The 57,671-nt window shown below is 60.8% G+C and carries 50 protein-coding genes, 3 tRNA genes and 1 pseudogene (1 of these 54 running past the window's edge); 37 read left to right on the forward strand and 17 right to left on the reverse strand.

What is annotated here, in order from left to right:
- Both J3361_RS18985 and J3361_RS18990 read left to right on the forward strand, forming a co-directional pair.
- A partial coding sequence (locus tag J3361_RS18985) for a hypothetical protein (protein ID WP_207965868.1) occupies positions 1 to 200 on the forward strand: 200 nt, incomplete at its 5' end.
- 15 nt (positions 201 to 215) lie between these two features.
- Positions 216 to 413 (forward strand): YbdD/YjiX family protein, encoded by a 198-nt coding sequence (locus tag J3361_RS18990; protein ID WP_003182142.1) that lies wholly within the window; start codon positions 216 to 218, stop codon positions 411 to 413.
- 309 nt (positions 414 to 722) lie between these two features.
- Here J3361_RS18990 and J3361_RS18995 read toward each other — a convergent pair whose 3' ends face one another.
- Positions 723 to 2,519 carry a methyl-accepting chemotaxis protein gene (locus J3361_RS18995; RefSeq protein WP_207965869.1) on the reverse strand — a complete coding sequence of 599 codons (1,797 nt, stop codon included), beginning with the start codon at positions 2,517 to 2,519 and terminating at the stop codon, positions 723 to 725.
- A 240-nt stretch (positions 2,520 to 2,759) separates the two neighbouring features.
- Between J3361_RS18995 and J3361_RS19000 the strand changes: the two genes are divergently transcribed.
- The 3 genes from J3361_RS19000 (at position 2,760) to J3361_RS19010 (ending at position 7,082) form a co-directional block, all read left to right on the forward strand.
- Positions 2,760 to 3,026, forward strand: a complete 267-nt coding sequence (locus tag J3361_RS19000; protein ID WP_186710468.1) for a DUF4212 domain-containing protein — start codon at positions 2,760 to 2,762, stop codon at positions 3,024 to 3,026.
- Positions 3,027 to 3,037: 11 nt separating this feature from the next.
- Complete coding sequence (locus J3361_RS19005; protein ID WP_207965870.1) at positions 3,038 to 4,807, forward strand: sodium:solute symporter family protein; 1,770 nt, start codon at positions 3,038 to 3,040, stop codon at positions 4,805 to 4,807.
- 160 nt (positions 4,808 to 4,967) lie between these two features.
- Positions 4,968 to 7,082 (forward strand): TonB-dependent siderophore receptor, encoded by a 2,115-nt coding sequence (locus J3361_RS19010; RefSeq protein WP_207965871.1) that lies wholly within the window; start codon positions 4,968 to 4,970, stop codon positions 7,080 to 7,082.
- 73 nt (positions 7,083 to 7,155) lie between these two features.
- Here the strand turns inward: J3361_RS19010 and J3361_RS19015 are convergent, their stop codons facing one another.
- Together J3361_RS19015 and J3361_RS19020 are read right to left on the reverse strand one after the other, a co-directional pair.
- Positions 7,156 to 8,154, reverse strand: coding sequence for an acyltransferase (locus J3361_RS19015; protein ID WP_207965872.1), 999 nt, complete (start codon positions 8,152 to 8,154; stop codon positions 7,156 to 7,158).
- Between the two features lie 128 nt (positions 8,155 to 8,282).
- Complete coding sequence (locus tag J3361_RS19020; RefSeq protein ID WP_207965930.1) at positions 8,283 to 8,507, reverse strand: hypothetical protein; 225 nt, start codon at positions 8,505 to 8,507, stop codon at positions 8,283 to 8,285.
- Between the two features lie 494 nt (positions 8,508 to 9,001).
- On the opposite strand from J3361_RS19020, the gene J3361_RS19025 reads away from it, so the two are divergent.
- From J3361_RS19025 to nudC, 22 genes and pseudogenes are all read left to right on the forward strand, one after another.
- On the forward strand, positions 9,002 to 10,411 hold the full coding sequence (locus tag J3361_RS19025) for a circularly permuted type 2 ATP-grasp protein (protein ID WP_207965873.1): 1,410 nt from the start codon (positions 9,002 to 9,004) through the stop codon (positions 10,409 to 10,411).
- A gap of 3 nt (positions 10,412 to 10,414) precedes the next feature.
- Positions 10,415 to 11,365 carry an alpha-E domain-containing protein gene (locus J3361_RS19030; RefSeq protein ID WP_003201699.1) on the forward strand — a complete coding sequence of 317 codons (951 nt, stop codon included), beginning with the start codon at positions 10,415 to 10,417 and terminating at the stop codon, positions 11,363 to 11,365.
- Positions 11,362 to 12,159: a transglutaminase family protein gene (locus J3361_RS19035; protein WP_207965874.1), complete on the forward strand. Its 798-nt coding sequence runs from the start codon at positions 11,362 to 11,364 to the stop codon at positions 12,157 to 12,159. The genes J3361_RS19030 and J3361_RS19035 overlap by 4 nt, the downstream gene beginning before the upstream one ends.
- Before the next feature lie 938 nt (positions 12,160 to 13,097).
- Positions 13,098 to 13,268 (forward strand): annotated as a pseudogene (locus J3361_RS29550) (transposase); the annotation flags it as partial.
- A gap of 191 nt (positions 13,269 to 13,459) precedes the next feature.
- Positions 13,460 to 15,064 (forward strand): ShlB/FhaC/HecB family hemolysin secretion/activation protein, encoded by a 1,605-nt coding sequence (locus J3361_RS19045; RefSeq protein ID WP_207965928.1) that lies wholly within the window; start codon positions 13,460 to 13,462, stop codon positions 15,062 to 15,064.
- A gap of 17 nt (positions 15,065 to 15,081) precedes the next feature.
- Complete coding sequence (locus J3361_RS19050) at positions 15,082 to 16,881, forward strand: MotA/TolQ/ExbB proton channel family protein (protein WP_207965876.1); 1,800 nt, start codon at positions 15,082 to 15,084, stop codon at positions 16,879 to 16,881.
- A 10-nt stretch (positions 16,882 to 16,891) separates the two neighbouring features.
- Entirely contained in the window at positions 16,892 to 17,317 is a 426-nt protein-coding gene (locus J3361_RS19055) for a biopolymer transporter ExbD (protein WP_003201710.1), read from the forward strand.
- A gap of 2 nt (positions 17,318 to 17,319) precedes the next feature.
- Complete coding sequence (locus tag J3361_RS19060) at positions 17,320 to 18,024, forward strand: energy transducer TonB (protein WP_207965877.1); 705 nt, start codon at positions 17,320 to 17,322, stop codon at positions 18,022 to 18,024.
- 39 nt (positions 18,025 to 18,063) lie between these two features.
- On the forward strand, positions 18,064 to 19,755 hold the full coding sequence (locus tag J3361_RS19065) for a putative porin (protein WP_207965878.1): 1,692 nt from the start codon (positions 18,064 to 18,066) through the stop codon (positions 19,753 to 19,755).
- 15 nt (positions 19,756 to 19,770) lie between these two features.
- The gene (locus J3361_RS19070) at positions 19,771 to 20,418 is read left to right on the forward strand and encodes a DNA repair protein (protein WP_207965879.1); all 648 of its coding nucleotides are present in this window, start codon (positions 19,771 to 19,773) and stop codon (positions 20,416 to 20,418) included.
- 22 nt (positions 20,419 to 20,440) lie between these two features.
- Positions 20,441 to 20,920, forward strand: coding sequence for a YbjN domain-containing protein (locus J3361_RS19075; protein ID WP_207965880.1), 480 nt, complete (start codon positions 20,441 to 20,443; stop codon positions 20,918 to 20,920).
- Positions 20,917 to 21,861, forward strand: a complete 945-nt coding sequence (locus J3361_RS19080) for a peptidylprolyl isomerase (protein ID WP_207965881.1) — start codon at positions 20,917 to 20,919, stop codon at positions 21,859 to 21,861. Before J3361_RS19075 ends, J3361_RS19080 begins: the two co-directional genes overlap by 4 nt.
- A 217-nt stretch (positions 21,862 to 22,078) precedes the next feature.
- The gene (locus tag J3361_RS19085) at positions 22,079 to 23,059 is read left to right on the forward strand and encodes a LysR family transcriptional regulator (RefSeq protein ID WP_207965882.1); all 981 of its coding nucleotides are present in this window, start codon (positions 22,079 to 22,081) and stop codon (positions 23,057 to 23,059) included.
- Between the two features lie 304 nt (positions 23,060 to 23,363).
- The gene (locus J3361_RS19090; RefSeq protein WP_207965883.1) at positions 23,364 to 23,861 is read left to right on the forward strand and encodes a GNAT family N-acetyltransferase; all 498 of its coding nucleotides are present in this window, start codon (positions 23,364 to 23,366) and stop codon (positions 23,859 to 23,861) included.
- Positions 23,862 to 23,947: 86 nt separating this feature from the next.
- Positions 23,948 to 24,619: a DUF3313 domain-containing protein gene (locus tag J3361_RS19095; RefSeq protein WP_207965884.1), complete on the forward strand. Its 672-nt coding sequence runs from the start codon at positions 23,948 to 23,950 to the stop codon at positions 24,617 to 24,619.
- 120 nt (positions 24,620 to 24,739) lie between these two features.
- Positions 24,740 to 25,240 carry a thiol peroxidase gene (gene tpx, locus J3361_RS19100; RefSeq protein ID WP_207965885.1) on the forward strand — a complete coding sequence of 167 codons (501 nt, stop codon included), beginning with the start codon at positions 24,740 to 24,742 and terminating at the stop codon, positions 25,238 to 25,240.
- 191 nt (positions 25,241 to 25,431) lie between these two features.
- On the forward strand, positions 25,432 to 26,745 hold the full coding sequence (locus J3361_RS19105; protein ID WP_207965886.1) for an MdtA/MuxA family multidrug efflux RND transporter periplasmic adaptor subunit: 1,314 nt from the start codon (positions 25,432 to 25,434) through the stop codon (positions 26,743 to 26,745).
- Positions 26,742 to 29,837: an MdtB/MuxB family multidrug efflux RND transporter permease subunit gene (locus J3361_RS19110; RefSeq protein WP_207965887.1), complete on the forward strand. Its 3,096-nt coding sequence runs from the start codon at positions 26,742 to 26,744 to the stop codon at positions 29,835 to 29,837. The genes J3361_RS19105 and J3361_RS19110 overlap by 4 nt, the downstream gene beginning before the upstream one ends.
- Positions 29,838 to 30,039: 202 nt before the next feature.
- The gene (locus J3361_RS19115; protein WP_207965888.1) at positions 30,040 to 33,144 is read left to right on the forward strand and encodes an efflux RND transporter permease subunit; all 3,105 of its coding nucleotides are present in this window, start codon (positions 30,040 to 30,042) and stop codon (positions 33,142 to 33,144) included.
- Positions 33,141 to 34,622: an efflux transporter outer membrane subunit gene (locus J3361_RS19120; protein ID WP_207965889.1), complete on the forward strand. Its 1,482-nt coding sequence runs from the start codon at positions 33,141 to 33,143 to the stop codon at positions 34,620 to 34,622. The genes J3361_RS19115 and J3361_RS19120 overlap by 4 nt, the downstream gene beginning before the upstream one ends.
- A gap of 231 nt (positions 34,623 to 34,853) precedes the next feature.
- Complete coding sequence (locus J3361_RS19125; protein ID WP_207965890.1) at positions 34,854 to 35,666, forward strand: crotonase/enoyl-CoA hydratase family protein; 813 nt, start codon at positions 34,854 to 34,856, stop codon at positions 35,664 to 35,666.
- 6 nt (positions 35,667 to 35,672) lie between these two features.
- Positions 35,673 to 36,503: an NAD(+) diphosphatase gene (nudC, locus tag J3361_RS19130; protein ID WP_207965891.1), complete on the forward strand. Its 831-nt coding sequence runs from the start codon at positions 35,673 to 35,675 to the stop codon at positions 36,501 to 36,503.
- On the opposite strand, the gene J3361_RS19135 is transcribed toward nudC, so the two are convergent.
- The 3 genes from J3361_RS19135 to J3361_RS19145 all read right to left on the reverse strand — a co-directional run bounded on the left by J3361_RS19135 (position 36,471) and on the right by J3361_RS19145 (position 39,516).
- The gene (locus J3361_RS19135) at positions 36,471 to 37,250 is read right to left on the reverse strand and encodes a TSUP family transporter (RefSeq protein ID WP_207965892.1); all 780 of its coding nucleotides are present in this window, start codon (positions 37,248 to 37,250) and stop codon (positions 36,471 to 36,473) included. The genes nudC and J3361_RS19135 overlap by 33 nt on opposite strands.
- Before the next feature lie 272 nt (positions 37,251 to 37,522).
- On the reverse strand, positions 37,523 to 38,695 hold the full coding sequence (locus J3361_RS19140; protein ID WP_207965893.1) for a zinc-dependent alcohol dehydrogenase: 1,173 nt from the start codon (positions 38,693 to 38,695) through the stop codon (positions 37,523 to 37,525).
- Positions 38,695 to 39,516, reverse strand: a complete 822-nt coding sequence (locus tag J3361_RS19145) for an SRPBCC family protein (RefSeq protein WP_207965894.1) — start codon at positions 39,514 to 39,516, stop codon at positions 38,695 to 38,697. Before J3361_RS19145 ends, J3361_RS19140 begins: the two co-directional genes overlap by 1 nt.
- Before the next feature lie 363 nt (positions 39,517 to 39,879).
- Between J3361_RS19145 and J3361_RS19150 the strand changes: the two genes are divergently transcribed.
- From J3361_RS19150 to J3361_RS19160, 3 genes are all read left to right on the forward strand, one after another.
- Positions 39,880 to 39,953: transfer RNA gene (locus tag J3361_RS19150), tRNA-Cys, on the forward strand.
- 195 nt (positions 39,954 to 40,148) lie between these two features.
- Positions 40,149 to 40,235: transfer RNA gene (locus J3361_RS19155), tRNA-Leu, on the forward strand.
- Between the two features lie 250 nt (positions 40,236 to 40,485).
- Positions 40,486 to 40,935 (forward strand): hypothetical protein, encoded by a 450-nt coding sequence (locus tag J3361_RS19160; protein WP_207965929.1) that lies wholly within the window; start codon positions 40,486 to 40,488, stop codon positions 40,933 to 40,935.
- A gap of 96 nt (positions 40,936 to 41,031) precedes the next feature.
- Here J3361_RS19160 and J3361_RS19165 read toward each other — a convergent pair whose 3' ends face one another.
- The gene (locus J3361_RS19165; protein ID WP_207965895.1) at positions 41,032 to 41,394 is read right to left on the reverse strand and encodes an NUDIX domain-containing protein; all 363 of its coding nucleotides are present in this window, start codon (positions 41,392 to 41,394) and stop codon (positions 41,032 to 41,034) included.
- Positions 41,395 to 41,674: 280 nt separating this feature from the next.
- Between J3361_RS19165 and J3361_RS19170 the strand changes: the two genes are divergently transcribed.
- Together J3361_RS19170 and J3361_RS19175 are read left to right on the forward strand one after the other, a co-directional pair.
- On the forward strand, positions 41,675 to 41,860 hold the full coding sequence (locus J3361_RS19170; protein ID WP_207965896.1) for a hypothetical protein: 186 nt from the start codon (positions 41,675 to 41,677) through the stop codon (positions 41,858 to 41,860).
- Between the two features lie 84 nt (positions 41,861 to 41,944).
- Positions 41,945 to 42,172, forward strand: coding sequence for a PLD nuclease N-terminal domain-containing protein (locus J3361_RS19175; RefSeq protein WP_207965897.1), 228 nt, complete (start codon positions 41,945 to 41,947; stop codon positions 42,170 to 42,172).
- A 31-nt stretch (positions 42,173 to 42,203) separates the two neighbouring features.
- Here J3361_RS19175 and J3361_RS19180 read toward each other — a convergent pair whose 3' ends face one another.
- From J3361_RS19180 to J3361_RS19190, 3 genes are all read right to left on the reverse strand, one after another.
- Positions 42,204 to 42,629, reverse strand: a complete 426-nt coding sequence (locus tag J3361_RS19180; RefSeq protein ID WP_207965898.1) for a hypothetical protein — start codon at positions 42,627 to 42,629, stop codon at positions 42,204 to 42,206.
- Positions 42,630 to 42,750: 121 nt separating this feature from the next.
- The gene (locus J3361_RS19185; protein WP_003201752.1) at positions 42,751 to 42,981 is read right to left on the reverse strand and encodes a hypothetical protein; all 231 of its coding nucleotides are present in this window, start codon (positions 42,979 to 42,981) and stop codon (positions 42,751 to 42,753) included.
- A 152-nt stretch (positions 42,982 to 43,133) separates the two neighbouring features.
- Complete coding sequence (locus tag J3361_RS19190; protein WP_047226592.1) at positions 43,134 to 43,388, reverse strand: DUF6555 family protein; 255 nt, start codon at positions 43,386 to 43,388, stop codon at positions 43,134 to 43,136.
- A 238-nt stretch (positions 43,389 to 43,626) separates the two neighbouring features.
- On the opposite strand from J3361_RS19190, the gene J3361_RS19195 reads away from it, so the two are divergent.
- Complete coding sequence (locus J3361_RS19195; RefSeq protein WP_207965899.1) at positions 43,627 to 44,526, forward strand: polysaccharide deacetylase family protein; 900 nt, start codon at positions 43,627 to 43,629, stop codon at positions 44,524 to 44,526.
- An 85-nt stretch (positions 44,527 to 44,611) separates the two neighbouring features.
- Entirely contained in the window at positions 44,612 to 44,803 is a 192-nt protein-coding gene (locus J3361_RS19200; protein ID WP_207965900.1) for a DUF2188 domain-containing protein, read from the forward strand.
- A gap of 150 nt (positions 44,804 to 44,953) precedes the next feature.
- Here J3361_RS19200 and J3361_RS19205 read toward each other — a convergent pair whose 3' ends face one another.
- The 3 genes from J3361_RS19205 to J3361_RS19215 form a co-directional block, all read right to left on the reverse strand.
- A complete protein-coding gene (locus J3361_RS19205) occupies positions 44,954 to 46,750 on the reverse strand; it encodes a DAHL domain-containing protein (RefSeq protein WP_207965901.1) in 1,797 nt (598 codons plus the stop codon).
- A 263-nt stretch (positions 46,751 to 47,013) separates the two neighbouring features.
- Positions 47,014 to 47,868, reverse strand: a complete 855-nt coding sequence (locus J3361_RS19210) for a prohibitin family protein (protein WP_207965902.1) — start codon at positions 47,866 to 47,868, stop codon at positions 47,014 to 47,016.
- A gap of 124 nt (positions 47,869 to 47,992) precedes the next feature.
- Positions 47,993 to 48,080: transfer RNA gene (locus J3361_RS19215), tRNA-Ser, on the reverse strand.
- Between the two features lie 124 nt (positions 48,081 to 48,204).
- Between J3361_RS19215 and J3361_RS19220 the strand changes: the two genes are divergently transcribed.
- Positions 48,205 to 48,876 carry a Bax inhibitor-1/YccA family protein gene (locus J3361_RS19220; RefSeq protein ID WP_014338124.1) on the forward strand — a complete coding sequence of 224 codons (672 nt, stop codon included), beginning with the start codon at positions 48,205 to 48,207 and terminating at the stop codon, positions 48,874 to 48,876.
- 966 nt (positions 48,877 to 49,842) lie between these two features.
- Positions 49,843 to 51,192, forward strand: a complete 1,350-nt coding sequence (locus J3361_RS19225; protein WP_207965903.1) for a hypothetical protein — start codon at positions 49,843 to 49,845, stop codon at positions 51,190 to 51,192.
- A 41-nt stretch (positions 51,193 to 51,233) separates the two neighbouring features.
- On the opposite strand, the gene J3361_RS19230 is transcribed toward J3361_RS19225, so the two are convergent.
- Positions 51,234 to 51,671 carry an Lrp/AsnC family transcriptional regulator gene (locus J3361_RS19230; protein WP_003202176.1) on the reverse strand — a complete coding sequence of 146 codons (438 nt, stop codon included), beginning with the start codon at positions 51,669 to 51,671 and terminating at the stop codon, positions 51,234 to 51,236.
- 134 nt (positions 51,672 to 51,805) lie between these two features.
- On the opposite strand from J3361_RS19230, the gene J3361_RS19235 reads away from it, so the two are divergent.
- A complete protein-coding gene (locus tag J3361_RS19235) occupies positions 51,806 to 52,699 on the forward strand; it encodes a DMT family transporter (RefSeq protein WP_207965904.1) in 894 nt (297 codons plus the stop codon).
- Positions 52,700 to 52,717: 18 nt separating this feature from the next.
- Here the strand turns inward: J3361_RS19235 and J3361_RS19240 are convergent, their stop codons facing one another.
- The 3 genes from J3361_RS19240 to J3361_RS19250 all read right to left on the reverse strand — a co-directional run.
- Positions 52,718 to 54,343, reverse strand: coding sequence for an NADP-dependent glyceraldehyde-3-phosphate dehydrogenase (locus J3361_RS19240; RefSeq protein WP_207965905.1), 1,626 nt, complete (start codon positions 54,341 to 54,343; stop codon positions 52,718 to 52,720).
- Between the two features lie 253 nt (positions 54,344 to 54,596).
- The gene (locus J3361_RS19245) at positions 54,597 to 55,511 is read right to left on the reverse strand and encodes an autotransporter outer membrane beta-barrel domain-containing protein (RefSeq protein WP_207965906.1); all 915 of its coding nucleotides are present in this window, start codon (positions 55,509 to 55,511) and stop codon (positions 54,597 to 54,599) included.
- Between the two features lie 296 nt (positions 55,512 to 55,807).
- A protein-coding gene (locus J3361_RS19250; RefSeq protein ID WP_207965907.1) for an autotransporter outer membrane beta-barrel domain-containing protein crosses the window boundary here: on the reverse strand, positions 55,808 to 57,671 show its 3' portion. 596 nt of this gene lie beyond the right edge of the window; the window shows 1,864 of its 2,460 coding nt (coding positions 597-2,460); its start codon lies beyond the right edge, outside the window — the gene reads right to left on this strand; its stop codon occupies positions 55,808 to 55,810.

Consider the following 57,671-nt stretch of genomic DNA (forward strand, 5'->3'; position numbering starts at 1 on the left):
AGATCCTGGCCCCGGCCAAGAGCATCGAGCAGATGCAGCACGTGGTGTTCAACGCCTACACCAACGCAACGCTGACGGTGTTGTTCCTGTTCGTGGTCTTCAGCATCCTGTTCTACGCGCTCAAGGTCGGCATCGCCGCCTGGGGCACGAAGGAACGCACGGACAAAGAAGCGCCATTCCAGGCCTTGCCGGACGCTTGATAGAGGATTGCAACGATGTTCAATGACTTGAGTCGCCTGGGTAAATACCTCGGTCAGGCCGCCCGCCTGATGGTCGGCATGCCCGACTACGACAACTACGTCGAGCACATGCAAACCAAGCACCCGGACAAGCCGATGATGGACTACGAGGCGTTCTTTCGGGAACGCCAAGAGGCTCGTTACGGCGGCAAGGGTGGGCCCAAGTGCTGTTGATCCGCTGATTGCCAGTGGATGATGTAACCCTTGTGGGAGCGAGCCTGCTCGCGATGGCGGAGTGTCAGTCAACATCACCGTTGACTGACACTCTGCCATCGCGAGCAAGCTCGCTCCCACAGTTATTTTGAGGTGGCTTCAGGATTTGCATACGCCAACAATCCCCTGTGGCGAGGGAGCTTGCTCCCGCTGGCGTGCGAAGCAGGCCCCGGCGGTTCTTCAGGCCGACCGCATCAGCCGGTTTGCGCAGCCGAGCGGGAGCAAGCGCCCTCGCCACGGGGTAGTTGCCTGGTTTGATTCCGGTGTCGATCAGTCCGCCAACAACACCGCCGCATCGAAGCCCACCCGCAAGTTGCCCCAATGACGGTCGCCGAAGAAGAACGGTACGTCGATCTCGGTCATGATTTCCCCGGTATCGCGCAGGTAGGTCTGCAGCAGGAAGCGCTGGACGTTGCCCGCCGCGCGCAGGCCGATCGGGTCGTTGAAGATGCGCTTGTTGCGGCACACCGGCAAATCCACCGCGCGGTCGCCGGTCGGCGGCTTCGAGACCCAGCTGTTGTTCACCGGGCAAAAGCCCTTGCTGTCGACCATGAACGAAACCTTGCCCCCCGGCGTGCTGCGGGTGAGTTTGTCGCATTCTTCCTGGCAGACCTGGGCAAAGCGTTCCGTGTAGCTGGTCATGTACTGCTTGGGATCGGTGCCGGGAACTAGCTGATAATTCTGATCGAACAGGTTCAGGCCTTCGCGTTGCAGTGCTTCCAGGCGGACCTGAAGCGTGTCGCGGCACTCGCTGGCGCGGGTGATGGCGGCATCCAGCTTGCCGTGGCCGAGCACGAAGCGACCCAGCAGCGCCTGGACCTTCTCGGCCACGCCAGACAGGTCGCGGGTGGCCGTGGCCGAATGCTGCATGCGCTGGTCGATCAATTGGCTGTCGGCGTGGATCTGGGTGACCCGGTCGTTGATCCCGGTGTTGCTGTCGGCGAACTGCTGGATATGGGTGGCGATGTCCGCCAGCTTGCCGTTGGTGGATTCGAAGTCGACGATCATGCTTTCGAAATGGCCGGAGGCGCGCTCCACCACTTTCTGGGTTTCCCGGGCGCTGTGGCTGATCTGCGTGGTCTGTTCGTGGGTCGAGCTGACTTCATCAAGCATGGCGTCGATGTTGCGCGAGATATCGTCGGTGGCACGGCTGACGTTCTGTGCCAAGGTCCGTACTTCATCGGCCACCACCGCGAAGCCACGGCCACTTTCGCCAGCCCGTGCGGCTTCGATGGCGGCATTGAGGGCCAGCAGGTTGGTCTGGGCAGAGATCTGTTGGATCAACCCGACAATCGACTTGATGCTCGACGAACGCTGATTCAAGGCGCTCACCAGGGTGGCGAATTCACCCAGGCTGCTGGAGATTTCGCTGATGTTGCCAGTCACCTCCAGCAGCTCTGCGTAGGAATCGCGGGCCATGCTCAGGTTCTGCGCAGTGGTGCTGGAGATGCCCTGGGTCTGGCGTGAAACCTCTTCGATGCGGCCCACGGCGGTGTTGCTCTGGTCCATCACTTCCTTGGCGAAGCGCGCTTGATGCGTGGCGCTGTCGCTGGAGTCGCTGATGTTTTTCAGCGAGCGGGCCGATTCGACGGCGATGTGCACGGTTAGCGCCTGGACATTGCTGATGATCTCCCGCTGCTTGGCCAGGAAACGGTTGCAGGTAGCGGCGAGTGTGCGGATCTCGTCGTGGGTCACCAGCGGCAGATCCTTGGACAAGTCGCCTTCGCCGTTGGCGATCTCTTCCAGGGCCTTGGTCATGGTGGTGACGGGGCGCACGATGAGGTGGCGGAAGTACCAGACCATGAAACTGACCATGCCCAGCGTCAAGAGCGCGCCGAAGAGCAGGGCATGGGTGAGACTGTCGAGCCGACCCTCGATTTGCCCCAACAGCGCGGCGTCCAGTTGGGCCGTGCGCAGCTGCAGGAGGATATCGGCGCGGGCGCTGATGGCTACCCAATAAAGCAAGGCACTGACCGCGACCAACAGAAAAAGGCTTGAAAGTTTTTTGGTGAGGGTATCGAAAAATTGCATCTCGATAGACTCATACAAGGCCTTTAAGGTCTGCATCACAGCTCCAGGGAAAAAAAGATTCGATGGCATACATTCGACCGATAGCGGCAAAGCTTTAGCGGATTTGGGCGATTTGACATCACTCTGCGATGCTGATGCGCGTTAACCCTGTCTCTTCGGTGAAACACGATGTCAATACCTACTGTTATGAATTAGACGAAAGTCGTACTAGCGCGTTGCCCGACGACTGCTACGGTTTGAAGTGCAAAACAATAAAAACAAATAGAGGGCGTCTCCATGTCCACTGAAAAGCAACAGGCTGCGCGTGACTACTGGAAGGAAAACCTACGCTGGATGCTGGTCTTACTGGCCATCTGGTTCGTGGTGTCGTTCGGTTTTGGCATCTTGCTGGTCGACTCACTCAATACCATCAGCTTCTTCGGAACACCCCTGGGGTTCTGGTTCGCCCAGCAGGGTTCCATCTACGTTTTTGTGCTCGAGATCTTCTTCTATGTCTGGAAGATGAATCAGCTCGATCGCAAATATGACGTTCACGAAGACTGAGGCCGACGAACATGGATACCCAAACCCTGATCTACCTGTTCGTCGGCGCCTCGTTTGCCCTTTACATTGCGATTGCTATCTGGACGCGGGCCGGTTCCACCAGCGAATACTACATAGCCAGTAAAGGCGTACATCCCGTACTCAATGGCATGGCCACCGGTGCGGACTGGATGTCGGCGGCGTCGTTCATCTCCATGGCCGGGATCATCGCCTTCGCCGGGTACGACGGTTCGGTCTACCTGATGGGCTGGACCGGTGGCTACGTGCTGTTGGCGATGTGCCTGGCGCCGTACCTGCGCAAATTCGGCAAATTCACCGTGCCCGAGTTCGTCGGGGCGCGTTATTACTCGCAGACCGCGCGGGTGGTGGCGGTGATCTGCGTGATCTTCATTTCCTTCACTTACGTCGCGGGGCAGATGCGCGGCGTGGGCATCGTCTTTTCCCGTTACCTGGAAGTGGATATCAATACCGGTGTCATGATCGGTATGGCCATCGTGTTCTTCTATTCGGTGCTGGGCGGCATGAAGGGCATCACCTATACCCAGGTAGCGCAGTACTGCGTGATGATCTTCGCCTACATGGTGCCAGCGATTTTCATCTCGATGATGATCACTGGCAATCCGATCCCGCAGTTGGGCTTTATCAGCGAGGTCGGCGGCTCGGGGCAGAGCGTGATCGAGCGACTCAATGGCCTGGGCGCCGAATTGGGCTTTACTGCCTACACCAACGGCACCAAATCAACCATGGACGTGTTTTTCATCACCATGGCGCTGATGGTCGGCACCGCGGGCCTGCCCCATGTGATCGTGCGTTTCTTCACCACGCCGACTGTGCGCGACGCCCGCAAGTCAGCAGGCTATGCCCTGTTATTCATTGCGATTCTCTACACCACCGCACCGGCCGTGGCGGCCTTCGCGCGCACCAATCTGCTGACCTCCATTCCCAACGTCAGTTACGCCACGGCACCGACCTGGTTCAAGACCTGGGAAAATTCTGGTCTGATTGCATGGGCGGACAAAAACAACGACGGCATCATTCAGTATGGCCCTGGGGCAGCATTGGTCGGCGCGCCGAGCTTCACCGGCGAACGCGGTGCGCATGAGCAACGGTTGCTTAAGAACCAGGTTTCGCCAGTGGCCAACGAGCTCTACGTCGACAATGACATCATGGTCCTGGCCAACCCCGAAATCGCCGGCCTGCCGGGATGGGTGATCGCCTTGATCGCCGCCGGTGGCCTGGCGGCGGCACTTTCGACCGCAGCGGGGCTGTTGTTGGTGATCTCCACCTCGATTTCCCATGACCTGCTCAAAAGCAACATCATGCCCAGGATCAACGAAAAGCAGGAGCTGCTCGCGGCACGCATTGCCGCCGGTGTGGCGGTGTTGATTGCCGGATTGTTCGGCATCTACCCACCCGCATTCGTCGCCCAGGTGGTGGCGTTCGCCTTCGGGTTGGCGGCGTCGTCGTTCTTCCCGGTAATTGTCATGGGCATCTTCTCCAAGCGCATGAACCGCGAAGGCGCGATCGCCGGGATGATCGTCGGGCTGACCTTCACCTTCACCTACATTGTCTACTTCAAGTTCATCAACCCGTCGATGAACACGGCTGAACATTGGTGGCTGGGAGTGTCCCCTGAAGGCATCGGCACGTTAGGGATGGTCTTCAACTTCCTGGCCGCTGTGGTGGTGTCACGCTTTACCGCGCCGCCGCCGGAGCACATTCAGCACTTGGTCGAAGACATTCGGGTGCCGAGAGGAGCCGGTGCTGCCATCGATCATTGACGGGTAGTCCTGGAGCAAGGAAACCAACGAGGGCGCCGGACTCATCATCCGGCGCCCTTTTTTGTGCGCAGAGTCAAGCAGGGAGGTGTTAGAAAGATTTACTGGGAATCATTCTCAAAGTATATTCGCTCTCATTCCTATCCCTCTGTGAGTGCGCGTCTTGAATCGTTCCACCCCTCTCGCTTACCGCAATGCTCTCGTCAAATGTGTTTTACCCGCGCTGTCCTGCTGTTTCATGGCAAGCCCCGTGAGGGCGCAAGACACTCTGGAGCTGCCCACCACCAACGTGCAAGGCAGTCGGATCATTCAGGACGAAGGCTACACGACGTCGCAAGCCAGCACGGCGAGCAAGAGCGATGTACCGATCAAGGAAGAGGCGCAGTCGATCAATGTCGTGACCCAGCAGACCCTGGCGGACTACCAAGTGCGCTCGTTGGACGACGCGATGAAGTTCGTCAGCGGCGTCAGCCAGGGCAACACCCTGGGCGGCTCGCGGGACTCGCTGGTCAAGCGCGGGTTTGGCACCAACGACGACGGCTCGATCCTGCGCGATGGCGTGCGTTCGAACCTGGGACACAACTTCAGCGCCACCACCGACCGCGTCGAAGTGCTCAAGGGGCCGGCCTCGATGTTGTACGGTGCGCTGGAGCCCGGCGGTCTGATCAACGTCATCAGCAAAAAGCCGGAATACACCCAGAGCACCACGCTGAGTGGTTCGGCCTACAGCGAAGGCGGCGGCACCATGGCCCTGGACACCACCGGGCCGCTGGGGGACACCGGGTTGGCTTATCGCCTGATCGCCGAGCGTGGGCATGAGGATTACTGGCGCAACTACGGCGTCAACGAGAGCACCCTGGTGGCGCCGTCCCTGGCTTGGACGGGGGAGCGGGCTTCGTTGAACCTGAGTTATGAGTACAACGAGTATTCCAATCCGTTTGATCGGGGCACGGTGTTCAGGAACGGGCATCCGGTGGACATCGACTATGACAAACGCCTGGATGAGCCTTGGGCAAAGAGTGTCGGTATTCGCGAAACGGCGACGGCGCGGTTTGAGTATGAGTTGAGTGAGGCGTGGAAAACCCGGGTGACCTACGGGTGGAACAATGACCGTTACAGTCTCTCGATTGCGCAGCCCGTCACTTTGACTGGAAACATGTTGAGCCGAAGGGCCAATGGCGCTCATTACGATGATGAAACCCGCTACGCCAGCTGGGATTTCATGGGCAAGCAGGAACTGTTCGGCCAGCGCCACGACCTATTGGTTGGCATTGATAACCAGGTATCCGATCAGTTCCGGGGTAAGACCTACCGTGGAAAAGTCCAGCCTGGTTTCGATGTCACGTCGCCGGTCTATGGCAACCTGCCAGAGCCCAGCCTGGTCAGCTCTACTGACAGTGACCTGCGAAACCAGTTGAATTCCAGTTCGGTGTATCTGAAAGACAACTGGCATTTGGATGACCGCTGGATTCTGGTTTTGGGTGGTCGCTATCAACACTACGATCAGTACAGCGATCAAGGCTTAGGCGGTGATTATGACGTCAATCGTGATGACAATGGCGACGCCTTCGTTCCGTTCCTGGGGCTGGTCTATAAAGCCACGGACGCCCTTTCGCTGTACGGTAACTACAGCCGGTCGTTCAAGCCCAATGATGTAGTCGACAAGGATCGTCGTACCTTCCAACCAGAGGAGGGCCGTAGCTACGAAATTGGCGCCAAGTACGATCCGCTACCGGGCTTGAACATCAACCTTGCGTTGTTCGACATCATTAAAAAGAACGTTGTCACTACCGTTGACGACGTTTCTGAAGCCGCCGGTAAAGTTGGCTCCCAAGGCCTGGAGCTGGACATAACCGGTCGCTTGGCCGACCGTTGGGATTTGATCGGCACCTATACCTACACCCACACCGAAATACTGGATGATCCCAAGGACGAGGGCCATCGCCTCCCCGATGCGCCAAAACACACCGCCAGCCTGTACCTGAGCCACCACCTGAACGTCCCTGCCGAATTCGGTGCCTGGCACGCCGGCGCCGGCGCCCGCTACGTCGGCGAACGCGCCGCCAATAAAGCCAACGAATTCTGGCTCAGCAGCTACACCGTCGCCGACGCCTTCCTGCGCTGGGAATCGCCAGTGTTCGGGCACAAGACCTCGCTGCAACTGAATGTCGACAACCTGTTCGACAAGCAATACTACCCGTCCTCCACCGGCAGTCCGGTACAGGTCAACGTCGGCGAGCCGCGTACTGCCAGGCTGAGCGCCAGCGTGACGTTCTGATTTTGCAGCGCTGAAACACAAAATGCCCGGGACCTGCGTTCCGGGCATTTTTTGTATGGCAGACAGTCAGCGGTTAAGCCGCCGTGCTGCCGACGGGAGTCTGCGTGGCGCCGTATCCAACGCTCGCCCTGAGAGCATGACGAAGCTTCAGCGCCGGTCGCTCAACGCCGTAATACGAAATACAACTCAAGGCGAACGACAACACCAGCACCGCGGTGATGATCAGGCCGCTGTACGCCACCGGCCAGAACGCCCGCAACACATACATCACCACAAAATGATTGAGGAACACGCCGTAGCTGATATTGCCCAGGAACTCATCCAGCCGGTGACGCTTCAGCTTGCTAAGCAGGAACACCGCCGGCAGGCCCAGGGCGATACCTAAGGTCACCTCGGCATTGAAAGGCCGACGGGGAATGATCCCCGCGACGATGGCCAGGAACATCAACGCGGCAACCAGCAGCGTGACGGACACAATCCACAGCCCCTTGGCCTGGGCCCGATACAGATAGCTGCCACACAAAAAAATGAACAGCACCCCCGGCAGCAGGCGGTAGCCGTAGATGTCGGTGTCGAGGTAGCCCAACGAAGCGACCATGAAAACCGCAACGGACAGCGCAAAGGCGATTCCCCGTGTCTTGTAGAGGACCAGGAACGGGATCAGCAAGTAAAAACACATTTCCAGGCCCAGGGACCAGGCCGGTGGCAGGATCTCGGGCACGGTGATGCCGAACATGTAGAAGCCCAGCGGCACGATGGGCAGGCTGGTGGCGATGTTTTCCAGGGTCAGGGCGGCCGCCTGGGGTGTGCCCGGCAGGAGGAAATGAATCACGACGCAGGACAGGACGAAGTACGCCAGGAACTGCGGATACAGCCTCAACAGCCGATCGATATAGAACAGGCCTATCTGGCCCGGGGTGTTGTAGGTCTTCTCGATCAGCGAGGTCATCACGAAGCCGCTGATGATCAGGAAGGACACCACGGCAACGACGCCGGGGTTCAATCCGAGGAAAGTCACGCCCATATGAGAAACGGCCACCAACATGGCCAACAGCAACCGATAAACCCCCAACGCGCATCATCCTTAATCAGAGCCGATCCATTTGCGCGCTACGTTAGGTGGCTTTGCGAGCGGTTAATAGTGGTCCGCGAGGCGATGGCGGGGCAGTGGGGTCAATTGTCACATTTGACACATTTGTTTCAGTGGGATGGCCATCGCGAGCAAGCCCGGCTCCCACAGGGACCGGCGGCGTACACAAATAATGCATACCCCGCAGGTCTTTCTGTGGGAGCGAGCCTGCTCGCGATGGCGATGTAACGGATCAGCGAAACACCGGCACCCAACTGCTGGATGAACAATTCCAGGTTTTTTTTCTCGGCATGGGACAGGCTGTTGTCGCACCAGAAGTCGAATTCATCTGCCACGAAGTAATCATTCCCTCGAAGTTCGGCGTGTCAGCTATCGTTGGACCAAGCCCGGCGTTTTAGCGGTGGGTATTAATTTCCCCTTTTCAGGGCATTTGCCCCTGGCTTCCCGTCTGCATGCACCGATTCGACCCGTTTGTAGCTTGGGCGCACGAAACTGAAATAAACGTTTCAGCCTTCACATCGCTTTTCGTCGCAAAATCGAAAATAAATTTCGCTTTTTTGTCGTTCTGCGATGGTTTTTCCAGCATTGGCTTAATGCACTGCACTTAGGCACAGCCCTTGCTACGACTCCAGAACCCGATAACCAGCCAGAGGTATTCGATACGTAGATAAAACAGGGGGGCGCACGTCATCCGGACGCAAAGGCCTGATCAGAGACCCATGCCGAAGAGGTATTCAAGAGAACCAGGGCTCATAAAAAGGCAAGGCCGCACTGAGTGGAATGACGACGTAATAAGAAATGCCGTGTAGAACGCGGCAGGGAGTTGGCTATGCCCCACGCTTTTTTTAATGAAATGTATGACGCCCAGGGTGACTGCCGCCCGCATTACCAAGCCTTCTCGCGCTGGCTGGCGGACACGCCGCTTGAACTGTTGGAGCAACGCCGCCGCGAAGCCGATCTGCTGTTCCATCGAGCCGGTATCACCTTCACCCTCTATGGGGACGAGCAGGGCACCGAGCGGTTGATTCCGTTCGACATCATCCCGCGCAGCATCAAGGCCAGCGAATGGCAGATGGTCGAGCGTGGCTGCATCCAGCGGGTCCAGGCCCTGAACATGTTCCTGGCCGACATCTACCATGGCCAACACATTCTCAAGGAAGGGATCATTCCGGCCGAGCAGGTGCTTGCCAACGAGGGTTATCAGATTGCGATGCAGGGCCTGGACCTGCACCGGGGCATTTACGCTCATATCGCCGGTGTCGACCTGGTTCGCGACGGTGATGGCAGCTACTACGTGCTGGAGGACAACCTGCGCACGCCCAGCGGCGTGAGCTACATGCTCGAAGACCGCAAGATGATGATGCGCCTGTTCCCCGAGCTCTTCGCCGCCCAGCGCGTGGCCCCCATCGATCATTACCCTAACTTGCTGCTCGATACCCTCAAGAGCTCAAGCCCCCTCGAGAACCCCACCGCCGTGGTGCTGACGCCGGGACGCTTCAACAGCGCCTATTTCGAGCACGCGTTCCTCGCCCGTGAAATGGGCGTGGAGCTGGTGGAGGGTGCTGACCTGTTCGTGCGTGACGACCACGTGTACATGCGCACCACCGCCGGCCCACGGCAGGTGGACGTGATTTACCGTCGCCTTGACGATGCCTACCTCGACCCGTTGTCGTTCAACCCCGATTCGATGCTGGGCGTGCCCGGGCTGATCGCCGTGTACCGCGCCGGCAACGTGGTGCTGGCGAACGCGGTCGGCACGGGCGTGGCCGATGACAAGTCGATCTACCCTTATGTCGACGAAATGATCCGTTTCTACCTCACCGAAGAGCCGATCCTGAAGAACGTGCCCACCTGGCAATGCCGCAAGCCTCAGGACCTGTCCCATGTACTGGCCAACCTGCCGGATCTGGTGGTCAAGGAAACCCAGGGCTCCGGCGGCTACGGCATGCTGGTCGGGCCGGCTGCCACTGCCGCGGAAATCGAGGATTTCCGCGCGCGTCTCAAGGCCCGTCCCGAAGCCTATATCGCCCAGCCGACCTTGAGCCTGTCCACGTGCCCGACCTTTGTCGAGAGCGGCATCGCGCCGCGCCACATCGACCTGCGTCCGTTCGTGCTGTCGGGCAAGGAAACGCGCCTGGTGCCCGGCGGGCTGACCCGTGTGGCGCTGCGCGAGGGCTCGCTGGTGGTGAACTCGTCCCAGGGCGGCGGCACCAAAGACACTTGGGTAGTGGAGGACTAAGACATGCTTTCAAGAACTGCTTCGGACCTCTATTGGATGTCCCGCTACCTGGAGCGCGCCGAGAACCTGGCGCGCATGCTCGAAGTCAGCTATTCGCTGTCGCTGATGCCCCAGGCCGGGCGCAGCGATGGCCATGCCGAACTGGCGATGTCGTTGCTGGCCGCCGGTACGCTGGACGACTACAACGCCCGTTATGACGCGCTCAACACCGAGCGCATGCTGCATTTCTTTGCCCTGGACGAAACCAACCCCGGCAGTATCTACAGCTGCCTGCGGGCCGCACGGACCAATGCCCACGCCGTGCGCGGGCGCATCACCGCCGACATGTGGGAGAACATCAACGCCACCTGGCTGGAAATGCGCAACATCGCCAGCAATGGCCTGGGGCGCTACGGCATCAGCCATTTCTGCGAGTGGGTCAAGGAGCGCTCGCACCTGTTCCGGGGCGCGACGTCGGGCACCATCATGCGCAACGATGCCTACTGTTTCATTCGCCTGGGGACCTTTATCGAACGGGCCGACAACACCCTGCGCCTGCTGGATGCCCGCTATGAGATGTTCGGCGAGGAGTCGGAGGAGGTCAGCGACAACTCTGCCCGTGGTTATTACCAGTGGAGTGCCTTGTTGAGGGCGCTGTCTTCGTTCGAGGCGTTCAACGAGATCTACCGTAACGCGCCGAATGCCGAGCAGGTGTCCGAGATGCTGCTGTTGCGGGCCGACGTCCCGCGTTCGCTGCATGCCTGTATCGAAGAACTGGACCATATCCTCGCCAGTTTGCCGGGCAACAACGGCCGGCCGGCACAACGCCTGGCCGCCGAGCTGAATGCGCGCCTGCGCTATTCCGGGATCGACGAGATCCTGGCGTCGGGGCTGCATCAATGGCTGACGGACCTGATCGGGCAAATTCGCCACTTGGGCCAGACGGTCCATGAGTCTTACCTGGAGGTCGTATGAAGCTGTCCATACGCCACGACACCACCTACAGCTACGCCGATGAAGTCTGCACCAGCATCCAGTTCCTGCGCCTGACGCCTCGGGACACCCAGCGCCAGCGCATCCTGGAGTGGCACTTGGAGCTGCCGCGACTGGTGCGCAGCCAGCTTGATCCTTACGGCAACATCCTTCACGTCATGACCATGGACGAACCCCACGGTGCCTTGGTCTTGACGGCTTATGGCGAGGTGGAAATCCATCAGTCGATAGCGATGGAGCCGGACAGCCAGTCGCCACTGCCATTTTTGCGCACCAGCCACCTTACCCAGGCAGACGACGCCCTCAGTGCCTTCGCCGTCGAGCAATGCGCAGGGCGCCGGGATCGTTCGGCCTTGACCGATCTGATGAACGGCCTGGCCGCGCGGATGCCCTACAGCCCCGGCACGACGGCGGTCAACAGCACCGCCGCCGAGGCGTTTGCCGGTGGAACCGGAGTTTGCCAGGACCATACCCACGCCTTCCTGGCCTGCGCCCGCAGTCTGGGCATTCCTGCGCGTTATGTTTCCGGCTACCTGTGCACCGAAGATGAAAGTCACCTGGCGAGCCACGCCTGGGCGGAAGCCTGGCTCGACGATGGCTGGTACAGCTTCGACGTGACCAACCGCCTGACCCTTCCAGACCGCCACCTGAAACTGGCGGTCGGCCTGGACTACCTCGACGCCTGCCCGGTCCGCGGCATGCGCCGGGGTGGCGGGGCGGAACAGATGCAGGCGCGGGTGCAGGTGAGCTCGATGGTGCAGGTGCAACACCAATAGAAGCCCGCCGAAGCTGGAGGCCTCATCGCGAGCAGGCTCGCTCCCACACTGGGGTTGGAGATGGACACAAAACTTGTGGCCACTCGAGAGCCCAGTGGAGCCCAGTTCAACTGGCTACAGGGTTTTGGAATCTCAACCAAACCCGTTCAACTGGCTACAGGGTTTTGGAGCCTCAACCAAACCCGTTGAACTGGGCACATGGTTTGGAGCCTCAACCCAACTGCCTTTGTGGCGAGGGAGCTTGCTCCCGCTGGGCTGCGCCGCAGCCCCAAAACCAAGCACCGCTCAGTGTCAGGCAGATCGCATGCACTTATTGGGACCGCTTCGCGCCCCAGCGGGAGCAAGCTCCCTCGCCACAGGATTGGGTGCTCGGCATCAGGTTTGGAAACACCCGAGAACTCTGTGGGAGCAAGGCTTGCCCGCGATGACGGTTGCCCAGCCAGCATCACCGCTAACTGACCCACCGCCATCGCGAGCAGGCTCGCTCCCACAAAAAAATCCGCCAGTCACTCCAAGCCTGGACATCTCCCTGGTCTCTCTCAAATGAAGCTTTCATGACAAAAGTTCGGTAGCACATCGCCATTCCCGTCATGCCTGTGTGACGTGTTCGAGGGGACCTTTCAGGTCGTTTGGAGCCGGGGCGCGAAGCCGGGAGTGAGGCGATGGGGACTATGGAACGTTATTCGAAAGTGGGCATGCAGGAGCTTGACCAGCGGCTGTCGAAGATCGTCGAGGCGGCGCGCAAGCAGCCGGTCTCGGTGTATCGCTACGGCGCACCGTGGGTCTGGATCGTTTCCCAGGATGACTGGCAGGGCGCGCTCAAGGAAGTGTCCAGCTACATTCCGCAAGGCCATTCACTGGTCTTGCTGCGTCCGCAGATCGACGACCTGCTGGACGACCATCGCGATGTGCTGCTGGGCCTCAATGCCAGCGCCCAAATGCTGATCGCACCGCAAACTGCCATGCACATCCTCCTGCTGCAACTGCTCTATTCGGTGCCCAGCGAGCAGCAACTCTACGAACAACTCAATTACAACCTGCTGTTCCGCTGGTTCGTCGGCCTGGACCTGAACCAGAAGGTCTGGAGCTTCAACGTCCTGAGCAAAGACCTCGCCACGCTGCTGGGCGATGCGCGGGCGGTGCGGCTAATCCAGAAAATCATCGGTGAAGTGTTCTGTGGCGCCTTGCTGCAAATGCCGGAGTTCTCCTTGAACTTCGCGCTGCTGCACACCTGGCTGGCCCGGCACGCCACGACATCGACTGCAAGCAATTGAGCCGTACTTTGAATTCAGGGGGTGGTGTGGAGCATTTCTTCAAATCGCGGCCGGCGCTGTGGGGCTGGCTGCTGTTGGCGGTCGGGGGACCGTCGGCAATCGCCGCCGAAGGAGGGCAGGAGGCCGAAGCGGCGCCGGCGCGCCTGGTGGACGTGAACGAGTATTTCGTGCGCGGCAACACAGTGCTCGATGCCCGGGCCATCGAGGAAGCGGTGTACCCGTTCCTCGGTCCGCAAAAGGCCTTGAGCGACATCGAGGGCGCCCGGGAAGCCCTGCAGAAAGCCTATCAGGCACGTGGTTATCAATCGGTCTTCGTCGAGTTGCCGGAGCAGAAAGTCGAAGACGGCATCGTCTACCTGCAAGTCAGCGAGACCAAGGTCGGCCGGGTCCGTGTGGTGGGAGCCAAGCACTATTCTCCGGTGGAAATTCGCGAGGACGTGCCGGCGCTCAAGGAAGGCGAGGTGCCGGACTTTGCTCAGGTTCAGACCGAACTGGCGCAACTGAACAAAACCCCGGGACGCCAAGTCATGCCGCTGGTGCGCGAAGGCCAGCGCCCCGGGACGATGGACGTGGATCTGCAGGTTGAAGACCAGGACCCCTGGCAAGCCAGCCTGGGCCTGAACAACGACTACAGCGCCGACACCGAAAAGCTGCGTACCGTCGCGAGCCTGGGCTACAACAACCTCTGGCAGTTGGGCCACAGCGTTTCCCTGACATTCTTCACCGCGCCCCAGGACACCGAAAACGCCAAGGTCTGGTCAGGTTCCTACACCGCGCCGCTGAGCGAGCGCTGGAGCGTTCAACTCTCCGGTTACCAATCCGACAGCAACGTGGCCACCGTCGGCGGCAGCAACGTATTAGGCAAGGGGCATTCCTACGGGGTGTCGGCGATCTACAGCCTGCCGTCCACGGGCGCATGGGCCAACAGCTTTTCGGTCGGGGTGGATTTCAAGGACTTCGAGGAGGAACTCAACCTCGGCGGTGCCAGCGACAAGGCGCCGCTCAAGTACGCGCCGTTCACCTTCGCCTATAACGGCTTTCGCTACACCGAAACCAGCCAATTGGGCCTCGGCCTGAGTCTGGTGGCGGGTACCCGCAGCCTGCTCGGCTATGGCAGCTCCGACGAAGAGTTCGATTACAAGCGCTATCGCGCCAGCCCCAGCTTCGCCGTGCTCAAGGGCGACGGCAATTACACCTTCACCTTCGGCAATGACTGGCAGACCGCCTCCAAGGCTGCCTTCCAACTGGCGTCAGGGCCGCTGGTTTCCAACGAACAGTTTTCCGCCGGTGGCGCCACTTCGGTGCGTGGCTACCTGGCCGCCGAGCGCACTGGCGATGACGGCTACCTGCTGTCCCAGGAGCTGCGCACGCCGTCCCTGGCCAAGTTCCTCGGCAGCTACGTCCAGGAGTGGCGCTTCTATGCCTTCGCCGAAGGCGCGCAGCTGTATTTGCGCGACGAACTGCCCGACCAGGAAGCCGACTACAGCCTCGCCAGCGTCGGCCTCGGCACCCGCGCGAGCCTGAGCAAATGGCTGTCCGGCAGCCTCGACTGGGGCTATCCGCTGCTCGACGGGCCGAACACCTCGAAACAGGAATCGCGCCTGCACTTCAACCTGCAAGCGACGTTTTGAACCCAGGAGTCATGTCCATGCAACGCTTATTGCTTTCCCTGTTTATCTGCCTGGGGCTGGTGCTTCCGGCGACCGCCAACGCCTGGTGGCAGGACGATTGGCACTATCGCAAACAGATTTCCGTGGACACCACGCCCCAGGGTGCCGCCATCGCCCAGGCCTTGGGCCGCACGGCGCTGCTGGTGCGCCTGCACACCGGCAACTTCACCTTCGACGGCGTCAAGGACGATGGCTCGGACCTGCGTTTCGTCAGCGCCGATGACAAGACCGTGCTCAATCACCAGATCGAAAGCTTCGACCCGCTGATGGGCATGGCGCTGATCTGGGTGGATGTGCCGAGCGTGGAGGGCGGTCAGCGCCAGGACCTGTGGATGTATTACGGCAACCAGAAAGCACCGGCCACGGGCAGCGGCCAGTTGACCTTCGATCCGGACTACACCGCGTTGTACCACTTCGACGGCGCCACCGGCGTACCGCCCCGGGATACCACGGCTTACGGCAACAACGCCCAGGGCGCAACCGGCGTGAGCATCGACGGGGTGATTGGGCGTGCGTTGCAGTTCAACGGCCAGCCGTTGTTGCTGCCGGCCAGCCCATCGCTGCAACACAATGCCGGCGCGGCGTTCACCTTCAGCACCTGGCTGCGCCAAGACCAGGCCAGTGGCGAGCAAATCATCCTGGCCCGTCGCGAAGCGGCTACGAGCCTGTTGGTGGGTGTCAACCAGGGGGTGCCGTTCGTAGCGATCAACGACCAGCGCGCGGTCTCGACCCAGCCGTTGAACCCCGGCCAGTGGCAGCACTTGGCGGTGACAGCCTCTGGCGACCGGATCGTGCTGTACGTCAACGGGCGTGAGACCGCGAGTCTCGCCGTGCCGATGCCAGCGTTCAGCTCGCCGATGGCCCTGGGCGCTGATGTTTCCGCCGGGGCCTTCGCGCCTTTCAGCGGCGCCATGGACGAAGCGCGCCTGTCCAAAGTCGCCCGCCCGGCGCCGTTGCTGTTGGCCGACGCCAATGCCCAGGGCGCCGAGTCGAAACTGGTGGCCTACGGCGTCGATGAAGAGCAGTCCGGCTTCGGTTTCGGCAGCCTGGGTTTCCTGCTCAACGCGGTGCCGCTGGATGCGTGGGTGATCATCGGCGTACTGGTGCTGATGATGTTCCAGTCGTGGATCATCATGATCCGCAAGAATCGCATGGTCAGCCGCCTCAGCGCTGCCAACGAAGCCTTCCGTGAGCAATTCGCCCGGATCGGCACGCGCCTGGAAATGTTTGCCGATGACCAGGAGCTCGCCCAGCGCCTGCAACACTCGTCGCTGTGGCGCTTGTACCTGGTGGCCGTCAAGGAAATCCGCACCCGCCGCGAGCAGGGCGCCGATACCTCGTCGGTGTCGGCGGCCACCATCGAAGCGATCCGCTGCTCGATGGATGGCGTGCGCACCCGCGAGAACCAAGCGCTGAGTTCGAAACTTTCCTCCCTGTCCAACGCCATCGCCGGCGGTCCGTACATCGGCCTGCTCGGCACTGTGCTGGGGATCATGGTGGTGTTCCTCGGCACCGCCATGGCCGGTGACGTGAACATCAACGCCATCGCCCCGGGCATGGCTGCGGCCTTGCTCGCCACCGCCATGGGCCTGTTCGTCGCGATCCCGGCGCTGTTTGGCTACAACCGCCTGATCACCCGCAACAAGGAAGTCAGCGCCGACATGCGGGTCTTCGTCGACGAGTTCATCACCCGCTTGGCGGAGATGCACGGCGAAGGCCAGTCCGGTGAAGCGGCCCATCGCCGCGGTCATCACGTCCAATCGTCCGTACCGGCCTGAGGGAGTCGCCATGGCTAGCGTAAACGCTTCACACGATGACGACGATGATGCGGCCGTCGACAGCATCAACATCACACCGCTGGTGGATGTGCTCATGGTGGTGCTGGTGATGTTCATCCTGACGGCCACGGCCCAGGTGTCGGGTATCCAGATCAACCTGCCCAAGGCCAGCGCCTCGGTGTCGTTGTCCGAAGCCAAGACCAAGGCGATTTCGGTGAACGATGGCGGCCAGGTGTTCCTCGATGCCTATCCGGTGACCCTGGCCGAGCTGGAAGAGCGCCTGCGCATCGAAAAAGCCCAGAGCCCGGACTTCCCGGTGATCGTGCGCGGCGACGCGACGGTGCAGTACCAGAAAGTCATTGAAGTGCTGGACCTGTTGCGACGCCTGGAACTGTCCCAGGTCGGCCTCGTGACCGGCAAACCGAGCCAGGGCTGATCATGACCGCCAGACTTCCCATCGATCCGCCCCCGGTGAAGACCGTGCCGCTGCGCCTGCTCAAGTGGGCCGCCGGCCTGCTGCTCGGCGCCGTGGCGGCCTGGCTGCTGTGGCAGTGGGCCAACGACATGAGTGGCGTTCGCCGCGAAGCGCCGAAGGTGCCGACCATTATTCCGTTGCCACCGCCGCCCCCGCCGCCGCCGGAAAAACCCAAGGAGCCGGAGCCCCAAGTCGAGGAGAAGGTGGTCGAGCCCGAACCGACCCCGGAACCCGAAGAGGTCAAGCCCGAAGAAGAAGCGCCGCCGTCGCCGGTCGATGACCTGGCGAACCCAATGCAGATGGACGGCGATGCCCAGTCCGGCAACGACGCTTTCAACATCGGCGCCGGCAAGGGCGGCGGCATGGCCGGGGCAGGGGGCGGCCGTCTGGGTAATGGCACCTACAGCCAGTTCCTGGCGTTCACCTTCCAGCGTTTGCTGCGGGAAAACCCCGACTTGCGCAGCCTGGCGTTCTCGCTGCAGGCCGATGTCTGGCTCAGTGCCGTGGGCGAAATCACCCGGGTCGAGCTGGTCAAGTCCAGCGGCAACCCGCAGGTGGACGAGCAAGTGATTTCCGCCCTGCGTGCCGCGCCCCATTTGACCGAGCGACCGCCGGCCTCCCTGACCTTGCCCGTGCGCCTGTCCTTGCAGGGACGGCGGCCGGGTTAACCGACTATTTGACAGTTTGCCAACAGGAGTTGTGTGCAGATGATTTCCAATGTGAATCGATTGTCGTGGGCAATCGGCCTGGTGGTCTTGAGCCTGGCTGGACACGCGGCCGCCACCCCGGCGCCGTCGGAAAACGCCACGATCAATCTGATCCGCCTGCTGGTGCAGCAGGGTGTGTTGAAGCAGGACCAGGCCGATGGCCTGATCGCCCAGGCCGAACGCGAAGCCGTGCAGGCCCGCCAGGCGGCCACGGCAGTTGCCGCGACGCCGGCCGGTGCGCCGGGGGACGTGCGTGTGCAATACGTGCCGAATATCGTGCGTGAGCAGATCCGCGACCAGGTCAAGGCTGAAGTCATGGCCACGGCCAAGCAGGAAAACTGGGCCCAGCCCAACACCTTCCCGGATTGGGTCTCGCGCATCAGTTTCGACGGCGACATTCGCCTGCGGGATGAGTCGCGCTATTACTCCGGCACCAACAGCAACGAGATCGTCGACTTCGCCCGGCTCAATGATCGAGGGCCTTACGACGTCAATCCCAACAGCAGCTCCAGCCTGCCGCCGTTGCTCAACACCCGCGAAGACCGGGAAAACCTGTTCCGCCTGCGCGCCCGCCTGGGCATGAAGGCGGTGATTGCCCCGCAATGGACGGCGGGCATCCGCATCGGAACCGGCTCGGACAACAACCCGGTGTCCACCACCCAGACCCTGGGCGGCGGCTTCGGCAAGAAAGACATCTGGCTCGACCAGGGTTACCTGATCTGGAAACCGTCGGATGAATTGACCCTGACCGGCGGGCGTTTCGCCAATCCGTTTTTCTCCACCGACCTGCTGTATTCCGGTGACCTGAACTTCGATGGTGTGGCGGCGAATTTCAATCACAAGCTCAATCAGGACTGGGGCCTGTTCGGTACGGTCGGCGCGTTCCCGGTGGAGTACACCAACGACACCAGCACCAGCAATGGCAGCGACAAGGAAGAGAGCGACAACAAGTGGCTGTACGGTGCGCAACTGGGGGCCAATTGGGCGATCAACGACAGCAACCGGATCAAGGGGGCCATGGCCTATTACCGCTTCGACGACATCGAAGGCCAGCGTTCCTCGCCGTGCGAGCCCTGGGCCGGTGATCCAGGCTGCGACAGCGACGGTTCGCGGGTGGCGTTCATGCAGAAGGGCAACACGGTATTCCTGTTGCGCGACATCACGCCCAATCCCCTCAACCCGTCCACCACGCCGCAGCCGCAATACGTCGGCCTGGCCTCGGAGTTCAACCTGCTGGACCTGAACGTCGCCTGGGACACCGATTTGCCTGAAGACCTCAAGCTGCGCAGCCAGGCCCACTACGTCCACAACCTCGGCTACGACGAAGGCGAGATGCGCAAGCGCTCCGAAGGGCAGTTCGCCAACAACCTGGACGAAAACGGCGAGGTGGAAAGCGGCGCCAACGCCTGGATGCTCCTGTTCACCCTTGGCAACTCCCTGGAACTCAAGCGCGAGGGCGACTGGAACCTGTTCGCCGGCTACAAGTACATCCAGCCGGACGCCTTGCCGGACGGCTTCAACGATTCGTCATTCCACTTGGGCGGTACCAATGCCAAGGGTTATTTCCTGGGCGGCAACTATGGCCTGGCGAGCAACGTCTTCGCCACCGGCCGCTGGTTGAGTTCCGAAGCGGTGTACGGCGCGCCGTACGACATCGATGTCTTGCAGCTTGAAATCAACACGCGCTTCTAAGCGCTGGGAGGCCTCATGAAAAGGCGAGCCAACTACCCATGCTCGACTGCGTTGCTGATGCTGGGCTTTCTGCTCAGCGGCATGGCTCACGGCGAAGGTCTGGAAGAGCGGCTGCGGGCGCAACTGCGCAGCACCACCGCCCAGTTGCAGGCCCTGCAAAGCGAGCAGGCCCAGGCCAGCGTCGCGCGTCAGGCTGCAGAGAGTCAGGCCAAGGAGGCCCAGGCGCAGATCAAGCAATTGACCGCGCAACTGACCAAGGCCCAGGCCCTGGCCGAACAACTGGCCGGGCACCAGCAAAGCCTGCAAAGCCAGACCCAGGCCCAAGTGGCGGCCAGCAACGAGCAGGTCGGTAAGTTCAAGAAAGCCTATGAAGAACTGCTGGCCCTGGCCCGTGGCAAAGAGGCCGAGCGCGCCCGCCTGGAAGGGCAATTGACCGAGCGTGACACACAAGTGCAGCAATGTTCGGTCAAGAATCAGCAGATGTACGAAGTCGCCAAGACGCTGCTGCATGCCTACGAAACCATCGATGTGACCGACATCGTGAAGATCCGCCAGCCGTTCGCGGCCAAGGCCCGGGTGCGTTTCGAAGAGCTGGCCCAAGGGTTTGGCGATGATCTCTACAAGAACCGTTTCGATGCGCCCCAGGCCTCGATCACTCACTGAACAGCACAAGGAAGAACCGAACATGACCGCAATGATTGAATACGTCGGCGCAAAGTCCCTGACCGAGTTGTTGCAGGCCGCCGGCTATCGGGTCAACGAAACCGAGCAGAACGGCATCGTGCAATTGCTCAGCGCCAGCCAGGGCATCGGCTTTGCCGTGCGTTTCGGCAATCCTGCGCCGACGGTGAGCGAATACCTGGACTTCACCTTCAGTTGCGCCTTGCGGGTGCAGGGCGAATTGCCGGCCGGGTTGGCGGAGCTGTGGAACGCCTCGCGACGCTTTGCCCGGTTATCGCTACAAGGGGAATTCCTGGTGATGGAAATGGACGTGGTGGTCGCGGCGGGCGTGAGCACCGATCATCTGCGCAGCCACTTGGAACTGTGGGACCGCCTGTTGCAGGAGTTCATTGTCTTCCTGCGTGAATACAGCCAGAACGCGGCGCGGGTGCAAACCGCCGCCGAGCCCACCGAGGCACCGTTGGAGGAGGCCGTTGCATCGTGAAAAAGCCGACCTTCGTCATCAGCGCCGCTGCGCTGGGCCTGATCGCCGTGGCGCTGGTGCTGGGCCTGCGACCGGGCAGCGATCCGGTCGCGGCGGTGCAGAGCGCCAGCGTCGTTGCGGCCGACTCGCCGAGTTTGGCCCGGTTGGGCAACCAGCAGGTCAGCCCTGAAGAGGTCAAGAGCTTGCTGGCCGCGCTGGCCCCCGAGGTGCGCCAGCAGATGCGTGGCAATCGGGCGGCGCTGGAGGGCTGGATCCGTGCGCGACTGGCGGAAAAAGCCGTGTTGGAGCAGGCCGATGCCCAGGGCTGGCGCCAACGCCCCGAGGTGGAGCGCCAGACCCGAGCGGCGGCTGAGCAGATCGTGTTTCGCGACTATTTGCAATCGGTCAGCCAGGTGCCGGCCGGGTATCCCACTGAAGACGAGTTGAAGCAGGCTTACGACGTCGGGAAAGCCAACTGGACCGCACCGGCGTTGTACCGCGTCAGCCAGATTTTCCTGGCGACCACCGAGCCGCAAACCGTGGAGGCGGTGCGTCGGCAAGCGCTGGAGGTGAGCAAAAAGGCCCAGGCATCACCCGCTGAATTTGCCGCCCTGGCCAGCCGTTATTCCCAGGACCGCAGCAGCGCCGAGCGTGGCGGTGACAATGGTTTCCAGCCGTTGCAGCAACTGGTACTGCCGGTGCGCGAGGCGGTGGCACGCTTGAAGGTCGGCGCGGTGTCGGACCCGGTGCAGAGCCCAGCGGGGTTCCATGTCATCAAGCTCACTGAACAACAACCGGCCCGGGAAGCGACCCTGGACGAAGTCCGCGAACGCCTGACCCAGGCCTTGCGCGCCCAACGCCAGGAGCAAATCGCCAAGGCCTACCTGGACGGCATGCTCGACACGGCGACGTTGAGCATCGATGGCGCGCAGTTGAGCAAGGTGCTGGAGGAGGGGCTTTAGTGAGGTCCATACCTAACTCGTGGCGAGGGAGCTTGCTCCCGCTGGGCTGCGTAGCAGCCCCACCGAAATGACCGCGATCTTTCAACAAGAATCGGGGACAGGTTTTTGGGGCTGCTGCGCAACCCAGCGGGAGCAAGCTCCCTCGCCACAGGGGAGCTTGCCTGGCTGAAGACCCCACGCAGCCCCACGCATTCGTACCACCGACAGGGAGTCACCCATGACCTTCATCGAGCCCGCAGGACGCCAGGCTGTCACCGCATACCGCACACCGTTGCTTGCCCCCGACCCGTGGCTGGCCATGGCTAGCGGTATCGAGCCGCAGGTGGCGCAGTGTTTCCTGGTCAGTGCCCGTTGCGGCTGCTTCATGCAGGCGGCTCGCAGCCTCAACGTCAAGGCGACCTGGCTGCGCAAGCAGTTGGCGCAGTTGGAGGTGCGGCTGCAACGATCGTTGTTCAGCTTCCAGGGCAGCGCCTTGACCCTCAGCCGCGAAGGCCGGCAGTTGCAGGCGCGCTTGATCAGCCTGGCCCATGAAAGTGCGCCGCCCCTGACCGATCAGCCCTTGATTCGCCTGGCCGTGGCCGAGTCGATTCTGCATGACATCCTTGGGCGCGATCTGATCTCGTTGTTACGGCGCAACGCCAGCGTGCGATTGCAGATCATCACCCTGGACAGTGAACTGGCGCTGCAAGCCGTCAGCGCCGACCTGGTGCTGTGGTTGAGTGATGCCCAGGCGTCGGCGCCGGGGCCGAGCTTCGCCACATTGCCTGCGGATCGACTGGCGCGGTTGGATTATCTGCCGCACATCGCCAAACGCTATTCACGACCCGCCACGCGCCCGGACAGCCTGGACGACTTGAATGACTACATGCTGGTGCAATGGCAGGCGGACCGACACGTTGACGGCTTCGCCCCGTGGAACACCTTGATAGATCAACGCCGGGCCGGTGTGGTGCAGGTGCAGTCCTACGAACTGATGCTGGAAATGATTCGCTGCAGTGCCTGCATCGGCCTCTTGCCACAGTACATGAGCCGCTTCGACCGAGGCCTGGTGGCGCTGCCGGACGTCTTCGGCCTGCCGATGCAGCGGCATTTGTGGACGGCCGTCAATGCCCAGGCCGAAGGCTCGCCAGAGGTGCAAGTGCTGCGTGAGCTGATCCATCACACACTGGATGAGCGCCGGGATTGGTTCCAGGCCTGACTGGCATCACGCTAATCCTGTGGGAGCGAGCCTGCTCGCGATGAGGCCAACATATCCAACACCTCCGTAACTGACCCACCGCCTTCGCGAGCAAGCCCGCTCCCACACTGGATTTTCGGCAGCCACAAATTCATGTGCACCCCTGTCCCTTGTGGGAGCGGGCTTGCTCGCGAAGAGGCCGGCACATTCAACACTTCATTGACTGATACTCCGCTTTCGCGAGCAAGCTCACTCCCACAGGTTCCCCCTATAAGCTGGCGTGGCTTATAGTGATCGGCCTTGCCACGCTCCAGGGAGGAGCCACATGTCCGAGTCTTCAATCACCCTCGAACGTTTCACCGAAACCCACATCGCCGGCGTCACCGCGCTCTACAACGACCCGGCGGTGACGCGCCAGGTGCTCCAAATGCCTTTCCAGTCCGCCGAAGTCTGGCGCAAGCGCCTGGCGATGGATGACGAGCGCTTGTTGAAACTGGTGGCCCTGCACGAGGGTGAAGTCATCGGTAACCTGGGGCTGGAGCAGTTCACACGGGTGCGCCGAGCTCATTGCGGCAGCCTCGGCATGGGCGTGGCTGCCGCCTGGCAGGGCAAGGGCGTGGGGTCGAGGCTGCTGGCCGCCGCGCTGGATGTCGCGGACAACTGGATGAACCTGCGCCGGGTCGAACTGACGGTGTACGCCGACAACGAAGCGGCCATCGGGCTGTACCGCAAGTTCGGCTTTGAAGCCGAAGGCTTGCTGCGCGACTATGCCGTGCGTGACGGTCGCTGGGTAGACACGCTGGCCATGGCACGGTTGCGCTGAAAACCGCACCGGAGCAGGCAAAAAACCGCCCATTGGCTATACCTGTAGTTCCGGCCCCGCCTCGTGTGGCTTACAGGAGTGACAGCATGAAGTTTTCGTCCATGATCGGCTGTGTTTGCATCGCCTCGCTCGCCTTGGCGGGTTGCTCGAGCAAAGTGACCCAGCCGGATGAGTATTCCGGGTTCCTCGGCGATTACAGCCGGCTCAAGGAAGAGAAGTCGCCGTCGGGGGCCGTGGTCATGCGTTGGATCGATCCGAAGATCGATCCGGGCAAGTACACCCATCTCTACATCGAGCCGACGCAGCTTTACCCCAAGCCGCAGCCGACCGTGAAGATCCCCCAGGCCACGCTAGCCGGCATTACCGCGTACTACGATCAGGCCCTCAAGCGGGAAGCGGAAAAATCCTTGCCCCTGGCGACCGCTCCGGGGCCGGGTGTTCTCGTGGTGCGTGCGGCGATCACGGCTGTCAGCAGCAAGACCGAAGGCTTGAAACCTTATGAGGTGATCCCGATTGCGCTGGTGGCGGCGGCTGTCAGCACCGCCAGCGGTATTCGCGACCAGGAAACCACCTTGGGCACCGAAGCGGTTTTCCTCGACGGTGGCACTCACGCGGTGGTCGCGCAAGTCGTGCGCAAAGGCACCGGCAAGCCGCTGTCCAACGAGTCCCAGGTCATGAAGGCCGATGACGTCAAAGGGGTCATCGATGGCTGGGCGTCGGATTTGCACCAGTCGTTTTTGAAACTCAAGAACAAATAGGTGCGGCGCCAACACATAACGGCGATGCCATGTCTTTTTATGTCTGGCCATAGGTCGGGGAAGCATTTCGTGGTTAACTCCGGCCTCACCATTTTCAAACCTGTCAGAAGGAATCCGTTCATGGCTCAAGTCACCCTCAAAGGCAACCCGGTCCAAGTCAACGGCCAGTTGCCACAAGCCGGTTCCAAGGCGCCAGCCTTTTCCCTGGTTGCCGGCAATCTGTCGGACGTTTCCCTGAAGGACTTCGCCGGCAAGCGCAAGGTGCTGAACATTTTCCCTAGCGTCGACACGCCGACCTGCGCCACCTCCGTGCGCAAGTTCAACGCCCAGGCCAACGAGCTGAACAACACCGTGGTGCTGTGCATCTCCGCCGACCTGCCATTTGCCCAGGCGCGTTTCTGCGGCGCTGAAGGCCTGGAAAACGTCCAGAACCTGTCCACCCTGCGTGGTGCCGAATTCATCCAGGACTACGGCGTGGCGATTGCCGACGGTCCGCTGAAAGGCCTGACCGCCCGTGCCGTGGTGGTGCTGGACGAAAACGACAGCGTGCTGCACAGCGAGCTGGTCAAGGAAATCGCTGAAGAGCCGAACTACGACGCGGCCCTGGCCGTCCTGAAATAAGTGGATTGAAATAAAGTATTTATTACAATTGTTAACGGCCTGGCCCTGTCCAGGCCGTTTTCTTTTGTGCTTCAAGGCGTTAGCCGACTATCCGAAAGGTAAGCTCAAGGTAAATTGCCGGTAAAGGCGCTTTGCTAAATACCCGCCAGTGCTTATCGTTCAGCCTCCCGTAAAAGAAGCCCTCGCGCCCAATGGTTGATCACTCCATGCAATCCTCTGTTTCCCGCAATTCCCGTCGCTGGCTGTTTGGCTTGTTCGTCCTGCTGGTCGTCGCAGCGCTGGCCTGGAAGTTTTGGCCCAGCGGCTCGACCGAAACAAATGGGGCAGGGGAGAAAGCCGCCGCGGGGCATGTGGGACGCTCCGGTAGCATGCGGCCGGGGTTCGGTGGGGCGACGGGGGCGATTCCAGTGCGGGTGGCGCCTGCAGTGACCGGGGACTTCCCGCTGTACTTCAAGGCGCTGGGTACCGTCACGGCCCTCAACACCATCAACGTGCGCAGCCGCGTGGGTGGCGAGCTGGTCAAGATCGCCTTCGAAGAGGGGCAAATGGTCAAGGCCGGGGACTTGCTGGCCGAGATCGACCCACGCCCGTACCAGAACGCCTTGCTTCAGGCCGAAGGCACCTTGCTGCAGAACCAGGCCCAGCTGAAAAATGCCCAGGTAGACCTCGAGCGCTATCGCGGTCTGTACGCCGAAGACAGCATTGCCAAGCAGACCCTAGACACCGCCGCGGCGCTGGTGGGCCAGTACCAGGGCACGGTCAAGACCAATCAGGCGGCGGTCAATGACGCCAAGCTCAACCTGGAATTCACCAAGATCCGCGCACCGATCACTGGCCGCGTAGGCTTGCGTCAACTGGACGTCGGCAACCTGGTGTCAGCCAACGACACCACGGCCCTGGCGGTCATCACCCAGACCCAACCCATCAGCGTCGTGTTCACCTTGCCGGAGAACAACCTCGACACGGTGCTAGCCCGTTACCGCAGCGGGGCGAAACTCCCCGTCGAAGCCTGGGATCGCGGCGACGTGAAGCGCCAGGCCAGTGGCGTACTGCAAAGCCTGGACAACCAGATCGATGTCACCACCGGCACCCTGAAGTTCAAGGCTCGTTATGAGAACCGCGACCAGTCGCTGTTCCCCAACCAGTTCGTCAACGTCCACCTACTGGCCGACACCCTCAAGGGCGTGACCCTGGCGCCGACGGCCGCCATCCAATTCGGCACCAACGGCACCTTCGTCTATGCCCTGGAGGGTGACAAGAAGGTCACCATCAAGAAGCTGAAGATCGGCGCCAGCGACGGCACCAACACCGTGGTCACCGAAGGCCTGGCCGCCGGCGACCGGGTGGTGCTCGAAGGCACCGATCGCTTGAAGGAAGGCAGCGAAGTGGAAGTGGTCAACGACAGCCAGGACGTGCCCACCACGCCGACCGAGCACCTGCAAGGCAAGTCCGCGGCCACCACTGAACCAGCCGCGGTCGACAAGGCGAAAAAGGGCGGCGCATGAATATCTCGCGGCTTTTCATCCTTCGCCCGGTCGCCACCACCCTGAGCATGCTGGCGATCATCCTGGCCGGCTTGATTGCCTACCGGTTGCTGCCGGTGTCGGCGTTGCCCCAGGTCGATTACCCGACCATCCGCGTGATGACCCTGTACCCGGGCGCCAGCCCCGATGTGATGACCAGCGCGGTCACCGCGCCCCTGGAGCGGCAGTTCGGGCAGATGCCGGGCCTGACGCAAATGGCCTCCACCAGCTCCGGCGGCGCGTCGGTGATTACCCTGCGCTTCAACCTCGACATCAACATGGACGTCGCCGAACAGCAGGTGCAGGCCGCCATCAACGCAGCCACCAACCTGCTGCCCACGGACCTGCCGGCGCCGCCGGTGTACAACAAGGTCAACCCCGCCGACACCCCGGTACTGACCCTGGCCATCACGTCCAAGACCATGCTGCTGCCCAAGCTCAATGACTTGGTGGACACCCGCATGGCACAGAAAATCGCCCAGATCAGTGGCGTCGGCATGGTCACCATCGCTGGCGGCCAGCGCCAGGCGGTGCGCATCAAGGTCAACCCCGAGGCGCTGGCGGCCAACGGCCTGAACCTGGCGGATGTGCGCACGCTGATCGGTGCGTCCAACGTCAACCAGCCCAAGGGCAACTTCGACGGCCCGACCCGGGTCTCGATGCTCGACGCCAACGACCAACTGACGTCGCCCAAGGACTACGCCGAACTGATCCTGGCCTACGCCAATGGCGCGCCGTTGCGGCTAAAGGACGTGGCACAGATCGTCGACGGCGCCGAAAACGAACGGCTTGCCGCCTGGGCCAACGAGAACCAGGCCGTGCTGCTGAACATCCAGCGCCAGCCCGGCGCGAATGTCATAGAAGTGGTGGACCGGATCAAGGCCCTGCTGCCGAGCATTACCGACAACCTGCCGGCCGGCCTGGACGTCACCGTGCTGACCGACCGCACCCAGACCATCCGTGCCTCGGTCACTGACGTGCAGCATGAATTGCTGATCGCCATCGCCCTGGTGGTCATGGTGACATTCCTGTTCCTGCGTCGCGTCAGTGCCACGATCATTCCGTCGGTGGCCGTGCCGTTGTCGCTGATCGGTACCTTCGGCGTGATGTACCTGGCCGGTTTCTCCATCAATAACCTGACCTTGATGGCCCTGACCATCGCCACCGGTTTCGTGGTGGACGATGCCATCGTCATGCTGGAGAACATCGCCCGTTTCATCGAGGAGGGCGACAGCCCAATGCAGGCCGCGCTCAAGGGCGCGAAGCAGATTGGCTTCACGCTGATTTCCCTGACGCTGTCGCTGATTGCCGTGCTGATCCCACTGCTGTTCATGGCCGACGTGGTCGGGCGCTTGTTCCGTGAGTTCGCCATCACCCTGGCGGTGGCGATCCTGATCTCCCTGGTGGTGTCCCTGACCCTGACGCCGATGATGTGTGCCCGCTTGCTCAAGCGCGAGCCCAAGGAAGAAGAGCAGGGCCGTTTCTACCGTGCCAGCGGCGCCTGGATCGATTGGCTGATCGCCGCCTACGGGCGCAAGTTGCAATGGGTGCTAAAGCATCAGCCACTTACCCTGCTGGTGGCCGTGGGCAGCCTGGTGCTGACGGTGGTGCTTTACCTGGCCGTGCCCAAGGGTTTTTTCCCGGTACAGGACACCGGGGTGATCCAGGGCATTTCCGAAGCGCCGCAATCGATCTCCTTTGCTGCCATGAGCGAGCGCCAACAGCAACTGGCAAAGGTGATCCTCGCCGACCCGGCGGTGCAGAGCCTGTCTTCCTACATCGGCGTGGACGGTGACAACGCCACGCTCAACAGCGGACGCTTGCTGATCAACCTCAAGCCTCACAGCGAACGGGATGACAGCGCCACCGAAATCATTGCCCGCTTGCAGCCACAACTGGACCGGCTGGTGGGTATTCGCCTGTTCATGCAGCCGGTGCAGGACCTGACCATCGAGGACCGGGTCAGCCGCACCCAATACCAGTTCAGCCTGTCATCGCCCGACGCAGAATTGCTCAGCCTCTGGAGCGGGCGCCTGGTCAACGCCCTGAGCCGCCAGCCGGAACTGACCGACGTCGCCAGCGACTTGCAAGACAAAGGCTTGCAGGTCTACCTGGTGATCGACCGCGACGCGGCGTCACGCCTGGGCGTCTCGGTGTCGAACATCACCGATGCGTTGTATGACGCCTTCGGCCAGCGGCAGATTTCCACCATCTACACCCAGGCCAGCCAGTACCGCGTGGTGCTGCAAGCCCAGGCCGGCGAACGGATCGGGCCGCAGGCGCTGGACCAGATTCACGTCAAGACCACCGATGGTGGGCAGGTGCGGCTGTCGAGCCTGGCCCGGGTCGAAGAGCGTCAGGCTCAGTTGGCGATTGCCCACATTGGTCAGTTTCCCGCAGTGATGATGTCGTTCAACCTCGCGCCGGGCGTGGCGCTGGGGCATGCGGTGGAGGTGATCGAAAAGGTCCAGCAGGAGATCGGCATGCCGGTGGGCGTGCAGACCGAATTCCAGGGTGCGGCCCAGGCATTCCAAGCGTCGTTGTCGAGTACCTTGCTGCTGATCCTGGCGGCCGTGGTGACCATGTACATCGTCCTGGGCGTGTTGTACGAAAGCTACATCCACCCGATCACCATCCTTTCCACCTTGCCCTCGGCGGCTATCGGCGCCTTGCTGGCGTTGATCCTCAGCGGCAATGACCTGGGCATGATCGCGATCATCGGCATCATCCTGCTGATCGGCATCGTCAAGAAAAACGCGATCATGATGATCGACTTCGCCCTCGATGCCGAACGCAACCAGGGCATGGACCCGCAAACGGCGATTTACCAGGCGGCGTTGCTGCGCTTCCGCCCGATCCTGATGACCACCCTGGCGGCGTTGTTCGGTGCCGTACCGCTGATGCTCGCCACCGGTTCCGGCGCGGAACTGCGTCAGCCCCTGGGCCTGGTGATGGTGGGCGGGTTGTTGGTGAGCCAGGTCTTGACGTTGTTCACCACGCCGGTGATCTACCTGTATTTCGATCGACTGGGGCGCCGGTTTGCCAGGCCTGAGGCGGATGAGGTGCGGGTATGACCGCTTCCCTGGAATGTAACGGGCTTTTGTGGCGAGGGAGCTTGCTCCCGCTGGGCTGTGGGAGCAAAGCTTGCTCGCGAAACAGACGCCTCGATTCTGCGAGACTGCATCGCCTTCATCGCGGGCAAGCCTTGCTCCCACATAGCGGGAGCAAGCTCCCTCGCCACAAAAGCCTGTCCATTGAAGCAAGGGGCTGTCGCCCATGAACCTCTCCGGTCCCTTCATTCGCCGCCCCGTAGCAACCATGCTCCTGAGCTTCGCCATCATGCTGCTCGGTGGCGTGTGTTTCGGCCTGCTACCGGTTTCGCCGCTGCCGCAAATGGATTTCCCGGTGATCGTGGTCCAGGCCAACCTGCCAGGGGCCAGCCCCGAGGTGATGGCGTCGACCGTGGCAACGCCTTTGGAACGTTCCTTCGGCGCCATCGCCGGGGTCAACACCATGAGCAGTCGTTCCAGCCAGGGCTCCACGCGGGTCATCCTGCAATTCGACCTGGACCGCGACATCAACGGCGCGGCCCGGGAAGTGCAGGCGGCCATCAATGCCTCGCGCAACCTGTTGCCCAGCGGCATGCGCAGCATGCCCACCTACAAGAAGGTCAACCCGTCCCAGGCGCCGATCATGGTGCTGTCGCTGACCTCGGATGTATTGGAAAAAGGCCAGCTCTACGATTTGGCGTCGACCATCCTGTCCCAGAGCCTGTCCCAGGTGTCGGGCGTGGGTGAGGTGCAGATCGGTGGCAGCTCGCTGCCGGCGGTGCGCATCGAACTGGAACCACAGTTGCTCAATCAATACGGCGTGGCCCTGGACGATGTGCGTACCGCCATTGCCGACAGCAACGTGCGCCGGCCCAAGGGTTCGGTGGAGGACGACCGGCGCATGTGGCAGGTCCAGGCCAACGACCAGTTGGAAAAGGCCAAGGACTACGAAACGCTGGTCATCCGCTATCAGGACGGCTCGGTGCTGCGGCTCAAGGATGTGGCGAAAGTCACCGACAGCGTCGAGGACCGTTACAACAGCGGTTTCTTCAACGACGATGCCGCCGTATTGCTGGTGATCAACCGCCAGGCTGGCGCCAACATCATCGAGACCGTCAACGAGATCAAGGCGCAACTGCCGGCGTTGCAGGCGGTGCTGCCGGCCAGCGTCAAGCTGAACCTGGCGATGGACCGCTCGCCCGTGATCAAGGCCACCCTGCATGAAGCGGAAATGACCTTGCTGATCGCCGTGGCCCTGGTGGTGCTGGTGGTGTTCCTGTTTCTCGGCAATTTCCGCGCTTCACTGATCCCGACCCTGGCGGTGCCGGTGTCGCTGGTGGGCACGTTTGCGGTGATGTACCTGTACGGTTTTTCCCTGAACAACCTGTCGCTGATGGCGTTGATCCTGGCGACCGGGTTGGTGGTGGACGACGCCATCGTGGTGCTGGAGAACATTTCCCGGCATATCGACGAAGGCGTGCCACCGATGGAGGCAGCGTACCGGGGGGCCGAGGAGGTGGGCTTCACCTTGCTGTCGATGAACGTCTCGCTGGTGGCGGTATTCCTGTCGATCCTGTTCATGGGCGGCATCATCGAGAGCCTGTTCCGCGAATTCTCCATCACCCTGGCGGCCTCCATCGTGGTGTCGCTGGTGGTCTCGCTGACTCTCACGCCGATGCTCTGCGCCCGCTGGCTCAAGCCCCATGTGCCTGGGCAGGAAAACCGCCTGCAGCGCTGGAGCCAGAGGGTCAATGAACGGATGGTCCGTGGTTACGCCACCAGCCTGGACTGGGTGCTGCGTCATCGGCGCCTGACCTTGCTGAGCCTGCTGGTGACCATTGGCGTGAACGTCGCGTTGTATGTGGTGGTGCCGAAGACCTTCATGCCGCAGCAGGACACCGGCCAACTGATCGGTTTCGTGCGTGGCGACGATGGGCTGTCGTTCGGCGTGATGCAGCCGAAGATGGAGATTTTCCGTCGCGCCGTGCTCAAGGACGAGGCCGTGCAAAGCGTTGCCGGCTTCATCGGCGGCAACAACGGCACCAACAACGCGTTCATGCTGGTGCGTCTCAAGCCGATCAAGGAACGGAATATTTCCGCGCAAAAGGTCATCGAGCGCCTGCGTAAGGAAATGCCCAAGGTACCCGGTGCCCAATTGATGTTGATGGCCGACCAGGACCTGCAGTTCGGTGGCGGTCGCGAGCAAACCACTTCCCAATATTCCTACATCCTGCAAAGCGCCGACCTGGCGTCGCTGCGCACCTGGTACCCCAAGGTCGTGGCGGCCTTCCGGGCCTTGCCGGAACTGACCGCCATCGACGCCCGCGACGGTGGCGGGGCGCAGCAGGTGACGCTGGTGGTAGACCGAGACCAGGCCAAGCGCCTGGGCATCGACATGGACATGGTCACGGCGGTGCTCAACAACGCCTACAGCCAACGACAGATTTCCACCATCTACGACAGTCTCAACCAGTACCAGGTGGTGATGGAGGTCAATCCCAAGTATGCCCAGGACCCGAGCACCCTCGAACAGGTCCAGGTGATCACTGCCGATGGTGCGCGGGTGCCGCTGTCGGCCATTGCCCATTACGAGAACAGCCTGGAGGACGACCGGGTCAGCCATGAAGGCCAGTTCGCCTCCGAGGGCATCTCCTTCGACATGGCCGAAGGCGTGACGGTGGAGCAGGGCACCGCGGCCATCGAACGGGCGATTGCCAAGCTTGGGATGCCCGAGGATGTCATCGTGAAAATGGCCGGCACTGCCGACGCGTTCGCCGCCACCCAGAAGAGCCAGCCGTTCATGATTTTAGGCGCGCTGCTGGCGGTGTACCTGGTGCTGGGGGTGCTGTATGAAAGCTACATTCATCCGCTGACCATCCTATCCACCTTGCCGTCGGCCGGGGTCGGCGCATTGCTGTCGATCTACGCGCTGGGCAGCGAGTTTAGCCTGATCTCGCTGTTGGGGCTGTTCCTGCTGATCGGCGTGGTGAAGAAAAACGCCATCCTGATGATCGATCTCGCCTTGCAACTGGAGCGTGCCGGACAGACGCCGCTGGAGTCGATCCGTAGCGCTTGCCTGCTGCGGCTACGGCCGATCCTGATGACCACGCTGGCGGCGATTCTCGGTGCCTTGCCGTTGCTGCTCGGCACCGCCGAAGGCGCGGAAATGCGCCAGCCACTGGGCCTGACCATCATCGGTGGCCTGGTGTTCAGCCAAGTGCTGACGCTCTATACCACGCCGGTGGTTTACCTTTATCTCGACAAGCTGCGCCATCGCTTCAACCGCTGGCGTGGTGTGCGCACTGATGCTGCCCTGGAAACTCCGCTATGACCGACCGTTTGCCTTCCAATCTTGCCGCCGTGCTGGCGACCGCCCGTGGCTCGCGGGTGCTGAGCCTGGCGCTGTGCGTGGCGATGCTCAGCGCCTGCGCCATCGGCCCGGATTACCAGCGTCCCACGGCCGCCGCCCCGGTGCAGTACAAGGAGGCCCAGGGCTGGCGCCAGGCCAACCCCAGCGATGCGATGGCTCGGGGCGCCTGGTGGGAGCTGTACGGTGATGCGCAGCTCAATGGCCTGGTGGATAAGCTCAACGCCTCCAACCAGACCGTGGCCCAGGCCGAGGCCCAGTACCGGCAGGCCCGGGCATTGGTACGCAATGCCCGGGGTGCCTTTTTCCCCACCGTGGACCTGACCGTTGGCAAGACGCGCTCCAGCCAGGGCACCGGTAGCAGCAGCTCGAGCCTGAGCAGTTCGTCCAGCGGCATTCGCGACACCTACAGCGCCCAGGCCGGTGTCAGTTGGGAAGCAGACGTGTGGGGCAAGTTGCGCCGCACCCTGGAAGCCGACGAGGCGAGCGCGCAAGCCAGTTTCGCCGACCTGGCGGCGATGCGCCTGAGCCAGCAGTCGGAACTGGTGCAGAATTACTTGCAGTTGCGGGTGATCGACGAGCAGAAGCGCTTGTTGCAGACCACCGTCGACAACTACCAGCGCTCGCTGAAAATGACCGAAAACCAGTACCGCGCCGGGGTGTCCGGCAAGGACGCGGTGGCCCAGGCGCAGAACCAGCTCAAGACCACCCAGGGCGACCTGATCGACCTGATCTGGCAACGGGCCCAGTTCGAAAACGCCGTCGCCGTGCTCATCGGCCTGCCACCGGCCGAATTCAAGCTGGCCGAGACCCAAGACATCCCGACACTGCCACAGATCCCGGTGGCGCTGCCCTCGCAACTGCTCGAACGCCGGCCAGACATCGCCTCGGCAGAGCGCTCGGTGATGGCCGCCAACGCCAACATCGGCGTCGCCAAGGCCGCGTACTACCCGGACCTGACCCTGAGCCTCAGCGGCGGCTACAGCAGCAGTACCTATGACAACTGGGTGAGCGTGCCGAACCGCTTCTGGTCGGTAGGCCCACAACTGGCGATGACACTGTTCGATGGCGGCCAACGTTCGGCGGAAGTCGACCGCACCGTCGCCGCCTATGACCAGACCGTTGCCACCTACCGCCAGACCGTGCTTGACGGCCTGCGGGAGGTGGAAAACTACATGATCCAGCTCAAGGTGCTGGAAGACGAAGCCCGCGTGCGCCAGGAAGCACTGGACGCCGCCCGGGAATCCCTGCGCCTGACGCAGAACCAGTACAGGGCCGGACTGATTGCCTACCTTGACGTGGTCACCGTCCAGGCCACCGCGCTGAGCAACGAACGCAGCGTGCTGAGCCTGCAGCAGAGCCGGTTGATTGCCAGCGTACAGTTGATTGCGGCGCTGGGCGGGGGCTGGGATGGGCAGTTGCAGGCGGAGGAGAAACCCTGAGTGATTGGGTAGCGCCGCAAGATGCTTTTGTGGCGAGGGAGCTTGCTCCCGCTTGAGTGCGCAGCGCTCATAAAGTAGGGGACTGCTACGCAGTCCAGCGGGAGCAAGCTCCCTCGCCACAGAGTTAATGGCTGTCAAACAGTCCCGCTTTTGGCCGATGCACTGCCTACGTCCCGTCGCGATGGCTTGTTATAGTTCAGGCCTCTTTTCAGCCGGTAAAGGATCACTGCCATGTCGCAATACCAAGCGTTCAACGTCGAACTTGCAGACAACATCGCCCATGTGCAGATCAATCGGCCGGACAAGATCAACGCGATGAACGCTGACTTCTGGCGCGAGATCATTGAGATCTTCCAATGGATCGATGATACCGATGAAGCGCGGGTGGTGGTGCTCAGCGGCACCGGCAAGCATTTTTCCTCCGGCATCGACCTGATGATGCTGGCAGGCGTGGCCAACGAACTGGGTAAGGACGTGGGGCGCAATGCGCGGTTGCTGCGGCGCAAGATTGTGCAGCTGCAAGCCTCGTTCAACGCCGTGGACAATTGCCGCAAGCCGGTGCTCGCGGCCATCCAGGGCTATTGCCTGGGCGGTGCCATTGACCTGATCTCTGCTTGCGACATGCGTTATGCCGCCGAGGACGCCCAATTCTCCATCAAGGAAATCGATATCGGCATGGCCGCCGATGTTGGCACATTGCAACGCTTGCCGAGGATCGTCGGGGACGGCATGCTGCGTGAACTCGCTTATACGGGGCGCACTTTTGGTGCCGACGAAGCGCGCAGCATCGGCCTGGTCAATCGTGTCTACAGCGACACCGCCAGCCTGCTCGACGGTGTGATGGGCATTGCCCGGGACATCGCCGCCAAGTCGCCGATTGCCGTGACCGGCACCAAGGCAATGATCAGCTACATGCGCGACCACAGCATCGATGACGGCCTGGAATACGTCGCCACCTGGAACGCCGCCATGTTGCAATCGACCGACCTGCGCGTGGCCATGGCCGCCCATATGAGCAAACAGAAACCTGAATTTCTGGATTGACTGACCATGATTTCACGCTGGACCACCGCAGTACTCGACACCGACGTTCCCGGCGGCTGGGCCGTGGCCCGTAGCCCGGAAGGCTTTCTGTTCGATGACAACGGCGCGCTGTTTCCCCGCGACTGGCTCAAGCGCCAGGACCTGTCGATCCTCGCCGAACACGGCATCGGTCACCTGGATGGCGAGCCGGTCTACCTGCTGGAATTGCACAGCCCGCTGGACATCCCTGGTTGTAACTGGAAAGGCCTGCGGGCGTTCATGCTCGAGGACGACCACACGCTGTACAAGGTGTTGGGTTATGCGGCGCAGATCGGCACCTGGGCCCGGGAACATCGCTTCTGTGGCAGTTGCGGCAAAGCCATGAGCCAGATTCCACTGGAGCGGGCGATGTATTGCGATGCCTGCGACCTGCGCCATTACCCGCGGATTTCACCGAGCATGATTGTGTTGATTACCCGCGGCGATGAAGTCCTGCTGGCCCGTTCACCGCGGTTCGTCACGGGTGTCTACAGCACCCTGGCGGGTTTTGCCGAGCCCGGCGAGTCGGCGGAGGACTGCCTGGTCCGCGAAGTGCGCGAGGAAGTCAGTATCGAGGTGAAGAACATCCAGTACATGGGCAGCCAGTGCTGGCCGTTTCCCCATTCGATGATGCTCGGTTTCCACGCTGAATATGCCAGCGGTGACATCGTGCCCCAGGAGGATGAGATCGAGGACGCCCAATGGTTCAACGTCTACGACCTGCCACCGCTGCCGGCCTCGCGCTCGATTGCCCGCTATCTGATCGACCTGTATGTGGCGCGGCGCTTAGGCCACGCTGAACCAGTGCTGCCAGGCTAGGCGCACGGTCAAGCCCAGCACCACGGTGATGAACACCGGTCGGATGAACTTCGCGCCGCCGCTGATGGCGGTGCGAGCGCCGAAGAACGCGCCGACCATCACCGACAGGCCCATGCTCAGGCCGATGACCCAGTCTACCTGCCCGGAAAAGATGAACACCGACAGCGCCGCGATGTTGCTGACGAAGTTCATGCTGCGGGCCACGCCACTGGCCTTGACCAAGTCGATGGGGTAGAGCAGCAGGCTGCTGACGGTCCAGAACGCACCGGTACCCGGCCCGGCCACGCCGTCATAGAAACCCAGGCTGAAACCCTGGGATGACTGCCACGTCTTCTTGATCGGCGCATCGCTGTCCAACGGCGCCTTGGGCGTGCCGCCAAACAACAGGTACAGGCCGCAGGCGAAGACGATCACCGGCAACATCTTGTTCAGCCACTCGGCTGGCAGGTAGTGGGCGACGACGGCGCCGGTCAGGGCTCCGACCAATGTGCCGACGAGGGCATGGGTCCACTGCCCTGGGTGGAACAACTTGCGCTTGTAGAAGGTGAAGCTGGCCGTCGCCGAGCCGAAGGTCGAACTGAGTTTGTTGGTCCCCAGGACCAGGTGAGGTGGCAAACCTGCAGTCAGCAGCGCCGGCGTGGTCAGCAAACCACCGCCACCAGCAATGGCATCGATGAAACCGGCAATGAAGGCGACAACGGCGAGGATAGCGAGGGTAGTGAGGTCAACGCTGAGTTCGAAAGGCATGGAATGGCTTATTTGGCAGGACGCAGAAGGGCTGCGGGAAGGCCGGTATGTTACCCATAATGGTGCAGGGCTGCGACTGTCTAAGGCCTGTGACTTTCCGTGGCGAGGGAGCTTGCTCCCGCTGGGCCTGTAGGAACCGTGGAGCTGTCGAGTGCAACGAGGCTACGATCTTTCCCCATCCACTTGAATCTCAAGCGAAAGATCAAAAGATCGCAGGCTTCGCCAGCTCCTACAGCCAGCGGGAGCAAGCTCCCTCGCCACAGGTTCGATCGTCACTCCGGCCGGAACACCGCTCGTAAACAGTTCTGCGTCTTCTCCTTGAACATCGCATAACCTTCCACCGACTGCTCCAGTCCCATCGGATGGGTCAGCAGATAGGACGGGTCCAACTCACCTTTCTGGATGTGCTCGAACAACCGTCCTACGTAACGCTGTCCAGGCTGTTGGCCGGAGCGCAGGGTCAGGGATTTGTTGACGATGGCCCCCATGGGAAATTTGTCGAGCAGGCCGCCATACACACCGACCACCGAGACAGTGCCGCCTTTGCGGCAGGCGCGGATCGACTGGCGCAGTACCGTCCCGCGTTCGGTGTGCAGACGCATCATTTGCTTGGTCTTGTCGTAGAAATAATCGATCTCTGTGCCATGGGCCTCCATGCCCACGCAGTCGATGCAGCGATCCGGGCCCCGGCCACCGGTCAGTTCCAGCAAGGCGGCATGCACGTCAGTGGCTTCGTAGTTGAGGGCGATGGCACCGGCTTTTTCTTCCGCCAATTGCAAGCGATCAGGCAGGCGGTCGATGGCAATCACCCGTTCGGCCCCTAGCAGGTAGGCACTGGCAATCGCCATCAACCCGACCCCGCCACAACCCCATACCGCCACGGTATCGCCCCGTTGGATATCGGCGTTATCGGCGGCGAAATAACCAGTGGGCACCGCGTCTGAGACGAATACCGCCTGTTCGTCAGTAATGCCCTCGGGGATCTTGAATAGGTTGACGTCGGCGAACGGCACGCGGATATAGGTCGCGTGACTGCCGGCGTAACCGCCAAACGCATGGCTGTAGCCGATGATGCCGCACGCCGGTTGGCCGTAGGCGATGTCCGTTGCGCTGGGATTGGGGTTGGAGTTGTCGCAGCAGGAAAAATCCGAGCGCCTGCAATGTTCGCATTCGCCGCAACCGATGATCGACACGGTGACAACCCGGTCGCCTTTGCCGAAAGACCTGACGGCTGAACCGATCTCCACGACTTCCCCCATGAATTCATGGCCAATGATGTCGCCGGCCTGCATGGTCGGCACGTAGCCGCCCAGCAGATGCAGGTCTGACCCGCACACCGAGGACATCTGTACCCGCACGATCGCGTCCCGGGGGTTGAGAATGGACGGATCATCGACGGTTTCAACTTGTAGCTTATTCGGGCCTTGCCAAGTCAATGCACGCATCAGGCGTTACCTCCGGTGGAAGGCTGTGAGGACGGTGTTTGAGGGGCCTCTGTGGCCGGATGAACGAACAGAAAGTCCTTCGTACCAGAGGCGTGCAGGCGGTTGGTGCTCACCTCGCCGGTTTCCAGTTGTTGCTTGATGCTGCGCAGCAGGTGCAGCAAGGCTTTGTCCGAGAACTTGGAAATCGCCGCGGCCAAGGCATAACCGGCGGCACCGAGGGGCGCCTGGCAGGCGACGATGACTTTCAACTGCGTGCCACGGCCGGCCGGCGCATCGCTGAAGTGCATCTGGATGTCATGCTTGAATCGCGTATCCGGGCCGGCAGTCCAGTGCAGCTTGCGGCCGTCCTTGGGCTCGTCCTGTTGGATGTCACAGTGCAGGGTCTTGTCCATCGGGCCGTGGGCGACCCAGCGGTAAGTACCTTCAGCGGTTTGTTCTATAGCGTCGACCCAGGGCACCAGCGCACCCAGGTTGCCCGGGTTGCGACAGAACGCGAAGACCTCATCCCTGGGTTTGCCCACGGTAATGCTGCGAGAAATCACTTTGCTGCCGCTCCAGTCCCGATCCTGTTCAAAGGCTCGTTCGAACGGACTATGGGTCAGTGCGCGCTTGATCCTGCAGGTGCCTGAATAGCCGCGCCAGGCGGCACAGGCGCCGAGCAGCACCTGCGGCCAGCCCTGGAGCCCGCCTTGGCGCAGTCCGTTAGCGATCAACAAGGTGCCGGCCAGCAGCGATACGGCACGTTCCGGCGTGCCAAGATTAGGGTGCGACGGGGTCGGCACCGCAGCCCGGCTCGCAACCAGTTGGGGTCGTTCAGACATGATGGTTTCCTCATTCTCCAGGGACGACATAAGGAATGAACCGAGGGGAGGCGCGGTTGTTCCATCAACGTGGGGGCTTTCCGATGAGGCGAATCCTGGCGATACGGTTCAAGCGTTCGCCAGGGCAGTCCGGGATTCGCCGGCAGGTTTGGCCAGGGAAGGGCAGGCCGACCGTTCGACGATTTTTTTTTGAAATCAAGGGGTTGTCAGCCTAGGTAAATGAGTACATAATTGCGCCCATCGAACGCACTGGGACGTAAAAAATCTCAATGTTTTCAAGGAGATAGCGCTGAGTAAGCGCACTGTTTCCTGATCAGGTTTGTACTGCGGTTGATGTAGCTGCATCGCATCAAGCGTCCTTGAGGCCGAATAGCAAAATGGTTATGCAGTGGATTGCAAATCCACCTACGCCGGTTCGATTCCGACTTCGGCCTCCACTTTTAAAAAGCTCTGTAGATCTATGATTTACAGAGCTTTTTTATTTGCGAAGCATTTGAAAGGTTTTGTCTTGAAAAGGGCATGAGCCACCTTGCTTCACAGGGGAGGGATGTATATATTCCCACCTCTTGCTGCACCAGCCAGGGCATCGGTCATCAGCTTCTGCCGACGTTCCCATGGCTAACCGCGCTACCGCCCGAATGGCGAAACTGGTAGACGCATGGGACTTAAAATCCCCCGCTCGTAAGGGCGTGCCGGTTCGATTCCGGCTTCGGGCACCATCTAAATAAAATCAAGGGTTTGCGGGCGGAAGCTAATGCAAGCCCTTGTTTGTTTCTGCTGCTGAAAGCTGCCGAAGAAACGGAGCCCAGCCTCCGGGTAATTTCATGGGCAAACCTCTACACTCGGCGTTGAGATTAGCGAGGTGTGGCTAGGCGGTAGCTTCCGTCCAGGCCAGCCCGGTGCGCTAATCCTTTGACCATGGAGAGGTATCAAGTGAAAAAAATCGCAACGATGAGCCTGTTGGCCTTGATGAGCAGCGGCGCCGCATACGCTGGGGAGACAACGTCCGCCGATGGGAAAACCCTTGCCGTTAACTTTGGCGCGCCGACCGTCAAGCAAGTGCTGCACTATCGGAAAATGTACGACAAGAAGCCATTTCCCGATGCGGAAATTTATTACTACAGCAACGGTTTGTACAAAATCATCTCTCAGGGAGAGAACCACTACGGCGTCTACGTCTTGCAGGGTCAACACACTGACGAGACCTACACGGTGAAGTTTATCTCGCTGCCTTCCCCGGACTGGGGAAATAAAACTGCGTTTCACCAGCTCACCTTCATTCGAGGTGATGGGCAGAACGTGTTTATCCAGAACGCGATTGTCGACACTGGCGAGGCCATAGCGCAGCAGAACGGGACCTATACGCAGGAAAAGAACACGGTGGTCAATCCCATCAGTACCGCTTGGCGCAAGAAGTGAATCCGTCGTACAGAGTCTGACAATTATCAGGCTGAACAATAGGTTGTGTGAGTATGCTCATGCAGCCTGTCAGGTATAACCCATCGGTGCCGGCGTTCACAATCGTCGACGAAATGCCTCGAGAATATCCCGCATGCCCTTTTTCATTTGCAGTTGGGCAATGGCATCCAGCGGGTGCCAGAGGCAATCGCTGATTTCATTCTGTGGCCTGGCCGCCGTCAAGTCGCTGACCGACGCTTCGAATACGTGATGTTCGGTTTGCCCATCATTGATTCGCATCAGGTAGAGCAGGTTCTCGACATCCAGGCCCGTTTCCTCGGCTAATTCCCGGACAGCGGCCCCGGCATGGGTTTCGCCGCGTTCTACGGTGCCGCCTGGCAGTGCCCAGCGGCTATTGGATTTGCGGACCAGAAGAATATGGCGATTGTCCTCGCAGATGACGGTCGCTCGAATTTTCATGGCGGTACTCGATCTGTGACTGTCATTAAACTGAAATATATCTGCAATATTTGAGCCTGGCATTATCTGCGCGTTCAAATATGTTTTTTCAGAGCCTTATCAGTACGACCGTAGCGCGGTGGAAAAGACTGAGTTCATTTGGCCTGTCATCGTCCTGATCGGCCTGTTGGACCGCCAGCGCCAGGCTTTCGACCGGTTATCGCCTCAAATTGAATCAGCTGCTAAAAAATGAATCCATGTTGGGTGCAATGGCTGGCCCCGGAAGGGGAAGGACAGACAGATGACCACCGTTGAAGACTTCAAGATCAAATCCCATGAACTCCTGGTGGAGCTCGATACGGCGACAGCGGAAATGATGAAGCTCATATGTGTCCATCAAATGAGCGGATCGACCTGGGATGAGGCGGTCCAGCGTCAACATGAGGCCTATGAGCAATGGGTCTCTTATCTGAATGAGCGAGAGTAGATGCCACGCCCGCCTGGGCGAAAATTCTTTGAACGGCGCTTGAACGGCTGTGCCTAATCCTTAAATCGCCAAGAGGATTGAGCCATGTCTGAATTAGCCAGTTACTTCTGGATCGCTGTCGCGGTGCTTCTGCTGCTCGTGGACCTATGGGCAATCATCAGCGTGTTTCGAAGCGACAAGTCAGCCGGAACCAAGGCTGGCTGGGCGCTGCTGCTGATCATCCTGCCAGTGCTGGGTCTGGTCATCTGGGGCGTGGCGGGGCCGCGCGGCGTCAAGGAGCCACCCTCGTCACCGGAGCACAGCAAGGGCTAGCAAGAACGCTGTGCTGCGTGGCCGGCGCCCGTCACCGGTTCTTCCACTCGCCGCCGGTGGTTTCGCAGTCTTCCTGGGCCTGCTGCACCTGCTCGACCCCGTAGTAGTACCACGTCACTTTGGCGTTGTCGGGAAGGTTGGCTGAGCCACCGCTCTTGTCCTTGCTGGTTGAGCGCGGGTTGGCCAACGCTTCCTGGGTCAGCCTGGCTTGGCATGTCGCCACATATCCCTCGTCACAACGCTCGACTTTGCGTTTCTGGGTACTGACCGTTCCCTTGCTTTCATTGCTGCAAGACCAGTCCAGGGTTTCGGCGGGTACGCCTTTGTATTCGTAGCAGCTGTGGCTTTCGATCACCGGAACCGACTGGCTCTGGGACCGTGTGACGACGTCGCAGCCTTGGGCCAGGACGGTGGCGGGGCTCGCACAAGCGATCAATAGCAGGATTCTGGCATTCATGTGGTTCTCCCTTTGCGGTTTTTGCACCAGTGCCTATTGATTTCGAGGCGCAAAAATTGCCCGCGTTCCATCGGCTTTCCAGCCGGTAGAACTGATGGGGAAACACGTCTGACGCGGGGCGTCAGCGGAACTTGGGCAGTGGCGGTTCGGCAGGCTTTAGTGAGGTCAGTGCGCTCTGGATCGACGGGGCGTCCTTGTCGATGTCGTTGAGCCGGTCTCGAATGCGCACGGCGGTGGGGTGCCCGCCTTGGTGGTCGACCCAATCGGCGATTTCCTTGCAGGCTGCCGTGAGCCTGGCCTGACGCGATTCCAGCAAGGTGAGCAGGGTGGTGATGGACTCTTTTTCGGACATGTCACACCTCCATTCAGGGTTGATGAGGCAGCACAAGAACCCGCCAGGGGCGGGTCTTGCTGTGGTTTAAGCGTAGTTGAGTTATTTCGGATCTGTCGAAGAAACCGGCGCCCGGTCAGACAACCGGCGCGCCGGAAACGGTACACGATATTTCAGCCGGACTCCTTGACCCAGGCTGGCGCGACGCTTGCCCGCCAGCGCACGTCGGTAATGCCGTATTTTTCCGCAAGGGGCTTGGAAACCCGCTTGACCTTCTCCCTGCCGAATTTCGGTATGCGCCCGACCCCCGCGTCGCAACTGGCCCAGTGCCAAGCTTCGGAGTTATTCATCACTTCTGCGCGAATAATGAATGACTTGGGTTCGCCATGAAGCATGTAGTCGATGATGTAAAGCGATGGCCCGCCCATAAATCCTCCCTAATTAGTCCTATACGGATGGATACAAAGGCATTCGGAAAATTCCATCGAATTTCCAGACGGTCAAATTTATGCCACCGAGGCTCAAGCGCGGGGCAAGCGCAAACTTTGCGAGCAGCCATTGTTCACAGCAAGGAACCAAACCCGGTTACCCTTCTCCAAGGTGGGCTTCAACACCGTCGGCCAGGGATCTAAGGCGAGGCAACGCGGCATCAACTAAAGGCAAAACATGAAAAACATCGCCAGGGTGCTGTTCATCGCAGCCCTCGCCATCGGTTTGTCGGGCTGCATTGGCGCCCCCATCGAACTGACGCCGCAAACCGAGCAACGCTTGCGTGAACAACCCCCGATCCGTTTCCTGCTGACATTCGATGATGGACCCAGCGCATCGTCTTTCTGGAACCCTAGCCTGGCGGTGCTGGACGCCCTGGCGGACAACCCAGTACAGCCCGGCATCAAGGCAGTGTTTTTCCTGCAGACTCGCTCGCCACGCGCCGGTGGCAGCGATATTGGCCGCTCGATAATGCGTCGGCAGCAGGAGGAGGGCCATGTGTTGGCCTTTCATACGGCCACCTACTGGCACACCAATCACCGGTTCCTGGGCCCTGATGAGCTGGAGCAATCGCTCACCCACGGTGGCAATGATATTGCCGCCATGACCGGCGCGGCGCCGTCCCTGGTCAGGCCGCCGTTCTGGAGCTTCGACAGGCGCACTGCGGCAGCTTATCGAGCACACGGCCTGCACGTTCTGCTGACCGACTTGAGCGCAAATGATGGCAAGGTCTGGGGCATCACGATGAGCCCCCGGCGACGGATCAACCTGGTTCGACAACTCTCCGAAGTGCGCGAGCGCATCGCGGCCGGGCAACTGCCGGCGGTGGACGGGGTGATCCCGGTGGTGGTGACGTTTCACGACATCAATCGTTATACCGCCCGGCATGCTCGCGAATACCTGCAAATACTGCTCGACAGCGCCAACGCGAGCGGCATGAGGACCGCCGCCAGGCCATTCTATGATGACCGCCAGGCGTTGGAGCGAGCGGCGCTGGCTCGGACGGTCGATCACAGCACTGAGCCCGTACGTTTGCCGGGGCTGTGGGACTGGTTGTGGGATTCCGACGCCCACTGAGGTCGCTACCGACGTCCGGTCGATACCCATGGACAATCAGCGTGTATGGTAGGCCGTGCACCCTTGGTTGAAGTCGGAGGTGACTATGAGTACTGCGATGATGACGAAAATGCACATCAATGGTTATGACGTGCTCAGCGTAAACAGCGGTCCGTGGCGAGTCTGCACCCAGGCTGACCGGTTGGGTTCCTTCGCTTCCCGCGAAGAAGCGCTGGCCTACGCCGCCGCATTGCCCACCCGGAGAACCCGTAGCGGCCGGCCTGTAAACACTAAATAGGTGGATGCTCACCAATACTGTTCAGGCGACAAACCCGTGGCGAGGGAGCTTGCTCCCGCTTGAGTGCGAAGCGCTCACAAAAGGGGCCGCTACGCAGCCCAGCGGGAGCAAGCGCCCTCGCCACAGGGGACGCGTTTTTCTCCGACACAGTCAGGTACGCGCCAACGCCAACGGTATCTCCAAGGTAAATAGCGCACCTTGCCCCGGTCCATCGCTGTGGACGTGCAGGCGGCCATTCATTTCTACCGCCGCCAGGGCGCAGCTGTGCAGGCCAAACCCATGGCCGTCCTTGCGTGTCGTAAAACCGTGATTGAAGATGCGCGCCAGGTTCTCCGCGGAAATGCCTTCGCCCCGGTCCTTGACGCTCAGGCATAGCGTCGTTTCGTCGGCAATGCGGATTCCCAGGGTCATTTCCCGCGGATGCCCGTCGGTGTGTGACATCGCGAACTTGGCGTTGCTGATCAGGTTGATCAGGATCAGCAACAGCCTGTGCTTGTCGCCCATGATCATGGGAACGTCCTGATAATCCTTGATGACAGTGACGTGGTGCCGGCTGAGAGCGCCCGAATTCATTCGCAGCGCGTCTTCGAACAGGTCGCTGACCTTGAGCGGTTCGATCAGCCTGGCGGCGCCCGCATAGGTTTGTTGGGTCGTGACGATTTCCTTGATGTGATCGATGCTCTTGGTCAACTGCGCCAGTTCATCAATAAGCAGTTTCTGTTCGACGGCAATAGAGTCGACCAGTTCGTTGAAGTAACGCGGCAGCAACCGGCCTTTTTCATCGAGGGTAATGAACTGGCCAAGGTCTTCGGCATGTTCATTCATCATGGTTACCGCTTTCGTCAGCCCAAGCGTCTTGCTGTGCCTCAACTTGCGGGTTACCACCTCGGCTGAAATATTGACGCTGTTGAGCACATTGCCGACGTTGTGCAGCACATTCGTCGCTATTTCAGCCATGCCCGCCATGCGGGCCGCATCCACCAATTCGCGTTCGGCCTCCTTCAATTCGCGGGTGCGCTCCTGCACGCGCTCTTCCAGGCGTTCGTTGGACGATTGCAGCGCCTGGTTGATCTGGTTGATCACTGCGTAGCTGCGAACCAGCCGCACCGCCAGGTAGATCATCAACAGCGCCATCAGGCTGGCGCACACGGCTAGGTAAAGGTGGTATTGACGGTCAGTTGCGGCGGTCCTGCGTTGTGTCTCGTTCAACAGTTCACTGATGCTGTCCAGTTCCTGAGCAACCGGAATGACGCTGATGCGGTCAAGCAGGTCGTTGACGACCGGTTGTTCCTGGACGATGGTCTTGACGTGCTGGATCAGGGTTATGAAGGGAGCCTGGTCAGTCGCAGGCAATCGTTCGATGTAAGGCTCCAGCTCAGTTAACTTGCCTTGCACCTCCCTGGCTTTGTCCGTCGTGACATAAAGCGCGAACTCCAGAGTTGTCAGGGTCAACTCAAGCACATTGGACGCCACGCTCATGCGCTCCATCGTGCTTTCGATATTCATGTCCTTGAGCCGCGTTTGTATCTGGTCTTCAACTTGCGGCAGCGCATCCAGGGATGTACGTAGATAGGCGTTGTGCTGTTCGAATTGCTCCACCAGCAAAGACTTGTTCTTGATGGCTTCCACATAGCCATGGCGGCGGGACATCCAAAGTGTCGCCAAGGGGCCGGTGTTGTTGAGCTGTTCCAATTGCTGCCAGCGACTGTCGGCCTCCGGTGGCGGGGCCAGGGAGAGGTTGTTGTTGAGGCCGATCTTTTTCCTCAGGATCTTGCTATTCCAGTTCGCATCGGATTGTTTGAGTTGGCGAATGAAGTCGCGGGATTCGAAGTAGGTCGATGAGTCGTACGTGTATGACTTGATCAGAAAGAATATCAGCGCAGAAAACACAATAAGCGCGACGGCCAACAGGGCAGGCCATTTATATTTTTTTATAAGCGTGGTCACGCTGTTCTCCTATGCAGGATGCTGATCGAAGGCGTGGGGGATTCCCGAGGCGGGAGATGCTCAAGGCTTGAGCCGAAGGGGAGGCAGCGTGATCGTCGTGCAGTGGGTCGTGTCGGTCTGCTTTTGCCTGGATGCACGTTGAGCTCCCTGCTAACGATGAACGTCGGATTCATTGCCGAGTGTAGCGCTAACGAGCGGGATGATGTCTGTCGAGGGCGCTCCGGGATGGAGCAGGCGCGGCCAGGCAGGCCGCGCCGATGGCGTTACTTGATGTCGATGAAGGGCAGGGCGCTGTTCGGCAGCACGGTGGTTGGCAGCACGCCATTCCAGCGCTCGGCCTTGGTCAGCTCCACCAGATTCTGGTTGCTGGCCAGGGCCTGGGCCCGCGCCTTGATGGCCTCGGCTTCGGCTTTGCCGCGCAGCTCGGTCGCCAGCGCGTCTGCCTTGGCCTGGGCCACTTGCGAGTCAGCTTCCGCCTGGGCCTGGGTTACGCGGATCTGCGCCTGGACCTGCTCGGTGGCGAGCTGTTGTTCGCGGGTCTTGACTTGGACTTCCGCGGCCATGCGCGCTTCGATGGCCTTTTCGTAGGCGTCACTGAAATCGATGTTCTCGACCTGGACACTGTCGATGATGACCGGACCGGTAATGGTGGCCTTGATAGCCGTGGAAATATCGTTGACCAGTTGGACGCGGTTCTGCACGGCAGCCACGGCGTTGAACTTGCCAAAGACGTTCTCCACCTGGGTCGGCACCTGGCGGCTGATCATCCGGTCGCGGATGCCTTCCAGATCCTTGAACTGGGTGTAGACCTTCGCCACATCGGAAGGCGCGATATGCCAGGACACGGACACCTTGAGCTCGGCTGACTGTTGATCCTTGCTGTAGGCCTGCAGGTCTTCGTAGGCCGTGACCTGGCTCTGGACGCTGATCATGCGCACGGTTTCGATGAATGGCGTCTTGAAAGACAGGCCCGGTTCAACCACCCCCACCAGCGCCCCGTTGCGTAGCAGTACACCGCGCTCGGTCTCGTCGACCGTGTACCAGCTGCCGAACAATACACACAACAGGACGACGCCCATGATTGCAGCAACGATGGAGCCGATGGTTTTGCTGGTCACTTTTCTTTCCTTGAGTGGCGGGGTGGGGTTTGCCATAGCGTTGTCCAATGCTGAAGCTGCGATAGGTATTCTGAATGCCGGACACGAAAAAGCCCTGATAAATCAGGGCTTTAACGTTAAAAGATGGCGGAGGCGATGGGATTCGAACTCATGGACCTGTTACAGTCGACGGTTTTCAAGACCGTTGCCTTAAACCACTCGGCCACACCTCCGTATTGCGTTGCGGGCGCCATAATACCCGAATGAAACACACTGTCAAACTCTCTACGTAGCTTGTTACAGAGCGTCTGTTATGATCCTTGCCACTGAATGTTTCAAAACCGGAGGAGTGTCGCCATGCGCGAACAGGATTACGCAGTGAACAACAGCGTGCAGGCTGAGCAGCTAGAGGTTAGCCGCGTCCTGCGCAACACTTATGGCCTGCTGGCACTCACACTCGCTTTCAGCGGTGTGATGGCCTACGTCGCACAACAGATGCGGGTGGGTTACCCGAACATCTTCGTCGTGCTTATCGGTTTCTATGGCCTTTTCTTCCTTACCAACAAACTCCGTGATTCGGCGTGGGGCCTGGTGTCGGCTTTTGCCCTGACGGGCTTCATGGGCTTCCTGCTCGGCCCGATCCTCAATCGCTACCTGCAAATGCAGGGCGGCGCCGAAGTGGTCAGCTCGGCCTTTGCAATGACCGCCCTGGTATTTGGTGGCTTGTCGGCCTACGTGTTGATTTCCCGCAAGGACATGAGCTTCCTCGGCGGTTTCATCACCGCTGGTTTCTTCGTCCTGCTGGGCGCGGTGCTGGCCAGCTTCTTCTTCCAGATCAGCGGCCTGCAACTGGCAATCAGCGCCGGCTTCGTGCTGTTTTCCTCGGTCTGCATCCTGTATCAGACCAGCGCCATCATTCATGGCGGTGAGCGTAACTACATCATGGCGACTGTCAGCCTGTATGTATCGATCTACAACCTGTTTGTCAGCTTGCTGCAGCTGTTTGGCCTGATGGGGCGTGACGACTGATTGCATTTTTGATGAGTGAAAGGTCCGCTTCGGCGTGATGCTGTTCACATTAAAAAAGCGGCGTTTTTCAGAGATGAAAAGCGCCGTTTTTTTTGGGTGTTTTTTGGATGGCGTGGAGGGGTGTGTATATCCGTTTCTTCGGTCACGGCTACTTAGGGTTCCGCCCTACGGCGGCTCACTTTTTTTCAAACGCCAAAAAAAGTAAGCAAAAAAATACTTGCCCCACCACTCGGTGCCTCGCCTAGGCTCGGTATTCCCTCACTCTGGCATTGCTCCGTGGGCCCGCCGCGAAGGGCGATCCATGGCCCGGCGCGGCTATCCCGGCATCCTTGCCGGGATGCCCACTCCAAAATGCCTGCGTTCGGCGAGCGTGGTTAACGGGGCCTCCAGATCAAAAGCAAAAGCGAGGCGGCCTGATAGCCGACCTGGCTCTTTCGGTCGTACACCATCCGAGCTGTGGGAGCAAAGCTAGCTCGCAATGAGGCCGGCACATCCAACATCATTTCAAACTGACACACCGCCTTCGCGAGCAAGCCCGCTCCCACAGGGAGTAGCCGTTACCGAAAAACGGATATACACATCACACCCCGGAACGAAGTGGCCTACCCCGCGATTCAGAATCATGGCCAATCGCCAACAAAAAGCCCAAAACTGATGGCACCTTTGCATAAATGATCTACACCTATGACAAGGGATTGCACTGCCAAGGTCGGCATGCGGCTGGTCGTTCGATCACCGCGCGAAGTCTTCGCCACACTCCCTCGACAACGCTCGCATTCGGCTAACAGAGCCAGGTTTGAGCGTGCCCACTTACTGGGTGCAAAGGAGGTGTATCACTTCACTGAACGCCACCGTGGACCGTGAACAAGCTTGGGCATTGTGCCGAAGCCTGATAACAGAAGGAGACCCTGCGCATCGCTCAGCAATTCGATGGGACGGCAGGCGTCTCTCTATAAGGAGATATCGATGAAGCAGCCTCAAGGAAAGATTATTGCGTGGCTGGCCCTGACGGGGGCATTGTCCACCGCTAGCGTCCATGCCGGAGTCTTCCCCGATTTCGGTTACGCCCCGCCCAAGAGTGAATACTCCGGAGCGCCGTTCCAGCTCAGCCAGGATTATCCGACGGTGGCCCCGGGCGCATCCTCGATACCGGGATTCTTCCAACATTTACCCAAGTCATTCTCCAATGACTTTGAAACCTGGCGCCCGTACATGGAGGAAGTGAAAAAGTATTGCTTGGAAGGCAATACTGAAATCGGCTGGAAAGTACAAAAGAACAAGATTCGCCAGTGGTATCACATGCCTTGGCAACATTACGGCCCCAACGGTCGTGAAGGCATCAGCGGGCTGACCAAGGAGGCACCGATTCAGCCCGGGCAACTGGCAAGTGCGCAGACCGGCAGCGGGCAGACCTACGCGGTGGGTATCTATAACGACATAGGGGCCTACACCATCGGCCAGGTCTGGAAAGACCCGGATAATCCAGACCCAAGCCAAACCTCGAAACCCAAGAGCTTTGCCAACGGTACGGTGGTCTGCAAGGCGCTGTTTGCCGATATAGACGTCAAGACGGTGCCGTTCCTCGCGAACCCATTGCTCTGGAACGCCTACACCACCGAAACCTTCGACTCGACAAACCGGTCCGTCACCAAAGTAGCACTGATTCAGATGGACATTGCCGTGCGCGACACCCGCGTGAGCGACACCGGTTGGTTGTTCGGCACGTTCCAATACAATGGCGCCATGACCGGCAAGGCGAACTGGAACAACCTGGTGCCGGTGGGGATCATGTGGGGCAATGATCCCCAGGAAATCGGCAATGACTATACCAACCCCAAGCCGGTGGTCACCAAGATCAACCCGGCCCTGAAACAGACCGCAATCAACGCCAACACCCAAGAGCTGCCACCGACTCACCTGGGTTGGAACGGACGACTCAATGGGCCGGTGGACAACCCCCAGGCGTCCTGCCTGAGTTGCCACATGACCGCCGAGTATCAGCAATTGGCGATCATGAACCCGACGTTCCAGGCCAACCCGCCAGCTGTGGGAAGTGATCTCTGGATGAAATGGTTCCAGAACATTCCGGCTGGTCAACCGTTCAGCCCGGGCACCCAAAGCACGGACTACAGCCTGCAACTGTCTGGAGCCCTGGCCAACTTCTACGACTGGAAGTGCAACCACAGCGGCGTCTATGCAGATGGCGTCAATGCCTGCGCCAAGCTCCAGACGCTCAAGTTGATCAAGGCGAGCAACGCGCCTGAGGAACAAGTGCACAAAGTGCAACGCAGTCCCGAGTTGGAGGAGCTCGAGTAACACCCTTTTCCGGCCTCGGACGATCCGAGGCCGGTTTCCACTCACGCCATCGGCGGCAACCGCCGCTTGACCGGCGTTTTCTTGACAATGGCGGTATTGGTCTCGGCATGGACATTGAGCTTGTCCAGCAAGGTATCGAGCTGTTCCATCGAGCGCACGTGTAGGCGCGCGATGAAGCAGTCGTCGCCGGTGACCTTGTCGCATTCGGTGAATTCAGCGATGGCCTGGATCTGCCGCTCCACTTCCTGCAACTGTCCCGGCAGCGGGCGGATACGCACGATGGCCTGGAGTTGATAGCCGAAGCACTTGGGGTCCACCTCGACGGTGTAGCCCCTGAGCACACCACGTTCCTCGAGCCGGCGAAGGCGCTCGGCGACACTGGGGGAGGACAAGCCGCTGAGGTTGGCCAAGGCCTTGAGGGAGCGTCGGGAATCTTCCATCAGGGCGCTGATGAGGATCTGGTCAATGTCATCAGTCATTTTCAGCTCCGTTAGGCAAATCTGGGAAGTTGCCTTGATAAAAAAGGTCGAAACGCAGTTTAGCCTTTTTCCGGCCATGGAGAAGGCCCCGGTTTGCTCGGCATACTGTGCCCACTTGCTGAAGGAGACTGAAGATGGACAAGACCTTACGCCGCGGTTCGCTGGAAATGACCGCCGCCATGCTGATTTCCGGAACCATCGGTTGGTTCGTACTGGTATCCGGCTTGCCGGTACTGGATGTGGTGTTCTGGCGCTGCGTATTTGGCGCCGTGACCTTGTTGTTGATCTGCGCCGGTTTTGGCTTTTTGCGCCCCGGCATCCTCACCCGTACCACCTTCCTGCTGGCGGTGCTCAGCGGTGTGGCGATCGTCGGTAATTGGGTGTTGTTGTTTGCCTCTTATTCTCGCGCTTCGATTGCCATCGGCACGGCGGTGTACAACGTCCAGCCGTTCATGTTGGTAGGGCTGGCGGCGTTGTTCCTGGGGGAGAAAATCACCGCGCAAAAACTGTTCTGGCTGGCGGTGTCGTTCCTCGGGATGCTGGCCATTGTCAGTGCCCATGGTGAACAAGGGCAGGGCGGCGGTGACTATCTGCTGGGCATTGCGTTGGCGCTGGGGGCTGCGTTGCTGTATGCCATCGCGGCCTTGATCATCAAGCGCCTGACCGGCACGCCACCCCATCTGATCGCGCTGATCCAGGTCAGCACCGGCGTGTTGCTGTTGGCACCCTGGGCGAACTTCTCGGCGTTGCCGCAACACGCCCAGGCCTGGGCCAGCCTGTTGGCCCTGGGCGTGGTGCACACCGGGGTGATGTACGTGTTGTTGTACAGCGCCATCCAACGGTTGCCGACCGCACTGACCGGGGCGCTGTCGTTCATCTATCCGATCGCGGCGATCTTCGTCGACTGGTTCGCCTTCGGCCATCGCCTCGAACCGCTGCAATGGCTGGGCGTGGCGGCGATCCTGCTGGCGGCTGCCGGCATGCAACAGGGCTGGGGGATCAAGTGGCGTCGTCCAGCCCTGTCGTAGCCCGTCGTTTGGGCGTGATCAGAAGATGTAGTCCGTGGTCAGGAAGTTGGAGTCCCGCTCACGGATGATGTCGCTGATCAACGCCTTGTTGTTTTCCTGGAACTTGGTCGCCACCAGCGTGCGGATGGAAAAGGTGCGCAACGCATCGTGGACGGACAAGGTGCCCTCCGCCGAGTTTTTCCGGCCATTGAACGGGAACGTGTCCGGGCCACGCTGGCACTGGGCATTGATGTTGATGCGCCCGACCTGGTTGGCGAAGGTGTCCACCAGCTTGCCGACTTGCGCCGGGTCAGTGCCGAAGATACTGAGCTGCTGGCCAAAATCGGACTCCAGCACGTAATCGACCACGGTATTGAGGTCGCGGTACGGCACGATAGGCACGACCGGGCCGAATTGTTCTTCGTGGTAGACCCGCATCGCCGTGTTCACCGGGTACAGCACCGCCGGGTAGAAGAACGAGTTTCGCGATTCGCCGCCGTGGGCATTTTTCACTTCGGCACCTTTGGCAACCGCATCGGCAACCAGCGCATGCAGGTAATCGACCTTGCCCGCTTCGGGCAACGGCGTCAGCGCCACGCCGTCCTCCCAGGGCATACCCGGTTTGAGGCCGGCGAGCTTGGCGTTGAATTTTTCGATGAATGCCGGTGCCACGTCTTCATGGACAAACAGGATCTTCAGTGCTGTGCAGCGCTGGCCGTTGAAAGACAGCGAGCCGGTCAACGCCTCGCTGACCGCGTTGTCCAGGTCCACGTCCGGCAGCACCAGCCCCGGGTTCTTCGCATCCAGCCCCAGGGCGGCACGCAGGCGGTGCGGACGCGGGTGGAGTTTCTTCAGGTCACTGGCCGCCTTGTTGGTGCCGATGAAGGCGAAGATGTCGATCTTGCCGCTCGCCATCAGCGCGCTGACGGTTTCCCGGCCGCTGCCGTAGATCACGTTGATCACGCCCGCCGGGAAGCTATCGCGGAAGGCTTCCAGCAGCGGTCGCACCAGCAGGACGCCGAGCTTGGCCGGCTTGAACACGACGGTGTTGCCCATGATCAAGGCCGGAATCAGTGTGGTGAAGGTTTCGTTCAGCGGATAGTTGTAGGGCCCCATGCACAAGGCCACACCCAGGGGAACACGGCGGATCTGCCCGAGGGTGTCTTGTTCAAGCTCGAAACGGCTGGAGCGGCGGTCCAGTTCCTTGAGGGCGTTGATGGTGTCGACGATGTAGTCACAGGTACGGTCGAATTCCTTCTGGGAATCCTTGAGGTTCTTGCCGATCTCCCACATCAGCAACTTGACCACGGCCTCGCGCTGCTCGCGCATGCGCGCCAGGAAGGTTTCCACGTGGCGGATACGCTCGGCGACGCGCATCGTCGGCCACTGGCCCTGGCCGCGGTCGTAAGCCCGGACGGCGGCGTCCAGGGCGGTAAGGGCGGTCTCGGCATCCAGCAGTGGCGTGCTGCCGAGAATCACTTGTTCATCGCCAAGTTCACCGGTCAGGTAGACGGGGCTGCGGACGAGGGCCAGCGGCCCTTGCCAGCTTTCCAAGACGCCGTCGACCAGGTATTCACGCTGCTCGATCCGGCCTTCGAGACGGTAGGGGGCGGGGATGTCGGCAGCGGCGGGGAACAGGTTGGCGAGGAAGGGGGCTGTGGTCATGTCGTTACTCCATCAATGAAATGAGCCAGGGTCGGACGGCTTGCAGGGACAAATGCTTTTAGCGTTATACGCCTTAATGGAGGTGTTTTTTAAGTGGCGGCAGATTGCTCGCGCCGGGCTACGTTGAGCTGTCGAGCGAAGCGAGGCTGCGATCTTTTCCCAGGCGCTTGAATCTCAAGCGAAGATCAAAAGATCGCAGCCTCGCTTCGCTCGACAGCTCCTACAGGTCAATCGGCGATTGGATATCGATAACTCACCAACGCATCCGCACCCCCATGCTGGTAATGACGCCGTTGAGGTCGTTGTCGTCGACGTCACTGCTGTAATCGGCGCTGACATACAGGCTGACCGCCGGCGTGACCCGAGCTACCAGCCCAAGGCCGACTTCGACGGTGGAGGATTTTCGGCTGCTGCTGATCTTGTCGACCTTATCCAGGGATACGGTACCGGCGCTCTGGACGGTGTGCCACAGGTTCGTTCGAACGTAAGGTTCCACGCCGAGACCATTGACCTGATAGGTCCCTTTCAGCCGTGCGCCAACACGGCCGCTCCAACTGCTCAGTTCATCGCCGGAGCCGCTTTCGGCGTTCGGCGTGTCCAGGGTGACGCGCTGGTTGATCAGTTGCGCCTGGGGTTCGACCACCCAGTGGGTGCTGATCCCGATAGGAAAGCCACCTTCGACTGACAACGTCATTGCGTGGCCTTCGGCGGCCTGGCGCTGGCCTTGTTCGGTGCGACTGTAGCCGTTGACCCGGCCGCCGCTGGCACTCAGATCGACGTGCCAGCCCGCCGGGCCGGTCAGGCTCCAATAGGCGCCGAGGCTCGAGCCTTTCAGGTTGAGGGCATCTTTTCCCGGGTCGGCCAGGGCTGGCATCACCAGCAGGCCGCCGCCGGTTGAAATGACTTGGTGTTGCCCACTGATCAGCCCCATGCGCTGGGTATGGCCGCTGTCGTTTCGTAAGGTGAACAGGGCGGGGCTCTTGCCGGTAGTCGGCTCGCTTGCAAAGTGTGCAGTATCGAGCTGGGTAGACGGTGCTCGGCCATACCAAGGCTGCGTCGTCTCCTCGGCAGGCCAGGCCTGTACCTCCATGGATGAAAGCAGCAGCAACGACGTCGAGACGGTATGAAGGGTTGTGGAGAGTTCTTGCGCACAGTGGGACGTTTTCATGGGGGCCTGCCTTGCAATCGCATGCGTTTCTCGCTTTTTTGGCGTCTCTCCTACCCCGAATGAGGGGCGACCGAATGGATTGGGGCAAACCTCTGGCGGCCCGTCTCGGCGGGTTCCAGAGGCCTGCCCCTGACTGTGTTTCCGGGGGTAGTACGGTGTAGTCAAGAAGACTGATGGTGGTGCGTCAAGAAAATGAACGACGAATGGCAAGATGAAATCAGCGCAAATAACACGCTGATTTCAATTGATTATTGAGGAGGATATTTCGGCGTCAAAGGCCCGTCGCGGACGCCTGCCTACCAACTGATTCGTACACCGATATTACCTCTGACGCTGTGTTGCTGGTTGCTGTCGAGGTTTTGGTTGTAGTCGGCAGCGGCGTATACGGCGACGGCTGGCGCCAGGCTCACGATGACGCCCACGCCCAGGTCCCCGCTGGACGACTGTTGTTGGGTTTCGACCCGCTCGGTATCGTCGAAGGTCACCGAATCGGTGCCGGAAAAAGTGTGCCAGAGGTTGGCGCGCAAGTACGGTTCCACGGGCATGCCGCTCACTTGGTAGCGCCCCTTGAGGCGAGCGCCGAGACGGCCGGTCCAGGCGCCGTCGGAATCGAATTCGACTTTGGAAACCCCATCGTCTTGGGTGTCCAGGGATACCTTTTGGTGGATGATCTGTGCCTGGGGTTCGAACACCCAGTCGGAGCTCACCGCGAACGGATAGCCGGCCTCCGCTGAAACGGTCAGGGCATGCCCGCGGTTGTCGATTTTCAAGCCGCGTTCGGAGCGGTTGTCGCCGTTCAATCGTGTGCCCATCACCACGGTGTCGACGTAGCCGCCGCTGGGATCGGTGAGGGTCCAGTAGAGCCCGTAGCTGTCGCCGTCGAGTTCGATCTTGCCAGCGTGCCGGCCTTCGAAACCGAGGTTGAAGCCCTTGATGTCACCATTCAATTCCGTATGCCCGACGAAAAAGCCGATGCGCTGGGTTTGGCCGCCGGACAGTTGCGAGCTGTACAGATCGTTGCCCACTTGGAACCCTTTGATCGACCCATCGAACTGCGGCGCCACCGTGCCGGCCCAGGTTTTATTCAGGTCTGTGCCGTAGACCCGGCCCCAGCCCGCGCCGAACGCGCCGGTTTCCGTGAGCAGTCGCTGATCACCTTGACGGTCATGGAAGGTGCCGAGGGCCATCAGTGTTAGCTGCGCGGCAGCCGGCGGCAACACCGACCAGGTTGGCACTTCCGGGCGATACAACGGGATGGGCGCGGCGCCGGGCACCGCGGTTGGCAAGGGCGGCAGCGTCGGCACCGGTGGCGCGCCCGGCGCGGGAGGCACCGTCGGGATAGGCGCCGCTACCGGTCCGGCGACCACGGTGGAGCGCAGGTACCAGTTGTTTTCATTGCCAGTCACGCCGCCCTTGAACAGACGGTAATCGAACGCGCCGGCCGAGACGGACTGCGCCAGCGAAAAAGCATTGACGTCACTGACCGCGCCGCCCTGGGCCTGGACCACTTCGATGCCGTCCTGGGTCGTTAAACCGCCTGTGCCGTCCAGGTTCGTGACCGTGATGGCGGTACTGCCGGAGAGTCTGCCGCCATTGACCACCAGTTTGTCACTGGGCGAGTCGTCGGCTCCCAGTACCGTTTGCAGGCGCAACTGACCACTGTTGCCGACGTAGTTGCCTTGAACGGTGAGGGTATCGTTGGTGCGGGTGTTGCCCTGGGTGAGGTCCACCGTGCCGGCGTTGTTGAGCGTCGCCAGTTGGCCGGCTGTAAACGGGGCGATGACGCCTTGGGTCGCCGTGAGCGTGCTACCGCTTTCGATGTTGAGCGTCCCGGTGGCAGTGGCGCTGTCCCCCAGGGCCAAGGTGTCGTTGAGGTCCAGTTGTGAGCCTTGGGTGAGGTTGACCGTTTCCCAGTTGAGGTATCGGGCGCCGGTGCTGGAGGTGCTGCCACTGAAGGTCAGAACGTCCTGACCCAGTCCGCCGTCCAGGCTGGGGGTGGTGGAGAGCAGGGTCTCATCGAGGTTGCTCAGCGATGCCGTGTCGTTGCCTTCCTCCATCAAAATGGCAGAGCGAATGACGCCGCCACTCCATTGCAGTTGATCGTTGCCAAAACTGGTTCGGACTTCGCCGACAATTTCGCCGCCGCTCACGGTGACGCGG

Origin of the sequence: Pseudomonas sp. OA65 (assembly GCF_017498305.1) — a bacterium.
GTDB lineage: Bacteria > Pseudomonadota > Gammaproteobacteria > Pseudomonadales > Pseudomonadaceae > Aquipseudomonas > Aquipseudomonas zanjanensis.

Coding starts and splice junctions, on each gene's coding strand:
- J3361_RS19180 (WP_207965898.1), bottom strand. CDS start 42,629: ATGAATGCCAGAATCCTGCTATTGATCGCTTGTGCGAGCCCCGCCACC.
- J3361_RS19120 (WP_207965889.1), top strand. CDS start 33,141: ATGACCGACCGTTTGCCTTCCAATCTTGCCGCCGTGCTGGCGACCGCC.
- J3361_RS19190 (WP_047226592.1), bottom strand. CDS start 43,388: ATGGGCGGGCCATCGCTTTACATCATCGACTACATGCTTCATGGCGAA.
- J3361_RS19065 (WP_207965878.1), top strand. CDS start 18,064: ATGATTTCCAATGTGAATCGATTGTCGTGGGCAATCGGCCTGGTGGTC.
- J3361_RS19000 (WP_186710468.1), top strand. CDS start 2,760: ATGTCCACTGAAAAGCAACAGGCTGCGCGTGACTACTGGAAGGAAAAC.
- J3361_RS19165 (WP_207965895.1), bottom strand. CDS start 41,394: ATGAAAATTCGAGCGACCGTCATCTGCGAGGACAATCGCCATATTCTT.
- J3361_RS19125 (WP_207965890.1), top strand. CDS start 34,854: ATGTCGCAATACCAAGCGTTCAACGTCGAACTTGCAGACAACATCGCC.
- J3361_RS19185 (WP_003201752.1), bottom strand. CDS start 42,981: ATGTCCGAAAAAGAGTCCATCACCACCCTGCTCACCTTGCTGGAATCG.
- J3361_RS19175 (WP_207965897.1), top strand. CDS start 41,945: ATGTCTGAATTAGCCAGTTACTTCTGGATCGCTGTCGCGGTGCTTCTG.
- J3361_RS19070 (WP_207965879.1), top strand. CDS start 19,771: ATGAAAAGGCGAGCCAACTACCCATGCTCGACTGCGTTGCTGATGCTG.
- J3361_RS19035 (WP_207965874.1), top strand. CDS start 11,362: ATGAAGCTGTCCATACGCCACGACACCACCTACAGCTACGCCGATGAA.
- J3361_RS19195 (WP_207965899.1), top strand. CDS start 43,627: ATGAAAAACATCGCCAGGGTGCTGTTCATCGCAGCCCTCGCCATCGGT.
- J3361_RS19240 (WP_207965905.1), bottom strand. CDS start 54,343: ATGACCACAGCCCCCTTCCTCGCCAACCTGTTCCCCGCCGCTGCCGAC.
- J3361_RS19170 (WP_207965896.1), top strand. CDS start 41,675: ATGACCACCGTTGAAGACTTCAAGATCAAATCCCATGAACTCCTGGTG.
- J3361_RS19025 (WP_207965873.1), top strand. CDS start 9,002: ATGCCCCACGCTTTTTTTAATGAAATGTATGACGCCCAGGGTGACTGC.
- J3361_RS19235 (WP_207965904.1), top strand. CDS start 51,806: ATGGACAAGACCTTACGCCGCGGTTCGCTGGAAATGACCGCCGCCATG.
- nudC (WP_207965891.1), top strand. CDS start 35,673: ATGATTTCACGCTGGACCACCGCAGTACTCGACACCGACGTTCCCGGC.
- J3361_RS19005 (WP_207965870.1), top strand. CDS start 3,038: ATGGATACCCAAACCCTGATCTACCTGTTCGTCGGCGCCTCGTTTGCC.
- J3361_RS19050 (WP_207965876.1), top strand. CDS start 15,082: ATGCAACGCTTATTGCTTTCCCTGTTTATCTGCCTGGGGCTGGTGCTT.
- J3361_RS18995 (WP_207965869.1), bottom strand. CDS start 2,519: ATGCAGACCTTAAAGGCCTTGTATGAGTCTATCGAGATGCAATTTTTC.
- J3361_RS19105 (WP_207965886.1), top strand. CDS start 25,432: ATGGTTGATCACTCCATGCAATCCTCTGTTTCCCGCAATTCCCGTCGC.
- J3361_RS19030 (WP_003201699.1), top strand. CDS start 10,415: ATGCTTTCAAGAACTGCTTCGGACCTCTATTGGATGTCCCGCTACCTG.
- J3361_RS19135 (WP_207965892.1), bottom strand. CDS start 37,250: ATGCCTTTCGAACTCAGCGTTGACCTCACTACCCTCGCTATCCTCGCC.
- J3361_RS19095 (WP_207965884.1), top strand. CDS start 23,948: ATGAAGTTTTCGTCCATGATCGGCTGTGTTTGCATCGCCTCGCTCGCC.
- J3361_RS19160 (WP_207965929.1), top strand. CDS start 40,486: ATGAGCAGCGGCGCCGCATACGCTGGGGAGACAACGTCCGCCGATGGG.
- J3361_RS19085 (WP_207965882.1), top strand. CDS start 22,079: ATGACCTTCATCGAGCCCGCAGGACGCCAGGCTGTCACCGCATACCGC.
- J3361_RS19110 (WP_207965887.1), top strand. CDS start 26,742: ATGAATATCTCGCGGCTTTTCATCCTTCGCCCGGTCGCCACCACCCTG.
- J3361_RS19140 (WP_207965893.1), bottom strand. CDS start 38,695: ATGCGTGCATTGACTTGGCAAGGCCCGAATAAGCTACAAGTTGAAACC.
- J3361_RS19055 (WP_003201710.1), top strand. CDS start 16,892: ATGGCTAGCGTAAACGCTTCACACGATGACGACGATGATGCGGCCGTC.
- J3361_RS19090 (WP_207965883.1), top strand. CDS start 23,364: ATGTCCGAGTCTTCAATCACCCTCGAACGTTTCACCGAAACCCACATC.
- J3361_RS19075 (WP_207965880.1), top strand. CDS start 20,441: ATGACCGCAATGATTGAATACGTCGGCGCAAAGTCCCTGACCGAGTTG.
- J3361_RS19060 (WP_207965877.1), top strand. CDS start 17,320: ATGACCGCCAGACTTCCCATCGATCCGCCCCCGGTGAAGACCGTGCCG.
- J3361_RS19245 (WP_207965906.1), bottom strand. CDS start 55,511: ATGAAAACGTCCCACTGTGCGCAAGAACTCTCCACAACCCTTCATACC.
- J3361_RS19220 (WP_014338124.1), top strand. CDS start 48,205: ATGCGCGAACAGGATTACGCAGTGAACAACAGCGTGCAGGCTGAGCAG.
- tpx (WP_207965885.1), top strand. CDS start 24,740: ATGGCTCAAGTCACCCTCAAAGGCAACCCGGTCCAAGTCAACGGCCAG.
- J3361_RS19115 (WP_207965888.1), top strand. CDS start 30,040: ATGAACCTCTCCGGTCCCTTCATTCGCCGCCCCGTAGCAACCATGCTC.
- J3361_RS19200 (WP_207965900.1), top strand. CDS start 44,612: ATGAGTACTGCGATGATGACGAAAATGCACATCAATGGTTATGACGTG.
- J3361_RS19225 (WP_207965903.1), top strand. CDS start 49,843: ATGAAGCAGCCTCAAGGAAAGATTATTGCGTGGCTGGCCCTGACGGGG.
- J3361_RS18990 (WP_003182142.1), top strand. CDS start 216: ATGTTCAATGACTTGAGTCGCCTGGGTAAATACCTCGGTCAGGCCGCC.
- J3361_RS19230 (WP_003202176.1), bottom strand. CDS start 51,671: ATGACTGATGACATTGACCAGATCCTCATCAGCGCCCTGATGGAAGAT.
- J3361_RS19145 (WP_207965894.1), bottom strand. CDS start 39,516: ATGTCTGAACGACCCCAACTGGTTGCGAGCCGGGCTGCGGTGCCGACC.